We start from the raw sequence: 50852 nt of genomic DNA, 5'->3' as shown, positions 1-50852 counted from the left end.
TCCGATTATGACTGACGGCCGCCAACAGCAAGGGGGAGCAAGCTCCCCCTTCGGTTTTTACCGGACACTAGTGACGCTCTGCGTGGGAATGCATCCCGTGACGCTCGGCGTCACCCTTGCACCCGACTCAAGCCTTGCGCCGAAAGCGGAACGCGGAGCATGGGAACGATCGGTGCGCAGGGCCCGCGGGCTAAAGCGAAAGCGTTATAGCGGCAAATGCCGACTCAACAACGCCCGCAATGCCGCCGGTTTCACTGGCTTGGCCAAATAATCCAACCCCGCAGCATGCACCTGGGCCACGGTCTCGGGGCGCCCGTCGGCGCTGATGACCACGCCGGGTACCGGCTCGCCCAGTCGGGTGCGCAGCCAGGCCATCAGTTCGGTCCCGGTTTCGCCATCGTCCAGGTGGTAATCCACCAGTGCCAATTGCGGACGCAGGCCATCGCTGAGCAGGGCCATGCATTCCTCGCGGTTACGCGCGGTCCAGACTTGGCAGCCCCAGCGGGTGAGCAGGCTGTTCATGCCGATCAGGATGCTGTCTTCATTGTCGATGCACAGTACCTGGGCGCCGCTGGGCAGTTTGCCATTGAGTTCGGTAGGCTGGGCCGGCAGCGCGGCTAGCGCGCGGGCCAGGGGGACGCTCACACTGAACACGCTGCCGCGTCCCGGCCACGAGCGCACGCGTAGCTTGTGCCCCAGCACGCGACATAATCCGTCGGCGATCGCCAGCCCCAGGCCAAGCCCTTTCTCGGCGCGGGTCTGATGGCTGTCGAGGCGTTTGAATTCTTCGAATATCACCTGTTGCTTGTCTTCCGGAATGCCTGGCCCACGGTCCCACACTTCAAGGCACACCTCACCCTGGCGACGGCGCACGCCCAGCAGCACCGGCCCCTTGGCATAGCGGAAAGCGTTGGTGAGGAAATTCTGCAGGATGCGGCGCAACAGCTTTATGTCGCTGTTGATGCGCAGCGAACTGCGCCTGACGCGAAATTCCAGGCCCTGGTCCCGCGCCAGCGCCTTGAACTCGGCACCCAGGGTGTCGAACAACTCATTGAGCGCGAACGGCTTGGCATCCGGGTTGATCTTGCCGTTTTCCAGGCGGGAAATGTCCAGCAAATCGCTGATCAGGTCTTCGGCCGATCGCAGCGAGCTGTCCAGGTGCTGGACCAGTTTTTGCGCCTCGGTGGACAAACCGTCGTCCTGGTGAGTCAGGGCGGCGGAAAACAGGCGCGCGGCGTTCAACGGTTGCATGAGGTCATGGCTGACCGCCGCCAGGAATCGGGTCTTCGACTGATTCGCGGCTTCGGCGGTGCCCTTGGCTTCGGTCAGGGCTACGTTGAGTTGCGACAGCTCGTGCGTGCGCTCCGCGACACGCTGTTCCAGGCCCTCATTGGCCTCGGTCAACGCCTGCTCGGCTTCGCGGAACGCCGTGATGTCGGTGAAACTCATGACGAAGCCGCCGCCGGGCATCGGGTTGCCGATCAGTTCAATCACCCGGCCATTGGGGAACAGCCGTTCGGACGTGTGCGCCCGACCTTGGCGCATCCAGTGCAGGCGACGCGCGACGTGCACTTCCGCTTCACCGGGGCCGCACAAGCCGCGCTCGGCGTTGTAGCGGATGATGTCGGCAATCGGCCGGCCGACGCTGATCAGGCCATCCGGGTAGTTGAACAGCTCCAGGTAGCGGCGGTTCCAGGCCACCAGCTTCAGCGACTGGTCGACCACGCTGATGCCCTGGGTGATGTTCTCGATCGCGCCTTGCAGCAGCGCGCGGTTGAATTGCAGGACTTCGGAAGCCTCGTCGGCGATGCGCACGACGTCTTCGAGTTGCATTTCACGGCCTTCAATGGCGGCTTTTACCACCGCACGCGTCGATGAAGCACCCAGCACACCCGCGAGCAATCGTTCGGTGTGGGCGATCCACTCACCATCGGCGTTCTGGTTCGGATTGAAGCCCTTGCCCTGGCGGTAGGCAAAACGAATGAAGCTCTGCCGCGCGCGTTCTTCACCGACGAAGCGCGCGGCCAGTTGCAGCAGATCGTCGATCTGTACCGCGAGCATCGAGCGGGCGCTGGGTCGGGCACTGATTTCCTGGCCGATGAAGCGCCCGGCCTGCCAGTGCTCCGACACGCGGGTGCGCGACAACACCGAGACCCAGGCGAACAGCGTGAAGTTGCCCGCCAGCGACAGCACCACGCCTTGGGTCAGCGGGGTGATTGGCAGATTCAATGGATTGCTGTGCAGCCAGGCCAGACCCGGAAAACTGTTCAGGGATAAACCCAGGCTATGGGCGGCAATCGGCAGGACCAGTGTGTAGAACCACAGGAATGTACCGGCGGCGAGTCCGGCAAATACGCCGCGGCGGTTCGCCTGTTTCCAGTACAGCGCGCCGAGCATCGCCGGTGCCAGTTGCGTCACGGCGGCGAAGGCGATCTGGCCGATGGTCGCCAGGCTGGCGGTCGATCCCAGCAGTCGATAACTGACGTAGGCCAGCAGCAGGATGACCACGATGGTCACGCGGCGCACCGACAGCATCCACTGGCGAAAAACCTCGAATGGGCGCTCGGCATTGTTGCGGCGCAGCAGCCAGGGCAGCAGCATGTCGTTGGAGACCATGGTCGACAGCGCCACGCTGGCCACGATCACCATGCCCGTGGCCGCCGATGCGCCGCCGATAAAGGCCAGCAGCGCCAGGGCAGGATGAGCCTGGGCCAGCGGCAGGCTGATGACAAAGGAGTCCGGCAGCACGGAGCTGGGCAGCAGCATCTGGCCCGCCAGCGCGATCGGCACGACAAACAAGGCCGCCAGGGCCAGGTAGGCCGGGAACACCCATTTGGCCAGGCGCAGATCCTGCGGGTCGATGTTCTCGACCACGGTCACGTGAAACTGCCGCGGCAGGCAGATGATCGCCATCATCGCCACGCCGGTCTGCACCACCATCGATGGCCAGTTGATGGTCTCCTTCCAGTATTCCTCCAGGCGCGGGGCGAGCATGGCCTGGTCGAACAGGTCATCGAAACCGTCGTAGAGGCCGAAAGTCACGTAGGCGCCCACCGCCAGGAAAGCGAACAGCTTGACCAGCGACTCGAACGCAATCGCCAATACCATGCCGCGGTGGTGTTCCGTGGCATCGAGGTTGCGCGTGCCGAAGACGATGGTGAACAGCGCCAGTACGAGGGACACCACCAGCGCAGTGTCTTGCGCGCGAACCCCCATGGCATCGGCGCCGGCACCGATCAGCAGGTTCACACCGAGCACGATGCCCTTGAGCTGCAGTGCGATGTAGGGCAGCACGCCGACCAGGCAGATCAGCGCCACCACCACCGCCAAGGACTGCGATTTGCCGTAGCGGGCGGCAATGAAGTCGGCAATCGAGGTGATGTTCTCCTGCTTGCTGATCATCACCATTTTTTGCAGGACCCACGGCGCACCGAGCAACAACAGGATCGGCCCGAGGTAGATCGGCAGGAAGGACCAGAGCTGCTCGGCCGCCTGGCCCACCGCACCGAAGAAGGTCCAGCTGGTGCAGTAGACCGCCAGCGACAGGCTGTACACCCAGGCCCGCATCCGCGGCGGCAGGGGCGCGCTGCGACGGTCGCCGTAGAAGGCGATGGCGAACATGATGGCCATATAGGCCAGGGCGACGACGGCAATCAGCCCGCTGGACAGCGACATGGGAACTCCAGGCAACCAAAGACACCCGGGCCTCCCGCCCGGACAGACAGTCTCGCACGATGGCCGGGGTTAGTCAGTGTCGACCAAGGTCGTGGCGTGGCGGGGTGTCGCAGGGTTGTGGGCTGTCAGATCTTTGGTGTCTGTGCGGTCCTCGTTCGCGAGCAAGCCCGCTCCCACATTTAATCCGTGTACGACGCAGATCCAATGTGGGAGCGAGCCTGCTCGCGAAGGCGGTCTTACTGATTCAACGCAATCTCGATCAACCGATGCAACTCCTCACTCTCCAGTGGCGCCTCGGAAAACAGGATACGAAACACAATGGGTGCCGCGACCATATTGATCAGCCGGTCGACGCCAGGCTTGGGCTGATCCGGGTAGCGATCCAGAATCACCTGCAATTGCCCGCCAATGATCGTCGCGCAATAGCTCGGTTTCAGGCTCGATTGCACGTCGCGCAGCATGTTCCGACCGGGCGCGGAGCTCATCTCGTCCAGGTACTGATCCGCCCAGGCTCGCACATCACCCAGCAGGCTGCCGGTATTGGCCGACTCGGTTTCCGGTCGCATGCGGGCCAGGGCGACGTCCGCCAGCAGCGCCGACAGGTCTCCCCAGCGCCGATAAATGGTCGAAGGCGTGACCCCCGCGCGCGCGGCAATTTGCGGCACGGTGACGCTGGCGCGGTCTTGCTCTTCAAGCAGTTCGCGCACGGCGGTGTGGATCGATTCCTGAACCCGGGCGCTGCGGCCGCCGGGGCGTAGAGTGGGCGCTGTCATTGCAAATGTCCTGTTTTACGGGGCTCTGTAGGGCCATGCCGGACCTTAACACAAAGAATTTGCTTTAAGCGCCAGCCGGTAGCACACTCCGCAAAAGCAAACAATTAGCTTTTGCGGAGCGTGTCCATGCCCAATTCCCATCCGAACCGTGCCAGCCTGTGGTTCCTGGCTATCACCTTGCTCAGTTTCCTGGCGGCTTCCACGGCGCCGACGCCGTTGTATCACTTGTATCAGGAGCAGCTGCAGTTTTCCGCTGCCATGCTCACCCTGATTTTCGGCGTGTATGCCCTTAGCCTGCTGGCTGCGTTGTTGACGGTGGGTTCGCTCTCGGACTACCTGGGGCGCAAGCCGGTGATTTTCACGGCTGTCGTGCTGAACGGCGTGGCGATGCTGCTGTTTATCTACGCCGATAGCGTTGCCTGGCTGATCGGTGCCCGGGTGCTGCAAGGTTTTGCCACCGGCATGGCGACCGCCGTGCTCAGTGCCACCTTGCTGGATGTCGATCGCCAGCAAGGGCCGCTGATCAATAGCGTTGCGCCCTTGCTCGGCATGGCCATGGGCGGCATGGGCTGTGGCCTGCTGGCGGAGTTCGCCCCCGCGCCCCTGCAATTGACTTACTGGCTGCTGCTCGCCCTGTTTGCGCTGCAGGCGGTGTATGTCTGGCGTTTGCCGGAAAGCGTATCGCCACAGGCCGGGGCCTGGGCATCGTTGCGCCCGACCCTGCATGTGCCCGTACAAGCACGCTCGACCCTGTGGCGGGTATTGCCGCTCAATGTGGCGACTTGGGCGCTTGGCGGTTTTTACGCATCATTGGCGCCGTCGCTGGTGCGTACGGCCACCGGTTCGACCTCGAACCTGATCGGCGGAGCAACGGTCGCGGCGTTGACATTGACCGGTGCCGCGATGATTTTCACCCTGCGCAACCAACCCGCGGGCAAAGCGCTGCAGCTGGGCACAAGTTTACTGCCGGCGGGTATCGTGCTGATCCTGTTGGGCGTGCACGGCGCGAGTCTGCCACTGTTTTTCCTTGGCACCCTGGTGGCCGGCTGTGGCTTCGGCGCCGGTTTCTTGGGTGCTGTACGCAGTCTGGTGCCCTTGGCCTTGCCCCATGAGCGGGCGGGATTGATGTCGGCGTATTACGTGCTCAGTTACCTGGCGTTCTGCCTGCCGTCGTTCCTGGCCGGAAACCTGACGCATACGTTCGGCCTGGTGGCGACTGCCGATGGCTATGGGGCGGGGCTAATTATTCTCGCTGTCGGCGCCTTGCTGATGTTGTGGCGGCAGCGCACAGGCCGGGCGTGTGTTGCGGGCGAATGATTTTATATCTGCAAAATAGATAACAGTTAGAGATATTACCCGTTATATAGATATTCTATCTGGATCTAAGATGGACTCCACCTCACGAGAGGACAGGAGTTCGCCATGACATGCCCCAATACCCTCAATCCCGGAATCAAACCGTTCAGCCATTTGCAGCACCCGCGCGAAGTCATCCGCCAGTTCACCCCTAACTGGTTCGCCGCCACCATGGGCACCGGGGTGCTGGCCTTGGCGTTGATGCAATTGCCCGTTGCCAGTCCAGTGCTGCACGCCATTGCCGAAACCCTTTGGTTGTTCAACATCTTTCTATTCCTGTTGTTCACGGTGCTGTACGCGGCACGCTGGGTGCTGTTTTTCGATGAGGCGCGGCGGATTTTCGGCCACTCCACGGTTTCGATGTTTTTCGGCACGATCCCCATGAGCCTGGCGACCATCATCAATGGCTTTGTAGTCTTCGGCTTGCCGCGCTGGGGCGAGGGTGTGATTCACCTGGCAGAGGCCTTGTGGTGGCTGGACGTGGCGATGTCCGTGGCGTGCGGGGTGCTGATTCCCTTCCTGATGTTCACTCGCCAGGAGCACAGCATCGATCAGATGACCGCTGTATGGCTGCTGCCGGTCGTGGCAGCGGAAGTCGCGGCCGCCAGCGGTGGCTTGCTGGCGCCACACCTGGCCGATGCGCATGGGCAACTGGTGATGCTGGTGACCAGCTACGTGCTCTGGGCATTTTCCCTGCCGGTGGCGTTCAGCATCCTGACGATTTTGCTGCTGCGCATGGCGCTGCATAAACTGCCCCACGAAAACATGGCGGCTTCGAGTTGGCTGGCGCTCGGGCCGATCGGTACCGGTGCACTGGGCATGTTGCTGTTGGGCGCCGATGCGCCGGCAATTTTTGCCGCCAACGGTTTATCGGGTGTCGGTGAAATTGCCGCGGGGCTGGGCCTGGTCGCCGGGGTCACCCTGTGGGGATTTGGCCTGTGGTGGATGCTGATGGCGGTGCTGATTACCTTGCGTTATCTGCGCGCCGGCATTCCTTTCAATCTCGGCTGGTGGGGTTTCACCTTTCCGTTGGGCGTCTATTCTCTGGCAACGTTGAAACTGGCCAGCACGCTGCACCTGGTGTTTTTCAATGTCTTTGGTTGTGTGCTGGTGAGCCTGCTGATCGTGATGTGGCTGATCGTCGCCAAGCGTACGGTGCAAGGCGCCTGGCGCGGCGAATTGTTTGTCTCGCCGTGCATTGCAGGATTAAAGAAATAACCGGCAAAGATTAGGTAATGTGTGGCCTGGATCGACGTGCGACATTCCAATGACGGTATCCACGCCATTCGTTACCCACTCACAAGCTTCAGGGACACATGGAAGATGAGTCACCCTTCACAGTTCACCTTGCTGCGCACCCGGCGTTTCCTGCCGTTCTTCGTGACCCAGTCCCTCGGGGCGTTCAACGACAACATCTTCAAGCAGTCGTTGATCCTCGCCATCTTGTACAAGTTGTCGATCGAAGGCGACCGTTCGATCTGGGTCAACCTGTGTGCGCTGCTGTTCATCCTGCCGTTTTTCCTGTTTTCGGCGCTGGCCGGGCAGTTCGGCGAGAAGTTCGCCAAGGATGCGCTGATCCGCCTGATCAAGCTGGGGGAAATCGTCATCATGGCGGTGGGGGCGGTGGGCTTCCTGTTCGATCACCTGTCGTTGATGTTGCTGGCCCTGTTCGCCATGGGCACGCACTCGGCGCTGTTCGGGCCGGTGAAGTACTCGATCCTGCCCCAGGCCCTGCATGAAGACGAACTGGTGGGTGGCAACGGCCTGGTGGAAATGGGCACCTTCCTGGCCATTCTCGCCGGGACCATCGGCGCCGGCATCATGATGTCGTCCAGTCATTACGCGCCGGTGGTTTCCACCGCGATCATCGCTATCGCCGTGCTCGGCTACCTGGCCAGTCGCGGTATTCCGAGGGCCGCGGCGGCCTCGCCGGAAATGCGCCTGAACTGGAACATCTTCAGTCAGTCCTGGGCCACCCTGAAGCTGGGCCTGGGGCAGATGCCGGCGGTATCGCGTTCGATCGTCGGCAACTCATGGTTCTGGTTTGTCGGGGCGATCTACCTGACGCAGATCCCGGCCTATGCCAAGGAATGGATGCACGGTGACGAAACCGTCGTGACCTTGATCCTGACGGTGTTCTCGGTCGGCATTGCCGTGGGCTCGATGCTTTGCGAAAAACTCTCCGGGCGCAAAATCGAAATCGGCCTGGTGCCGTTCGGCTCATTCGGGTTGACGGTGTTTGGCTTGTTGCTGTGGTGGCATTCCGGCGGGATTCCCGACAGCGCCGTGGGTCATGGCTGGCTCGAGATCCTTGGTTTCGGCCACGCCTGGCTTGTATTGCTCGACATCCTCGGCCTGGGCGTGTTCGGCGGTTTCTACATCGTGCCGCTGTATGCCCTGATCCAGTCGCGCACCGCCGAGAACGAACGGGCCCGGGTGATCGCCGCCAACAATATTCTCAACGCGCTGTTCATGGTGGTGTCGGCGATCGTCTCGATCATCCTGCTGAGCCTGGTCAAGCTGTCGATCCCGCAGTTGTTCCTGGTGGTGTCGTTGCTCAACATCGGCGTCAACGCCTACATCTTCAGGATCGTTCCCGAGTTCACCATGCGTTTCATGATCTGGCTGCTCAGCCATTCGATGTACCGCGTAGAGCATCGCAACCTCGACATGATTCCCGATGAGGGGGCGGCGTTGCTGGTGTGCAATCATGTGTCGTTCGTCGATGCCTTGCTGATTGGCGGTGCGGTGCGTCGACCGATCCGCTTCGTGATGTACTACAAGATCTATAACTTGCCGGTGCTCAATTTCATCTTTCGCACCGCGGGGACGATTCCGATCGCGGGTCGTCACGAAGACATCCAGATCTACAAAAAAGCCTTCACGCGCATCGCGAAATACCTGAAGGACGGAGAGTTGGTGTGCATCTTTCCCGAGGGCAAATTGACCACCGATGGCGAGATCAACGAGTTCAAGGGTGGGCTCACGCGCATTCTCGAAGAAACTCCGGTGCCGGTCATTCCCTTGGCGTTGCAGGGGTTGTGGGGCAGTTTCTTCAGCCGCGATCCGGGCAAGGGGCTGTTTCGCCGGTTGTGGTCGCGGGTGACGCTGGTGGCGGGGCCGATGGTGGCCGTTGAAGCGGCGCAGCCGGCCAGGTTGCAGGCGATGGTGGGTGAGTTGCGTGGGGCGGTGCGCTGAATCCTGATAACAAACCCTGTGGGAGCTGGCTTGTCGGGTCGCCGCATTGCAGCGATGGCGGCCTGACAGCCGACCTATTGTTTGTTGACGGAGTACATATCCATTTCTGCGGTAACGGCCACCTAGGGTTTCGCTCTTACAGCGAGTCACTTGGAAAAACGGAACGCCGCCCGGCCCTAAGTAACCAAGGGCTCTTGCCCCTGGCGTTCGGTGCCTCGCTAAGGCTCGGCATACCCTCGCTCCGGTCCTGCTCCGTGGGTCGCCGCGATGGGCCATCCTTGGCCCAGCGCGGCTAAACCGGCATCCTTGCCGGTTTACCCACTGCGCAGAACCGGAACGAAGCCTCTCGATGGGGCAAGAAAATCAAAAGCCAAAGCAGAGCAAAAGCCAAAGCGAGGCGGCCTTAAAGCCGACATGATTTAGCGGTTGTACTCATCCCCCCTGTAGGAGCGAGCCTGCTCGCGATGGACTTCCAGGCAATGCGTTCATCCAGACAGGGCGCGTTATCGTTGACGTCCATCGCGAGCAAGCATCGCTCCTACAGGGGTACGTGCTCACTTGAAATCAGGTCGTCTTTAAGGCCGCCTCGCTTTGGCTTTAGATTTTGGGCGCCCCGTAAACCACGATGGCCGAACGCAGGCATTGCGCAGCGGGTAAACCGGCAGGACGCCGGTTTAGCCGCGCTGGGCCAGGGATGGCCCATCGCGGCGACCCACGGAGCAATGCCTTCGTTCTGGCATGCCGAGCCTTAGCGAGGCACCGAGTGGTGGGGCAAGAGCGTTTGCTTACTTTGCGCCGGTCGGCGCTCCGCTTTTCAAAGTGACCCGCTGTAAAAGCGGAACCCTAGGTGGTCGTTACCGCAGCAATGGATATGTACTCAGACAACAATCTCCACAGGCTTTGACGCGGAATGGATCAACGTCGGTAGAGGCGTCGCTGGAGGTAGTCACAGATTGACGGACAGGCTCAGGGCGTGAGGAGGGCAAAAAAATCAAACGCCAAATCAAAAGCATGCGCGAGGCGGCCTACCGTCCGGCCTGATCGGGAGCCGTACGCATTACCCACTGTACCGGAATATCACCCCGCCATCGTCAAGCGGTTACGCCCCTCGCGCTTGGCGACGTACAGCGCGCTGTCGGCCCTGCGCAACAGGCTCTCGGCGGATTCGCCGGGCAGCAGGGTCGAGCAGCCGAGGCTGACGGTCAGCTCCACCGTGTGGCCATCGGCTGGATAATCCTCGGCCTGCGCTGCACACCGCAGGCGTTCGCCGACCAGGGCTGCCGCTTCCCGGCTGGTGTTGGATAACAAGATCAGGAACTCTTCGCCACCGTAGCGAAACACCATGTCGACGTTGCGCAGCTGATTCTTGATCGAGGCGGCCACCGCCTTGAGCACGTCATCACCGGCGCTGTGGCCATGGGTGTCGTTGACCCGCTTGAAGTGATCGATGTCCAGCATCAACAGCGACAGGGGCTGCATATGACGTCGCGCCAGCTCGATTTCCCGCTGCAGCGTCTGGTCCATGGCGATGCGATTGCCGGTGTCGGTCAGTGGGTCACGCAATGCACTTTGGGTGGCGGCGCGGTACAGCAGGGTATTGCGCATAGGGTAGAGCAACGCGGCCAGCAGAGACTCGAGGTTGGCCTGTTCCTGTTCGCTGAAGCGCTGGTTGCGGCGAAAGATCAGTTCGCCCAGGTGCTCGCCTTCGTGGCTCAGGCTGTAGCTGATCGAGTGGTGGCCCCGCTGGCCGAATTCCAGGCGCAAGTCACTGCTCTTGTGCTGGTAGATCAAAGCATCAAGGGGGACCAGTCGCTGGATTTCGCGGTAGAACAGCCCGAGTATGCGTTGCGGCTCAAGGCTGGTTTGCAGCTGCAGGTTCAATTGCTGGCGCAGCTGCGCAAGGCTGACGGGCCTCTCCAGAATCGGTGGCTGCTGACCAAAGCCCAGGCGTTGCAATTTGGCGCTGTCAAAGTCAATTGCGTTGGTCTGGGAAGGTGGTTTCATATGGCGTGCGCCTTTGAGCAGTAAGGCTGTCTTACAAGCTGGGTGCGAGCGCCTCTTGGCTACGCGTCATACTGGTCCGTCAGTCCCTTAGGACATTTCGTACAAGCTTAATCTGCTTTATCGCAGATTAGTAATCGGCAATTTGGTCTTGCGCACTCTGCTTTCCCACGGCCTGTTCAAGCAAATGCTGAGCGAAAGTCGTGCCAATAGGCTGAATTGTATTAAATACCGTTACCAATCAATAGGTTGATAAGCGATAAAGGTGGCGAAGGGAACTGCGCGACGGTTGTTTGACTGAAAGCATGTTCTAACGGGCATGCCGCGTCGGGAAGCCGACGCGGCACAAAAGCGACAGACGGTATTACTGGGCGTTGAATGCCTGGCCGTTGATTCCGGTGCTGTCCGGGCCCATCAGGTAGAGGTAGACCGGCATGATCTCCTCAGGCGTTGGGTTGTTCAGCGGGTTTTCGCCCGGATACGCCTGGGCGCGCATGCTGGTGCGAGTGGCCCCTGGGTTGATGCTGTTGGAGCGGACCGGCGCCACGCCGTCGACTTCGTCGGCCAGCGTTTGCATAAGGCCTTCGGTGGCGAATTTCGAGACACCGTAGGCGCCCCAATACGCGCGACCCTTGCGCCCGACGCTGCTGGAGGTGAACACGACCGAGGCGTCCTGGGACAGCTTGAGCAGTGGCAACAGGGTACTGGTCAACATGAACATGGCGTTGACATTGACCTGCATGACGCGCATGAAATTTTCCCCGGACAGCTGTTCGATCGGGGTGCGCGGGCCGATGATCGATGCGTTGTGCAGCAAGCCATCCAGATGGCCGAATTCGCTCTCGATCATCGCCGCCAGCTCATCGTATTGATGGGGCAGGGCGGTCTCGAGGTTGAACGGGATCACGGCCGGTTGCGGATGGCCGGCGGCTTCGATCTCGTCGTAGACCTGGGTCAGGTTGGCTTCGGTCTTGCCCAGCAACAGGACGGTGGCGCCATGGGCGGCATAGGTTTTGGCGGCGGCAGCGCCAATGCCGCGACCGGCACCGGTGACCAGGATGACCCGGCCTTTGAGCAGATCGGGGCGGGCGGAATAATCAAACATGAAAAAACCCTCTACATAATCCATCAATAGAGCTGAAAAGATCGCAGCCTGCGGCAGCTCCTACAGGATGCACATCGATCCCCTGTAGGAGCTGCCGAAGGCTGCGATCTTTTGACGTTAATCAGCAGCCACATAGGGCGCTATCAAGCACCTTGCGCAACTCCAGCGGATGATCGACCACCACATCCGCCCCCCAATGCCGCGGATTATCGTCCGGGTGGATGTAGCCGAACGTGACGGCGGCCGTCCGGGTGCCGGCATCACGCCCGGATTCGATATCGCGCAGGTCATCGCCCACGAACAGCACGCTGGCCGGATCGAGGTCGAGCATCTTGCAGGCGAGGATCAACGGCTCCGGGTCCGGCTTGCTGTTCTTCACGTGATCCGGGCAAATCAGCAGGGCCGAACGCTCGGCCAGCCCCAGCTGCTGCATGATCGGCTCGGCGAAACGCAGCGGCTTGTTGGTGACCACGCCCCAGATCAGGTTGGCCTTCTCGATATCGGCCAGCAGTTCGCCCATGCCGTCAAACAGTTTGCTGTGAACCGCGCAACCCACCAGGTAACGCTCGAGGAACTCCAGGCGCAATGCCTCGAAACCCGGGGACTCCGGGTCCATGGAGAAGGTCACTGCGACCATCGCCTTGGCACCGCCGGAGATTTCATCGCGGATGTGCTTGTCGTTGATCGGCGGCAAGCCGCGGTCGGCACGCATCGCCTGGCAAATCGCAATGAAGTCCGGCGCGGTGTCGAGCAGGGTGCCGTCCATGTCGAAAAGAACTGCTCTGATACGCATCGGCTTACTCCTCGCGCAGGGTCTGGATCATGTAGTTGACGTCCACGTCGGACGCCAGTTTGTAATGCTTGGTCAGCGGGTTGTAGGTCAGGCCAATGATGTCCTTGACGGTCAGGCCGGCCATGCGGCTCCAGGCACCTAGCTCGGAAGGACGGATGAATTTCTTGAAGTCATGGGTGCCGCGTGGCAACAGCTTCATGATGTATTCGGCGCCAACGATGGCGAACAGGTACGCCTTCGGGTTGCGGTTGATGGTGGAGAAGAACACCTGGCCGCCCGGCTTGACCATGCGGAAACAAGCGCGAATCACCGAGGATGGGTCCGGTACGTGCTCGAGCATTTCCAGGCAGGTCACCACGTCGAACTGTTCAGGCATTTCCTCGGCCAGGGCCTCGGCGGTGATCTGCCGGTATTCGACGTTCACGCCCGATTCCAGCTGATGCAGTTGTGCCACCGCCAGTGGCGCTTCGCCCATGTCGATACCGGTCACGGTCGCGCCGCGCTGGGCCATGGCTTCACTGAGGATGCCGCCGCCGCAACCGACGTCGAGGACCTTCTTGCCGGCCAGGTTGACGCGTTCGTCAATCCAGTTCACGCGCAACGGATTGATGTCATGAAGCGGTTTGAATTCGCTCTCGCGGTCCCACCAGCGATGGGCCAGGGCTTCGAATTTGGCGATTTCGGCGTAGTCGACGTTGCTCATGGTTTAAGTCCTCTAAAACTTGAAAAATCCTGTAGCCCCGGTGTTGAGTCCGGGGAGGCTTACGATTCTTTGCGGCCGCTGATGCGCTGGCCCCAGGCCTTGGCGGTGGCGACGAGTTGTTGTTCATCCATGCGTGTCAGGCGGCGGTCGTCGAGCAGTTGCTTGCCCGCGACCCAAAGGTGTTTCACGCAATCGCGGCCTGACGCATATATAAGCTGCGATACCGGGTCATAGACCGGTTGCTGGGCCAGGCCCGAGAGGTCGAACGCCACAATGTCGGCGGCCTTGCCGATTTCCAGCGAGCCCACCTCGGCTTCGATCCCCAGTGCGCGTGCGCCGTTGAGGGTGGCCATGCGCAGGGCGCTGTGGGCGTCCAGTGCGGTGGCCGAACCCGCGACGGCCTTGGCCAGCAGGGCGGCGGTGCGGGTTTCACCCAGCAAGTCCAGGTCATTGTTGCTGGCGGCGCCGTCGGTGCCGAGGGCCACGTTGACCCCGGCCTGCCACAAGCGCTCCACCGGGCAGAAGCCGCTGGCCAGCTTCAGGTTCGACTCCGGGCAGTGAATGACATGGGTGTTGCTTTCTACCAGCAACGCCAGGTCTTCGTCGCTGACCTGGGTCATGTGCACCGCCTGGAAGCGCGGCCCCAGCAAGCCCAGGCGCGCCAGGCGGGCCAGCGGCCGTTCACCCTGCTGTTCGACGGCTTGCCGCACCTCGAAGGCGGTTTCATGCACATGCATGTGGATCGACGCATCCAGCTCTTCGGCGATCACCCGGATCTTTTCCAGGTTTTCATCGCCCACGGTGTAGGGGGCATGGGGGGCGAAGGTGATTTTAATGCGTTCGTGATGCTTGAGATCGCCGAACAGCTCGACACCCTGGCGAATCGCCTCGTCCGCCGTGCTGGCGCCCGGGATCGGGAAATCGAGGATCGGAATCGCAATTTGCGCGCGAATGCCGCTGTTGTGCGCGCACTCGCTGGCAACCTTCGGGAAGAAATACATGTCAGAGAAGCAGGTGATGCCGCCCTTGAGTTGCTCTGCGATGGCCAGGTCCGTGCCGTCGCGGACGAAATCCTCGTCGACCCACTTGGCCTCGGCCGGCCAGATGTGGTTTTCCAGCCACGTCATCAGCGGCAGATCGTCGGCCAGGCCGCGAAACAGGGTCATTGCCGCATGCCCGTGGGCATTGATCAGGCCGGGGCTGAGCAGGATGTCCGGCAGTTCACGCACTTCGATTGCGTTAAGCTGCAGGGCGTTGCGGCGCGGACCGATGAAAACGATGCGCCCGTCGCGGATGCCCAGGCCATGATCCTTGAGCACGACGCCAGCGGGTTCGACGGGTACCAGCCAGGTTGGCAGCAACAACAGATCGAGCGCAATGGCAGTGTTCGGCATCGAGGATCGGTTCCAGGGCTTTTGTAAAGGATGGCGAAGTATACCCGAGCGTCTTCGCCGGGGGATCGCTATAATCGGCGGCTTTTGTTTCTGACTGCGGGGTGTGGGATGCGCGATCGACTGTTGGCTGCTGAGAAGGTTAAGGCCATCGATTGGCGTGATGGCACCCTGTACCTGCTGGATCAGCGTGTTTTGCCGTTCGAGCAAACCTGGATCGCCTGCACCAGTGCGGCGGGCGTGGCGGAAGCCATTCGCTCGATGGTGGTGCGCGGCGCGCCAGCCATCGGCATCAGTGCGGCCTATGGCGTGGTGCTGGCGGCGCGGGCCCGATTTGCCGAGGGTGGCCATTGGCAGGAAGCGCTGGAAGAGGATTTCGCGCAGTTGGCCGCCACCCGTCCGACCGCCGTCAACCTGTCCTGGGCACTCGGTCGCATGCGCGAACGCCTGGCTCGGCTGAAAAAGCACGCCGACCCTTTGTCCGTGCTGGAGGCCGAGGCCCTGGCCATCCATGAGAGCGACCGCGAAGCCAACCTGACCATGGCGCAACTGGGCGTCGACCTGATCCGCAAGCACCAGGGCAATGCCCAGGCGATCCTGACCCACTGCAACACCGGCGCACTGGCCACCGGTGGCTTCGGCACGGCGCTGGGGGTGATTCGCGGCGCCTTCATCGAGGGGATGGTCGAGCGCGTGTATGCCGGCGAAACCCGGCCATGGCTGCAAGGCTCGCGACTGACCGCCTGGGAGCTGGCCAACGAAGGCATCCCGGTGACCCTCAGTGCCGATTCCGCCGCTGCACACATCATGAAGACCAAGGGCGTCACCTGGGTCATCGTCGGGGCAGACCGCATTACCGCCAATGGCGACGTGGCCAACAAGATCGGCACCTACCAATTGGCCGTCAATGCCATGCACCACGGGGTGCGCTTCATGGTGGTGGCGCCGAGCTCGACCATCGACATGGGCTTGGCCAGCGGCGACGACATTGTGCTCGAGGAGCGCGATGAGCGCGAACTACTGGAGGTGGGTGGCCAGCGGCTCGGGGCCGATATCGATGCGTTCAACCCGGTGTTCGACGTGACCCCGGCAGACCTGATCGACGTGATCGTCACCGAAAAAGGCATCGTCGAGCGCCCGGATACGGCGAAGATGGCGCAGTTGATGTGTCGCAAGCGCCTGCATTGATGATCTCTGGTGCCTGATAAATTGCCTTCGCGAGCAGGCTCGCTCCCACAATATTCGCGGTGTGGCCGCAATGGGCGGCGCAATGACGAATCATTGTGGGAGCGAGCCTGCTCGCGAAGGGGGCCTGAAAGCATTAAAACAGCGTGAATCTGACCCTGGTTCTCCATTCAGCACTGCTCTAAGCCCCTCTGATCCCCTTCAAGCCTGTCATCGGTCAACTAACTATGCTCCATGCGCATCAGGGGGATAGGTGCGTGGCGGCTCTTGTGATAACATCCGGCGGTTTCCAAGGTTGCCCCGCGGGGTGACCTTTACTGCGCAGATCCATGGCATAACTCGTTGATTTGTCGTAAGTCGGTGCATGGCACTCAGCCTGCAGCGGCGAGCTTCGTTCGTCCCATATGGATGAGACGAAGTTTCACCAGAAAAAGGAATCAGGCTTCTCATGGGCGAACTGGCCAAAGAAATCCTCCCGGTCAATATCGAAGACGAGCTGAAGCAGTCCTACCTCGACTACGCGATGAGCGTAATTGTCGGGCGGGCACTGCCGGATGCGCGCGATGGCTTGAAGCCCGTGCACCGGCGCGTGCTGTTCGCGATGAGCGAGCTGGGCAACGACTTCAACAAGCCGTACAAGAAATCTGCCCGTGTTGTCGGTGACGTGATCGGTAAGTATCACCCGCACGGTGACACCGCGGTGTACGACACCATCGTTCGGATGGCGCAGCCATTTTCCCTGCGCTACCTGCTGGTAGACGGCCAGGGCAACTTCGGTTCGGTGGACGGCGACAACGCCGCGGCCATGCGATACACCGAAGTGCGCATGACCAAGCTGGCGCACGAGCTGCTGGCTGACCTGCACAAAGAAACCGTGGACTGGGTGCCGAACTACGACGGCACCGAAATGATCCCGGCGGTCATGCCGACCCGTATTCCCAACCTGCTGGTCAACGGCTCCAGCGGTATCGCCGTGGGCATGGCGACCAACATTCCGCCGCACAACCTCGGTGAAGTCATCGACGGTTGCCTGGCGCTCATCGACAACCCCGAGCTGACCGTCGACGAGCTGATGCAGTACATCCCCGGTCCGGACTTCCCGACCGCCGCGATCATCAACGGTCGCGCCGGCATCATCGAGGCCTACCGTACCGGTCGGGGGCGCATCTACATGCGCGCCCGCTCGATGATCGAAGACATCGACAAGGTCGGTGGCCGCCAGCAGATCGTCATCACCGAACTCCCTTACCAGCTGAACAAAGCCCGTCTGATCGAGAAGATCGCCGAGTTGGTCAAGGAGAAGAAGCTCGAAGGTATCACCGAGCTGCGCGACGAGTCCGACAAGGACGGTATGCGCGTCGTGATCGAGCTGCGTCGCGGCGAAGTGCCTGAGGTGATCCTCAACAACCTCTACGCCCAGACCCAGCTGCAAGCGGTATTCGGCATCAACATCGTCGCGCTGATCGACGGCCGTCCACGCATCCTGAACCTCAAGGACCTGCTGGAAGCCTTCGTGCGTCACCGTCGCGAAGTCGTCACTCGTCGTACCGTGTTCGAACTGCGCAAGGCGCGCGAGCGTGGGCACATCCTCGAAGGTCAAGCGGTTGCCCTGTCGAACATCGACCCGGTCATCGCCCTGATCAAGGCTTCGCCGACCCCGTCGGAAGCCAAGGAAGCGCTGGTCAGCACCCCTTGGGAGTCCTCGGCGGTAGTGGCGATGGTTGAACGTGCCGGCGCCGATTCGTGCCGTCCGGAAAACCTCGACCCGCAGTACGGCCTGCGCGACGGCAAGTACTTCCTGTCGCCAGAGCAGGCGCAAGCCATCCTGGAACTGCGTCTGCACCGCCTGACCGGCCTGGAACACGAAAAGCTGCTGGCCGAGTATCAAGAGATCCTCAACCAGATCGGCGAGCTGATCCGCATCCTCAACAGCGCCACGCGCCTGATGGAAGTGATCCGCGAAGAGCTGGAAGTGATCCGTGCCGAATACGGCGACGTGCGCCGTACCGAAATCCTCGATGCGCGTCTAGACCTGACCCTGGGCGACATGATCCCGGAAGAAGATCGCGTGGTGACCATTTCCCACGGTGGCTATGCCAAGACCCAGCCACTGGCGGCGTACCAGGCCCAGCGTCGTGGCGGTAAAGGCAAGTCGGCGACCGGCGTCAAGGATGAGGACTACATCGCTCACCTGCTGGTTGCCAACAGCCACACCACGCTGCTGCTGTTCTCCAGCAAGGGCAAGGTGTACTGGCTGAAAACCTACGAAATCCCTGAAGCCTCCCGTGCTGCCCGTGGTCGTCCTCTGGTCAACCTGCTGCCGCTGGATGATGGTGAATACATCACCACCATGCTGCCGGTCGAGGAATACACCGAAGGTCACTTCATCTTCATGGCCACCGCCAACGGCACCGTGAAGAAGACCCCGCTGGAATCCTTCAGCCGTCAACGCAGCGTCGGCCTGATCGCGCTGGAGCTGGACGAAGGCGACGTGCTGATTTCCGCGGCCATTACCGATGGCGAGCGCGAAGTCATGCTGTTCTCCGACGGCGGCAAGGTAACGCGCTTCAAGGAATCCGACGTTCGTGCCATGGGCCGTACCGCTCGTGGTGTGCGCGGCATGCGCCTGCCAGAAGGTCAGAAGCTGATTTCCATGCTGATCCCGGAAGAAGGCAGCCAGATCCTCACCGCTTCGGCGCGTGGTTATGGCAAGCGTACGGCGATCACCGAGTTCCCTGAGTACAAGCGTGGCGGCCAGGGCGTGATCGCCATGGTCAGCAACGAGCGCAACGGCCGTCTGGTCGGTGCGGTCCAGGTGCTCGACGGCGAGGAAATCATGCTGATCTCCGACCAGGGCACCCTGGTGCGTACCCGTGTCGACGAAGTGTCGAGCCTGGGGCGTAATACCCAGGGCGTGACCCTGATCAAGCTGGCCAACGATGAAACGCTGGTTGGTCTGGAGCGGGTCCAGGAGCCTTCGGAAGTCGAGGGTGAAGAGCTGGAAGGCGAAGAAGGTGCTGTGTTCGAAGGCGCTGCAGTGATCGACGACATCGTCGAAGACCAGCAACTCGACGCCGCCGCTGACGAAGAACCACAGGAATAAGCGGGTAAACAGGGGGCGGATGAAAATTCGCCCCCTTGTTGTTTGTCCGAGAGGAAAATGTCGACACCCATGGATATCCCCTGTGGGAGCGAGCCTGCTCGCGAAGCAGGCGCCGCGGTATCTCTGAAACACCGCGGTGATGCATTCGCGAGCAGGCTCGCTCCCACAGGTGCCTGCTTCAGCAGGGCCCCTGTGTCGATTGATAATGTGATTTATTGCGTGATACCACCAAATCAGAGCGAGATTGGATGTGAGCAAGAGAGCCTATAACTTCTGCGCCGGTCCTGCGGCGCTTCCCGAAGCTGTCCTGCAGCGCGCCCAGGGTGAACTCCTCGACTGGCACGGCAAGGGCCTGTCGGTCATGGAAATGAGCCATCGCAGCGATGAGTTCGTGTCCATTGCCACCAAGGCCGAGCAGGATCTGCGTGATCTGCTGAATATCCCCTCGAACTATAAAGTGCTGTTCCTGCAAGGCGGCGCCAGCCAGCAATTTGCCCAGATTCCGCTGAACTTGCTGCCTGAAAGCGGCACCGCCGACTATATCGACACCGGTATCTGGTCGCAGAAAGCCATCGAGGAAGCGTTGCGCTTCGGTAACGTCAATGTTGCCGCCACCGCCAAGCCCTACGACTATTTCGCCATTCCTGGCCAGAATGAATGGCAGCTGTCCAAGGACGCGGCCTACGTTCACTACGCGCCGAACGAAACCATCGGCGGCCTGGAATTCCAGTGGGTTCCCGAGACCGGTGACGTGCCGTTGGTGGCCGACATGTCTTCGGACATCCTCTCGCGCCCGATCGATGTCTCGCGCTTCGGCATGATCTACGCCGGCGCCCAGAAGAACATCGGCCCGAGCGGTATCGTCGTGAACATCGTTCGCGAAGACCTGCTCGGTCGCGCCCGTTCCATTTGCCCGACCATGCTCGACTACAAGGTCGCGGCCGACAACGGCTCCATGTACAACACCCCGCCAACCCTGGCCTGGTACCTGTCCGGCCTGGTGTTCGAGTGGCTGAAAGAGCAGGGCGGTGTCGAGGCCATCGGCAAGCTCAATGACGTCAAGCAGCGCACGCTGTACGACTTCATCGATGCCAGCGGCCTCTACAGCAACCCGATCAACAAGTCGGACCGCTCGTGGATGAACGTACCGTTCCGCCTGGCCGATGACCGTCTGGACAAGCCGTTCCTGGCTGGCGCCGACGAGCGTGGCCTGCTGAACCTCAAGGGCCACCGCTCCGTGGGCGGCATGCGCGCCTCCATCTATAACGCCGTCGACATCAACGCGATCAACGCGCTGGTGGCGTACATGGCAGAGTTCGAGAAGGAACACGGCTAATGTCTGAGCAAGAACTCAAGGCACTGCGCCTGCGCATCGATGCCCTGGACGAAAAGGTCCTGGAGCTGATCAGTGAGCGCGCACGCTGCGCCCAGGAAGTTGCGCGAGTAAAGATGGCTTCGCTGGCCGAAGGCGAAGTGCCGGTGTTCTATCGTCCCGAGCGCGAAGCTCAGGTGCTCAAGCGTGTCATGGAGCGCAACCAGGGGCCGCTGGGCAACGAGGAGATGGCGCGGCTGTTCCGCGAAATCATGTCCTCGTGCCTGGCCCTCGAGCAACCGTTGAAAGTCGCGTACCTGGGCCCTGAAGGTACCTTCACCCAGGCGGCGGCCCTGAAACACTTCGGCCACGCGGTGATCAGCAAGCCGATGGCGGCCATCGACGAAGTGTTCCGCGAAGTGGCGGCCGGTGCGGTGAATTTCGGCGTTGTCCCGGTGGAAAACTCTACCGAAGGCGCGGTCAACCACACCCTCGACAGCTTCCTCGAGCACGACATGGTGATCTGTGGTGAAGTCGAGTTGCGGATTCACCACCACCTGTTGGTCGGTGAAAACACCAAGACCGACAGCATCAGCCGCATCTACTCCCACGCCCAGTCCCTGGCCCAGTGCCGCAAGTGGCTGGACGCCCACTACCCGAATGTCGAGCGCGTGGCGGTGTCCAGCAACGCCGAAGCGGCCAAGCGGGTCAAGGGCGAGTGGAACTCGGCGGCGATTGCCGGCGACATGGCGGCCGGTCTCTACGGGCTGACCCGATTGGCCGAGAAAATCGAGGACCGTCCGGACAACTCCACGCGCTTCCTCATGATCGGTAACCAGGAAGTGCCGCCGACTGGCGACGACAAGACCTCGATCATCGTCTCGATGAGCAACAAGCCGGGCGCGCTGCACGAATTGCTGGTGCCGTTCCACGACAATGGCATCGACCTGACGCGAATCGAGACCCGTCCGTCGCGCAGCGGCAAATGGACCTACGTGTTCTTCATCGACTTCGTCGGCCACCACCGCGACCCGCTGGTAAAAGGTGTGCTGGAAAAGATCAGTCAGGAAGCAGTAGCACTCAAAGTGCTGGGTTCCTACCCGAAAGCAGTTCTCTAAGGGGCGGTAGCAAATGAGTGGCAATTTCCTCGCTCTGGCACAGCCGGGCGTGCAACAACTTTCGCCTTACGTTCCGGGCAAACCCGTGGACGAACTGGCGCGTGAGCTGGATCTCGATCCGGCCAGCATCGTCAAGCTGGCCAGCAACGAAAACCCGTTGGGCGCGAGCCCCAAGGCCCTGGCCGCCATCCGTGATGCCCTGGTCGAACTGACCCGTTATCCAGACGGCAATGGTTTTGCGCTCAAGACCCTGCTGGCCGAACAGTGCCGCGTCGAGCTGAACCAGGTGACATTGGGCAACGGCTCCAATGACATCCTTGAGCTGGTCGCACGCGCCTACCTGGCGCCGGGCCTGAATGCGGTGTTCAGCGAGCATGCGTTTGCGGTCTACCCGATCGTGACCCAGGCCGTCGGCGCCCAGGCCAAGGTTATTCCGGCCAAGGACTGGGGCCATGACCTGCCGGCCATGCTGGCGGCCATCGACGCCAATACCCGCGTAGTCTTCATCGCCAACCCGAACAACCCAACCGGGACCTGGTTCGATACCGAGGCGCTGGACGAATTCCTCCAGGACGTGCCGGAGCACGTGTTGGTGGTGCTGGACGAAGCCTACATTGAATACGCCGAAGGCAGCGACTTGCCGGACGGCCTGGACTTCCTGGCGGCTTACCCGAACCTGCTGGTGTCGCGCACGTTCTCCAAGGCCTACGGCCTGGCGGCATTGCGAGTCGGTTATGGCTTGTCCACCGCCGTGGTCGCCGATGTGTTGAACCGCGTGCGCCAACCGTTCAACGTCAACAGCCTGGCCTTGGCCGCTGCGTGCGCTGCACTGCAAGACGCCGAATACCTGGCGGAAAGTCGTCGCTTGAACGAGTCGGGCATGCAGCAACTGGAAGCGGGTTTCCGTGAGTTGGGCCTGGGCTGGATTCCTTCCAAGGGCAACTTCATCTGCGTTGATCTAAATCGCGAAGCGGCTCCGGTGTTCCAGGGCTTGCTGCGCGAAGGCGTGATCGTGCGCCCGGTGGCCAACTACGGCATGCCGAACCACTTGCGCGTTACCATCGGTCTGCCGGCGGAAAACAGCCGCTTCCTTGAGGCGCTGGCCAAGGTTATGGCTCGTGGTTGATGTCACTGTGCCGCAATCTGCTGAGCCTTTGATCGGGCGCCTGGTGGTGGTCGGCCTGGGGTTGATCGGCGGTTCGTTTGCCAAGGGTTTGCGCGAAAGTGGCCTGTGCCGCGAAGTGGTCGGGGTCGACCTCGACCCGCAGTCGCGCAAGCTGGCCGTTGAATTGGGCGTGGTGGATCGTTGCGAAGAAGACCTGGCGGTGGCTTGCCAGGGTGCCGACGTGATCCAGCTAGCTGTGCCGATCCTCGCCATGGAAAAAATGCTCGGCCGATTGGCCGGCATGGACCTTGGGCAAGCGATCCTGACTGACGTTGGCAGTGCCAAGGGCAACGTCGTGCGTGCGGCGAGCGAAGCCTTTGGCGGCATGCCGGCGCGTTTCGTGCCGGGCCATCCGATCGCCGGTTCCGAGCAGAGTGGGGTGGAAGCCTCCAATGCCGACCTGTTCCGTCGCCACAAAGTGATCCTCACGCCGCTGGATCAGACCGATCCGCAAGCCTTGGCCGTGGTCGATCGCCTGTGGCGCGAACTGGGCGCCGATGTCGAGCACATGCAGGTCGAACGGCACGACGAAGTGCTGGCGGCCACCAGTCATCTGCCGCACTTGCTGGCATTCGGCCTGGTCGACTCGCTGGCCAAGCGCAATGAAAATCTTGAGATCTTCCGTTACGCTGCGGGCGGCTTCCGCGATTTCACAAGAATCGCCGGGAGCGACCCGGTCATGTGGCATGACATCTTCCTCGCTAACCGCGAGGCTGTCCTGCGCACACTCGATACATTTCGCAGCGACCTCGACGCCTTGCGCGACGCGGTCGATGCAGGGGATGGGCACCAATTGTTGGGCGTTTTCACGCGCGCCCGGGTTGCCCGCGAGCATTTCAGTAAAATCCTGGCCCGTCGGGCCTATGTGGACGCTATGAATTCCAACGATCTGATTTTCCTGGCTCAACCTGGTGGCCGCCTGTCCGGTCGGATTCGCGTACCAGGTGACAAGTCGATTTCCCACCGTTCGATCATGCTGGGCTCCCTGGCCGAAGGCGTCACCGAAGTCGAAGGTTTCCTCGAGGGCGAAGACGCCCTGGCGACCCTGCAGGCGTTCCGTGACATGGGCGTGGTCATCGAAGGCCCGCACCATGGTCGTGTGACCATTCACGGCGTCGGCCTACATGGCCTCAAGCCAGCACCGGGCCCGATCTACCTGGGTAACTCCGGCACCTCGATGCGCCTGTTGTCCGGCCTGCTGGCCGCGCAAGACTTCGACAGCACCCTGACCGGCGACGCTTCGCTGTCCAAGCGCCCGATGAATCGCGTGGCTAACCCGCTGCGCGAGATGGGCGCGGTCATTGAAACCGCTGCCGAAGGTCGTCCGCCGATGACCATCCGTGGCGGCAACAAGCTCAAGGGCCTGACCTACACCATGCCGATGGCCAGTGCCCAGGTTAAATCCTGCCTGCTGCTGGCGGGTCTGTACGCTGAAGGCAAGACCACCGTCACCGAGCCTGCGCCAACCCGTGACCACACCGAGCGCATGCTGCGTGGCTTCGGCTACCCGGTGAGCGTTGACGGTGCAACGGCCTCGGTCGAGTCGGGCGGCAAGCTGACCGCGACCCATATCGAAGTGCCGGGCGACATCTCGTCGTCGGCGTTCTTCCTGGTGGCCGCATCGATCGCCGAAGGTTCGGAGCTGGTGCTCGAGCATGTCGGCATCAACCCGACCCGTACCGGCGTCATCGACATCCTGCGCCTGATGGGCGCTGACATCACCCTGGAAAACCAGCGTGAAGTGGGTGGCGAGCCAGTGGCTGACCTGCGCGTGCGGGCAGCTAAACTTAAAGGTATCGAGATTCCCGAAGCGCTGGTTCCGCTGGCCATCGACGAATTCCCGGTGCTGTTCGTGGCTGCCGCTTGTGCCGAAGGGCGCACCGTGCTGACCGGCGCCGAAGAACTGCGGGTCAAGGAGTCGGACCGTATCCAGGTCATGGCCGATGGCCTGCTGGCACTGGGTGTCAAATGCCAGCCGACGCCGGACGGCATCATTATCGACGGCGGCCAGATCGGCGGCGGTGAAGTGCACGGCCACGGCGACCACCGGATTGCCATGGCCTTCAGCGTCGCCTCGCTGCGCGCCACTGCACCGATCCGCATCCATGACTGCGCCAACGTCGCGACCTCGTTCCCCAACTTCCTCGCGCTGTGCGCGCAGGTCGGTATCCGCGTTGCCCAAGAGGCTCAGTCGTGAAGCGCATTGCACCGGTCATCACCATTGATGGGCCAAGCGGCTCGGGCAAAGGCACCATCGCCGGAATCCTGGCTCGGCGCCTGGGCTGGAACCTGCTGGATTCCGGTGCGCTGTACCGCCTGCTGGCCTTCGCCGCGCACAACCACGGCGTCGACCTGACCAATGAAGAGCTGCTGAAGAAACTCGCCGCTCATCTGGATGTGCAATTTATCGCGGCGACCGAAGGTCAGCTGCAGCGCATCATCCTGGAAGGGGACGAGGTCAGCGATGTGATCCGTACCGAAAGCGTCGGCTCGGGTGCCTCCCAGGTGGCGGCATTGCCCGCGGTGCGCGAGGCGCTGCTGCAGCGCCAGCGCGCCTTCCAGGAAGCGCCGGGCCTGGTGGCCGATGGTCGCGACATGGGCACCGTGGTGTTTCCGGATGCGCCGCTGAAGATTTTCCTGACCGCCAGTGCCGAGGAAAGGGCGCGTCGTCGATATTTGCAGTTGAAGGGCAAAGGCGACGATGTTAGTCTGTCGAGTCTGCTAGATGAGATCCGTGCACGCGATGAGCGTGACACCCAGCGAGCGGTAGCCCCGCTTAAACCGGCGGCTGACGCCATACGGCTGGATTCCACGGAGTTGTCCATCGACCAGGTGCTGGAACGCATCATGAGCGAGATCGCCATTCGCGATATCGCCGGGTGACCAAGAAGGCCGCAGGGGACCAGTCATAGTCCTGTGGCGCTTCTTTTAAATGAAACTAACCCACACCGTCTGGGGTGTGGAGATGGGCGTATCCTTCGCCCTCATTCACAGGAATTAAAATGAGCGAAAGCTTTGCGGAACTCTTTGAAGAAAGCCTAAAAACCCTGAACCTTCAGGCAGGCTCCATCATCACCGGTGTTATCGTTGATATCGATTACCAAGCTCGCTGGGTAACCGTTCACGCTGGCCTGAAGTCTGAAGCACTCATCCCGCTTGAGCAGTTCTACAACGACGCTGGCGACCTGACTATCAACGTCGGTGACGAAGTTCACGTTGCGCTGGACTCGGTTGAAGACGGCTTTGGCGAAACCAAGTTGTCCCGTGAAAAAGCCAAGCGCGCTGAATGCTGGATTGTTCTGGAAGCAGCCTTCGCAGCCGAAGAAGTGGTCAAGGGCGTTATCAACGGTAAGGTTAAAGGCGGCTTCACTGTCGACGTTAACGGCATCCGTGCGTTCCTGCCAGGTTCTCTGGTTGACGTCCGTCCAGTGCGCGACACCACGCACCTGGAAGGCAAAGAGCTGGAATTCAAGGTCATCAAGCTGGACCAGAAGCGCAACAACGTTGTCGTTTCCCGTCGTAGCGTCCTGGAAGCCGAGAACTCCGCCGAGCGCGAAGCTCTGCTGGAATCCCTGCAGGAAGGCCAGCAAGTCAAAGGTATCGTCAAAAACCTCACCGATTACGGCGCATTCGTCGATCTGGGTGGCGTGGACGGCCTGCTGCACATCACCGACATGGCCTGGAAGCGCATCAAGCATCCTTCCGAAATCGTCAACGTTGGTGACGAAATCGACGTTAAGGTTCTGAAATACGATCGCGAACGCAACCGTGTTTCCCTGGGCCTGAAGCAACTGGGCGAAGATCCATGGGTTGCTATCAAAGCCCGTTACCCAGAAGGCACTCGCGTTACCGCTCGTGTAACCAACCTGACCGACTACGGCTGCTTCGCTGAGCTGGAAGAAGGCGTTGAAGGCCTGGTACACGTTTCCGAAATGGACTGGACCAACAAGAACATCCACCCTTCGAAAGTCGTACAAGTCGGCGACGAAGTGGAAGTTATGGTTCTGGACATCGACGAAGAGCGTCGTCGTATCTCCCTGGGCATCAAGCAGTGCAAATCTAACCCATGGGAAGATTTCTCTGGCCAGTTCAACAAGGGCGATAAAATCTCCGGCACCATCAAGTCGATCACCGATTTCGGTATCTTCATTGGTCTGGACGGCGGCATCGACGGCCTGGTTCACCTGTCCGACATCTCCTGGAACGAAGTGGGCGAAGAAGCTGTTCGTCGCTTCAAGAAGGGCGACGAGCTGGACACCGTTATCCTGTCGGTTGACCCAGAGCGCGAGCGCATCTCCCTGGGTATCAAGCAGCTGGAAAGCGATCCGTTCTCCGAGTACGTTCAAGAGAACGACAAAGGCGCAATCGTTAAGGGCATCGTGAAAGAAGTTGACGCTAAAGGCGCCATCATCACCCTGGCCGACGATATCGAAGCGACTCTGAAAGCCTCCGAAATCAGCCGTGACCGCGTTGAAGACGCGCGCAACGTTCTGAAAGAAGGCGAAGAAGTAGAAGCCAAGATCATCAGCGTTGATCGCAAGAGTCGCGTAATCCAGCTCTCGATCAAGTCGAAAGACGTTGAAGACGAGAAAGAAGCTATCCAGAGCCTGCGCGACAAGCCAGTAGCTGGTGACGCTCCAGTAGCCACCACCCTGGGTGACCTGCTGCGTGCTGCACAAGCGGAAAAACAGAACTAAGTTCTGACTTTCTGTAAAAAAAGGGCGACTTAGGTCGCCCTTTTTTGTGCCTGGAATTCGGCTCTCCGTCGTGGATGCGATCTTCTGCGCGCTAACCACGAAACATTCCCTCGCCAAAACTGTCTCTTTCCTTAGCAGGATCAATCGCTTATTTGCAGCTAGTCTTAGCGTGGGGTAAGCGACGGTCGGGCGTTCTGCCTGGCATAAGGAATCAAATGAAGAGGCTCGTTGTCGTGATGGCAGTGCTGGCATTGGTGGTGGGTTGTACAACTAATGCAAGAACGCATGCCGTGCGTGGGGTCAGTGGTATCGAGATCGATTGCTCAGGGCTGGGGTCGGGATGGGAGAGGTGCCAGAAGCGTGCAGGTAAAGAATGCAAAGGCGCGGGCTACAAGGTCGTGGCCAGGTCCGACGACGCCAAGGAAGAGCAAGAATTTCTCTCCGGTTTCAACCCCGCGGGCTTTAGCACTCGGACGATGCTGGTTATCTGCAGGTGAGTGGGCGGGTAGGGCGCTAGAGTCCCAGAAGAGAAAAAACAGGGTGCAGGATGGGGCTGTTCAAATTTGTCAGGGCATGCTAAAACCTTTGAAGCGCTGATCTAGCTGCTTGAAAAAGAAGGGAAAATTATGACGAAGTCGGAGTTGATCGAACGAATTGTCACCCATCAAGGGCTGCTCTCATCAAAGGATGTGGAGCTGGCCATCAAGACCATGCTTGAGCAAATGTCCCAATGCCTGGCCACCGGCGATCGCATCGAGATCCGCGGGTTTGGCAGCTTCTCCCTGCATTATCGTGCGCCTCGGGTAGGGCGTAATCCTAAAACTGGCCAGTCCGTCAGTCTCGACGGCAAATTCGTTCCGCATTTCAAGCCGGGTAAAGAGCTGCGCGATCGTGTGAACGAAGACGAGGAGGAAGCTCTTTGACAGTCGTCGCTATTCAAGGGGCCGCTGATGCGTAATCTCAAGCGCGTACTGATCGCGGTCTTCGTCCTGCTTCTGATTTTGGCGATCCTTGCGTTCGTTTTGGAGAACCAGCAATCGGTTACGCTGCTGTTCCTGGGATGGACGGGGCCGCAACTTCCTGTTTCGGTAGTCGCGGTGATTGCATTTCTGGTTGGCATGGTGATCGGCCCAGCTATTGGCTGGTTGCTGGCGCGCTCCTCCAGAGCCTCGCGCAAGCGCCTTGTTTGATTGCGCTGTACAAAATCATCACTCATGGAGTCGTCGGATAGAGTTGCAATATCGGCGGTCATGACTAAAGCAGAATATTGAAGCGATGCACGCTATTAGCGCAATGCTCGATGGCTTCTGCCCGTGCTCAATTCCTCGGCTATATTCCAGTTTGATTACATGCGCAGAGCCGTCCTGGCCATGACCAGTGCTTTGCAATCGACGCTGGAAAACCCCCGCTTCAAGGATCCCGGCTTAACTCAAGGAACAAATTCCAAGGACGGGACATCGCCCAATAGTTACCGAAGGGGCTGGATTGATGGGGGCTGATGGTTGATGCTATTTTGATCGCTCGAAGGGGGAGTATTTATCTGTTTTCAAATGATTTTTTTGTCTCCTGTCGGCGCATGAGTTATTAATTCCTGGTACTAGCTGTAGAATGGCCAGCAGAGGTATTCGACCCTGGTCCGATGCTGTATTTCGATCTCGATTGACTTGTTTTTTTCTTGAGAAAGGTTTCATTGCCGAGCGCCTCCACAGAGTTGGGGGAGCGAGCAGGAACACCAGAAAAACGAGTGCAGCTGAGGCCAGGAAGGTTTGGAACGACTTAGAGCTGTCAATCCTGCTAGTGACTATGATGCAGGAATGACTGGAAACATAACTGAGCCCCGCTTGCTGGTTGCAGCTGCCAGAAGGGGATTAAGGACTTAGAGCATGGAACTGATTCCCGTAATTTTGTCTGGTGGAGTAGGTAGCCGGTTGTGGCCTGTTTCGCGAGAAGCTCACCCCAAGCCGTTCATGGAGCTGCCAGATGGCCAGAATCTGATCCAGAAAACCTTCCTGCGCGCTTCACGCCTAGAGGGTGTTGTGGAGGTTCTTACGGTGACCAACCGTGAGCTTCTGTTCAAGACTGAAGACGAGTACGGTGCGGTCAACACAGCTAAACTTGCTCAGGGTTTCATTCTGGAGCCGTTCGGCCGCAATACAGCTGCTGCCGTCGCCGCTGCCGCGCTGCAACTGGAAGCCACGCATGGCCCGGATGCGCAGATGCTGGTGTTGGCTGCCGACCATCTGATCCAGGACGAAAAAGCCTTTGCCGAGGCGGTGGTCAACGCTACGAAGCTTGCAGCCGAAGGCTGGCTGGTAACGTTCGGTATTCAACCGACTTATCCTGAAACAGGGTTTGGTTACATTGAAGCGCAAAAGGGCTCGCCACTTAAGGGTGGTTTGAAGGTCGCGCGCTTCGTTGAAAAACCAGATCTGAGCACTGCACAAAGCTATGTCAGCGCAGGTAACTACTTCTGGAATTCCGGAATGTTCTGCTTTCGGGTGGGCACGGTGCTGGAAGAGTTGCGCCAGCATGCTCCGGAAGTTGTAGAGGCAGTTAGCAGAACGATCGAATTGTCGCGCCTGACCTCATCTAGCAAGTATCGTTGCCTGGCGCTTGATGCCGACTCGTTTGCGGAAGTTCCGGATATTTCCATTGATTATGCATTGATGGAGCGCTCGTCCAAAGTAGCTACCGTTCCATGCGATATCGGTTGGAGCGATATCGGTTCCTGGAACGCGGTCAGTGAATTGACCGACGCTGACGAGAACGGCAACCGCTTTGAAGGTGAAGTGCTGTCTCACGGCTCGCATAACAACTATGTGAATAGTGAGGGGCGTTTGACTGCACTGGTCGGCGTGCAAGACCTGCTGGTGATCGATACACCTGACGCGGTGATGATTGCCCACAAGGATCATGCTCAAGACGTAAAACATATCGTCAACCAACTCAAGGCATCCAGCCACACTGTGCATTTGCTCCACCGCACTGTTCACCGTCCTTGGGGTACCTACACGACACTGGAAAACGGTGAGCGCTTCAAGATCAAGCGTATCGTGGTGAAGCCTGGCGCATCACTGTCACTGCAAATGCATCACCATCGCAGTGAGCACTGGATCGTCGTTAGCGGTACAGCTGTTGTCGTCAACGATCAGCAGGAGTTGATGCTCCATACCAATGAATCGACCTTCATTCGCGCAGGTCACAAGCACCGCCTGAAAAACCCGGGTGTGATTGATCTGGTGCTGATCGAAGTACAGAGCGGCGACTACCTCGGCGAAGACGACATTGTTCGGTTCGAAGACAACTACGGTCGCGTCGATAAGTAACGACACTGACCCCGAAGAGAGCCCCGCATCTTGCGGGGTCAGCGCGCCAGCGGCACCAGTCCCTGGCGATCCATTCTTGCCGTTGCCGCCTCAGGGCGGCATCGGACATTTCAGTTAGTGAGTAGAATGTTTCCTCCTATCGTGACGCAATGCTTCAAAGCCTATGACATTCGTGGTCAGGTTCCCGCTCAACTCAATGAAGACATCGCCTACCGCATAGGTCGCGCGCTCGTGGCCGAGTTGCAAGGGAAAAACTTTGTGGTTGGTCAGGACATGAGGCTCGAGAGCCCACCCCTGGCGGCAGCGCTAATGCGCGGGATTACCGAGGCGGGTGCCGATGTGATCGACATCGGGCTGTGCGGCACCGAGGAAGTCTACTTCGCCACCAGCCACTACAAGGTCGACGGCGGTGTAATGATCACCGCCAGCCATAACCCTAAGGGTTATAACGGCATGAAGTTGGTCAAGGCTGAGTCCCGTCCAATCAGCGGCGATACCGGTCTCGACGCTATCCGTCAGCGTGTCGATCAAGGTGACCTGGACACCGTAGCGGCAGAAAAAGGCGCGATTCGCCAAGCGTTCGACAAGACTGCCTACATAGACCATTTGCTCACCTACGTCGACATCAGCGCCTTGAAGCCCCTCAAGATCCTCGCAGACCCGGGCAATGGCGCTGCTGGTCCTGTGATTCAGGCATTGGCTGCACGACTGCCGCTGCAATTTGTGTTCATCAATGAAGTGCCCGATGGTCACTTTCCGAACGGCGTACCCAATCCATTGCTGCCCGAGAACCGTGAACTGACTCGTCAGGCGCTGCTGGCCAACCAGTGCGACATGGGCCTGGCCTGGGACGGTGACTTCGATCGCTGCTTCTTCTTCGATGCCGATGGTCGGTTCATCGAGGGCTATTACCTCGTTGGTCTGCTGGCTGAGATGTTGCTTAAGCAACACCCGGGCAGCAAGATCATCCACGACCCGCGCCTGACCTGGAACACCATCGAACAGGTCGAACAGGCAGGCGGTATCGCCGTTCAGAGCAAAACCGGACATGCGTTCATCAAAGAACGTATGCGCGAGGAAGATGCAGTGTATGGCGGAGAGATGAGCGCCCACCACTACTTCCGCGATTTTGCGTACTGCGACAGTGGGATGATCCCGTGGTTGTTAGTTGCGGCATTGATGTCGAAAACGGGTAAGACTCTGGCGCAGTTGGTAGATGAGCGTATCGAGTCGTACCCATGCACGGGCGAGATCAACTACCGGGTTGAGGATGTGACTGCTACCTTGCAGAAAGTCTTGGCTCATTACCTGTCTGAGAATCCTGAACTCGATAGGACAGACGGCATCAGCATCTCGTTTGCGGATTGGCGTTTCAATTTGCGGGGTTCAAATACCGAGCCATTGTTACGACTCAACGTCGAGGCTAAGGGGAATCAGGAGCTGATGTGGGCTCGCTTGAAAGAAATCGAGTTGCTAGTTAAAGAAGGTTGATGGCTCTGCGCTCTTCGGTGGTTGACGCACGAACTGACCCACCTGCCAGGTGGTGACCCGCGCAAACTTGGCGATAAGGCGAACACTCCAGTGAGTCGCCTCGCCCGCTGTGTGGCATCGGGCGTTAGGGCGAGGCAGGCTATTATTTCGACGAGCCTGTCCACACCTGCTCCGGTGGCATGCAATGCATGTTGCTTTCGCCGTGGCCGCGGGGCAACTCGTCCTGGAATTCTAATTGTTGGCGAAGCGCTATCGATCACTGACGGCTGCTTTCAGCACAAAAGAAATCATGGGCTTCTACAACGCCTTCGTTGCCAAAAAATTGAACGCAATAGTACAGGTGCGAGCTGCACAACGGCTCCATACAGACCCTATCCGGTGGCGGTGATGTTAGTATCGAGTACCTATCGGCTGGAGAAAACGTATCCTTGCTTATCGGCCAAGGGTTACACAGTGCCAGCCCGGAGTTGGATATCCGATCAACGACAGGTTTGGGCAGCCAGTACTTGGCAATAACACGCAGCACATGGGCTCCAAAGCTGATGACCTCGAAGTGGATCAGGAAGCCGGGTGTGAGATCGTATTCTGTGGTCGTCGCAATACATGCAGCGGACAATCATTTATCACGTAATTACGAGTGGGTGGGTTCAATCCAAGTGTTTAACGTCGTCAATAGTTCGCAAAGCACGTTTGTCGGATTTTCCAGGATGCCTCCTGCCGTGGAGTGCAGTTAATGGGTTATGGTTTTTCCAGAGCTTTTCAAGGGCAGAATCGCGGTTCCAGAGAACTGATCAGCCAGCGACTTGAAGCGTACCTTCCATTTCTTGCGCCATTGAAAAATCTGTATCCAGACTGCCCCATCCTGGACCTGCGGTGTGGACGCGGCGAGTGGCTTGAGCTGCTTGGCCGCGAAGGCTTTGCGCCTTCAGGGGTAGACCTCGACGACGGTATGCTTGAAGCATGTCGTATGCTGGAGCTGCCTGTGCGCAAGGATGACGCGCTCAGCGCTATGCAGAAGCTCCCTGATAACAGTCTTGTTGCCGTTACCGGCTTCCAAATCGCTGAGCAGGTTTCATTCCCGGTCTTGCAAAATCTGATCGCTGAAGCGCTGAGGGTTTTGCGTCCTGCCGGGGTTTTGATTCTTGAGAGCCCCAACGTCGAAGGCGTGATGGTAGGTGCCGAGCGTTTCTACATGGACCCCGCCCACCAGCGCCCGTTGCCGAGCCTGCTGCTGTCGTTTTTGACTGAGCACAGTGGTTTTGCCAAATCCAGGATCGTGCTTCTTCAGGAAGCACCAGCGCTACGGGATGAAAGCAGCAGGGATGGCATGTGGCAAGTGCTGTCGACTATCCGCCCTGACTGTGCCGTCGTGGCGCAAAAGCAAGCACCACCCAAGTTGCTCTGCGTGTTCAATCCTGTGTTTGACGCGGCCCAAGGCGCACCGCTTGATCAACTGGCAGTTCGCGATGACTGCGTTTTGGAAAGCCAACTTTCAAAAATAGAGGATGAGATGTCGCCAGGCCGTGCGGATTACCTGAAAGCATTGGACAGCATCCAGCGTCTTCAAGTCGAACAGCTAATGCATATGCAGGAGCGTTACAAAAACAGCTTGGATGCAGCACTGGCCAAGACGGATGTATTGCAGGCTGAACTCAATAAAGCACTTGGCAATGTAAACAGCTGGCAACTGCGCGCCACTACGTACGAGCAGCAGCTCGAAACCGTGCGCAACAGCACATCCTGGCGCATCACCGCGCCATTCCGCCTAATGGTCCGCGCCATCCGCTGGCCATTTCGTTCCAGCAGGTCACCGCTGAGCCAAGTGTTGCTCCGCGGAGTTCCACATGCTCGGCTCTATCTGGCTCGCCGCCCTGTGATCCAGCGCCGGCTCATGGCGATCTTGAATCGCAGTCCATGGCTGGTGGCAAAGCTGCGTAGCTTGCATCAGCGCACTCTTAACGCCGTTGGGGAAGGTCTTCAGGACGGTGAGATTGATCACGCACCACTGACTCCACGGGGCCGGACTATCGAGAGTGCCCTCAGGGAAGCCATGATTAAGGACCAGAAATAATGCGTATCGTAATTGACATGCAGGGCGCCCAGACTGAAAGCCGGTTCCGTGGTATTGGTCGCTACAGCTTGTCCCTGGCGCAAGCTATCGTGCGTAATCGTGGCGAAAATGAAGTTTACCTGGTACTCAACGGTATGCTCGGCGAGAGCCTTGACAGCATCCGGACTGCCTTTATCGGACTACTGCCGCAAAGCAACATTCGTGTGTGGTATGGCCAAGGGCCAGTGTGTGAGAACGATCCGGCAAACAGTGCCAGAAAAGAAGTGGCACAACTGATTCGACAAGCTTGTATCGATGACCTGAAACCTGACGTTGTGCATGTCACCAGCGCTATAGAAGGCTACGGGGACGATGCGGTCATTGGCAGTCCCCTACTGGACTCTCATGCACTTGTCAGCGCCACCCTCTATGACCTGATCCCGATGGTCACCCCGAAGCAGTATCTGGACAGCAACCCCGGCTATAAACAGCATTACCTGGAAAAAGTGGGTGCTTTCAAGGATTATGGTTTGCTGCTTTCCATTTCCGATTTCGCCCGCGAAGAAGCGTTGTCGTTGTTGCCGCTGGACAGCGCGAACGTAGTCAACGTCTCCACTGCAGCGGACGATATCTTCCGGCCAGTTTCGCTCAGCATGGAAGAGCGTCAGGCGCTCCATAAAAAATTCGGCCTGCGACAAAAGTTCGTACTGTATTCCGGTGGCGCCGATGACCGCAAGAACCTGCCGCAATTGATCAAGGCGTTCGCCGTCATAAAGGCGGAACTGCAAGATATTCAGTTGGTCTTTGCGGGAAAAATGCCCGAGTCCCACATCTACAACTTCCAGAAACTTGCTCATGAGCAAGGGCTGAGCCAAACCGACCTGGTGTTTACGGGCTACATTACCGACGCTGAATTGGTCGCCCTGTACAATTTGTGCAATGTGTATGTGTTCCCCTCATGGCATGAAGGTTTTGGCTTGCCACCGCTTGAGGCCATGAAGTGTGGTGCTCCAGTGATTGGTGCCAATAAGTCCAGCGTGCCAGAAGTGATTGGCTGGGAAGACGCGACCTTCGATCCTTTTGATATCCATGCCATTTCCGGAAAACTTCGGCAGGCGCTGACAGACGATACTTTCAGCGCTGCACTGGTAACACATGGCTTGCAACGCGCAGAACATTTCTCCTGGGATCGTACCGGAAAGGCAGCTGTAGCAGCGTTCGAGCGAGCTTTGGCGAAATTCAAACGGCCAGAGAATCGCAGTGATATCTCCCGGTCAACAGGGGGCGGTACACAAACGCTGATCGACGCACTGGTGGGCACCGGGCACCTGCACGCAGGCGCAGTGGACATTCAGCGGCTAGCCAAGGTAATCGATTATTCGCTGCAAGGTCTGGCCGGCAAGCCAACTCTGTTCGTCGATATTTCGGAGTTGTGCAAGCACGATGGCAAGAGTGGGATTCAGCGTGTAGTGCGCAGCATTTTGGCAGAGTGGTTGAACAATCCTCCCGAAGGTTATGAAATCAAGCCCGTCTATACCAAGGTGGGGGAGACTTTTTACCGCTACGCGACGCATTTCACCTCAATGTTCATGGGTAAGGACGGTAGCGATGCAGGCCACGACGAGCCCATCAGCTACCGGGCAGGGGACATCTACCTGGGTCTGGATCTACTCATGGACGTGCTTCCTCACAAACAAACCTACCTCGATACGATGCGCGCCCATGGGGTCAGCATTTTTTTCGTGGTCTACGATCTCCTGATACTGCAGCTTCCTCATTGTTTTGTTGAAAGCCTGCAAGCGCACTATATGAAATGGATTCATGCCGTAGCCCAATACGACGGCGCGATATGTATATCCCATGCTGTCGCCGACGACCTAAGCAAGTGGCTGGACAAAAATGCGCCACCGCGCAAGCGCCCGTTTCGTATTGGTGCGTTCCATCTGGGCGCCGATATTGATCAGTCAATGCCCTCCACCGGTTTTCCGGAAAACCCTGCCTTGCGGATCGAGTCGCTGGAGGCATCCCCGAACTTTCTGATGGTCGGTACATTGGAGCCCCGCAAAGGGCATGCGCAAACCCTCGATGCCTTTGAGCTGCTTTGGGCAGCTGGTGTTCAGGCAAACCTGATCATTGTAGGCAAGCACGGCTGGCTGGTGGATGAGCTTGCGACCAGGCTTGTAAATCATCCAGAATTGGGGAGACGGCTACTCTGGCTCGAAGGGGTCAGCGACGAATACCTGGAACACCTCTATACCCACTGCGACTGCCTGGTGGCCGCCTCATATGGCGAAGGCTTTGGCTTGCCATTGATCGAAGCGGCACAGTACAAGCTTCCGATAATCGCAAGGGATTTGCCCGTATTCCATGAAGTGGCGGGCGGGTTCGCCTGGTATTTCAATGGGGCCACCGCGCAAGACATTGCTGACCGCTTGGTCGAATGGCTGAAGTTGTATGAGCAAAAACAGCATCCGCAGTCCGGAGAAATGCCTTGGCTGACCTGGAAAGGCAGTGCGCAGCAGCTCATCGGCGAAATTGATAAGTGCGCGTTCTAACTCGCCAGCCATTATTTAGTATGAATTTCAGGACGTTTTGATTATGGATTTCAAGCTTGACTCAACGGGGAGGGCCGGCTTTGCAGTGGCTCTGGCGATTGGATTATTTTTTGTCTGGCGGTACTTTCCCACCGGTTTTGTCTTGGGGACCTCTTCTTATTGGTTGACCGAAGTTGATGACGTCACTCAATATTTTGCGGGTTTCAATGCGTTTTTCAGCGCGCCGTTCAGGTATCCGCTGCTGAGCTTCGATAGCATCAATTATCCACAAGGCACCCGGGCAACGTTTGTAGACGCGATCCCCCTGTACGCGCTATTACTGAAGCTCTTCGTACCCTCCAGTTTTGCTCCATTCAACCCCTTCGGAGTCTGGGTGGCCTTGGCATTTGTCGGTCAGGCAATATGCGCGTGGTGGATACTCCGGGAGCTGCAGATAAGGTCATGGCTTGCTTTGCTAGCCTTGGTCGTGTGCTTGCTGACGTTCCCGGCGCTGACGACGCGGTTGGGCCATATCTCCCTGATGTCGCACTGGATCCTATTATCCTCTTTGGCACTGTACATCCGTTGCAGAAGGACCAGCGAACCACAGCGAAGTGCCTGGTCACTGCTGCTGGTAGCGGCGTTTTATATCAATATTTACTTATGTGTAATGGCCAGCGCCATCTATGTGGTCAGTTGCTTGTGCAATCGTGCGAGATTCCAGCCGGCCGAACTGGGTCGGTCGCTCATTCCGTTCCTGATAATCGGCGCGAGCTTATTCCTTACCATGCTGCCTATGGATCAATCTTCAGTAGGCAAGGAGGGCGGCTTTGGCATTTATTCGATGAATCTGCTATCGCCCTTTAGTGGCGGAAAATACCTGAACTTTCCCGACCCGGAAATGCCGGGCCAGTATGAAGGATTCAACTACATCGGTCTCGGCGTACTCCTGGCATTTGCCTTGAGCGTCGTGCTCAACCGCAAGGCCGCTGTGGGGAGTTTTTCGCAACATCGGGCATTGACATGGCTAATGTTTCTGTTCGCTGCCTATGCGTTGTCTGACATTGTTTATTACGGCGTCCATCAAGTAGTAACCATTCACTATCCGTCGTTCATGGATCAAATCACTTCCCAGTTCCGTGCATCCGGGCGTTTCTTCTGGCCGGTCGGATACTGCGTCGCTATCTTTGCAGTCGCGACCCTGTACAAGAAACTTAGCCCGGTTTTATTTTCCGTGTGCATGGTTTTACTGGTGCTGCTGCAAATGGCGGACCTGACTAACCTGCGCCATCGGCTTGTCGATACCGCCAAGCGTCCGGCTTCTCTTGTATTGACGCAGTCTGCGTGGGATGAAAAAGTCACCGGCGACATTCAGTATCTATATTTCTTTCCGAAGTTTCGCTGTGGACGTTCCGAGTTGATTCTCAATACCTTGATGCCCACTATGCGCTACGCCGTTGTGCATGGCCTCAAGCTTAATACTGGCTATGTATCCCGCGCGAATTCCAATTGTAGCGTCGAGAGCACAAAGGCTGAAATTGCTTCATCAGCACCGGACCACTCCTTGTATGTGTTCGTCAAAGGTGACTATCCGCAAGTGGAGCAGGTGAAAGCCTTGTTCCCTGATAATGATCAGCCAACATGTACAGACGTCGACTTTGCCCATATCTGCCGTCTAAATCACCGGGTGCGTGAAACTCAATGATAACTTTAGAAAAACGCAAAATTTCCCTAGTGTCCCCTTTCTATAATGAAGAAAAGGGCGTACAGGCATTCTTCAATCGTATCAATGAAGTGTTTGAGCCGCTTGCAGACCGGTACGATCTTGAAGTCATCGCCATTAACGACGGAAGCCGTGATCAGACCTACGAGGAACTGATCAAGGCCAAAGCGAAAAACCAATACCTGACAATTGTCGACCTGTCGCGTAATTTCGGTAAGGAGGCTGCCATTTCTGCAGGGCTGGACTTCGCGACCGGTGATGCGGTGATTCCAATTGACTCCGATCTTCAGCATCCACCGGAAGTGGTCATTGAACTCATTGAAAAATGGGAAGAGGGCGCAGAGGTGGTTCTAGCCAAGCGAGTCGACCGTGAAACCGACCGGGCCATTCAAAAGCTGAGTGCCAACTACTTCTACAAATTCCACAACCGTATTTCCGACATCGATATCCCGGCCGATGTCGGCGATTTTCGCTTGATGGATCGCAAGGTGGTCGAGGCGTTGAAGACGTTGCCTGAGACCCGCCGCTTCATGAAAGGCCTGTTCGCCTGGGTAGGTTTCCGTACCACTACGGTGGAGTACAAGGTGGCCCCCCGCGAGCACGGCACAACTAGCTTCAATACATGGAAGTTGTGGAACTTCGCGCTCGAAGGTATTACCAGCTTCAGTTCTGTACCTCTTCGAGTCTGGACCTATCTGGGCTTTGCGGTCTCAGCTTTGTCATTCCTTTACGCAGCCTATCTGTTAATTAAGACATTTTTCTTTGGTGCTGACACTCCTGGTTACGCCTCAATCATGATTACCGTGCTGTTCGCCAGTGGTGCGCAGCTGATCGGGATTGGCGTTCTCGGCGAGTATGTGGGCAGGATCTTTGCCGAGTCCAAGAATCGGCCGGTATATATTGTCCGTGACGTGATCAAGTGAGCAACGTGATCATTTCCGCGAAATACCATGAATTCATACGCTTCGGTCTGGTTGGCGTAGCGAACACAGCAGTGCATGCCGGTATCGTCATTGCATTGATGGAGGTCTTCGCGCCACTAGCCTTTGTGGCTAATGGTGTGGCATTTGTATTTGCCAATTTGATGTCATACGCGCTCAACAGCCGTTTTACATTCAAGACCCCTGTAAGCTTCCTGGGCTACCGGCGCTTCCTTCTGGTATCCTTGGTATCTTTGGTGCTCACGCTCTTGATCACTTCCGTAGTTGAATACTTTGGTTGGCATTACGGTGTTGGCTTGGTAATGGTGATCCTTGTGGTGCCGGTATTGAATTACTTGGTCATGAAAGTCTGGGCATTTGCGCCCGCGCGATGACGGTGGTGGCTCGCGCATTTAGTGAGTTGGAGTTGGACGTGGCCGCCATTAAAGTCGTTACAAGACTATCAGCTGGAAAGAGTAGGCAGTAGGTTGCTCAAAGGCTAACACTGCTTTTAGTGGGTCGACGGTTTTAGATATCCGTCGATCCACTAAAGCTAACGCAGTTGATTAGTGCGGATGGCTCTCGTTAAAAATAGCCAGGGGAGCAAGCGACTCATTGTTTTGTAAAAGGTTGGTGTCGGCACCCCAACCATGAAGTATGCCAGCATAATACGATACCGCCTTCAGGGTGGAGTTGGTTCTAATGCAGGCGGAACTCATATCGACTAATTGGTGGGCGTAGTTTTCAGCCGTGAAGGTCGATTTTGCCCATTCCTGTGCTTGCTGGCCTTTTACGTCTAAAAGACCAGGGTTTGCATGGAGAGACAGTAGCGTTGCTTCGAGCTCTTCGATTTCTTTATCATGATTTATTTTTAGAACGTATTGCTCGGGGAGCTCTTTGTAAAAACCTGTATTGGTGACAATCGTGGTTTTTCCATAAAGCATCGCTTCGATTGCCGAGGCGGATGCCGCTTCCAGGCTAGGCCAGCGCAAGCAGCTTATTACGTCTGCATCGATAATGGCGAGTGCCAGGGTGTTGTCGTCAACCTCACCAGAAATCTCGACTTCCACGTCATGACTTTGCGCGAGTTCGAGGATTTTAACTTTCATTTCAGGCTGAATGGCTCCGACCAGTCGATAAGACACAGTCTCTCGAAGCGTTGGGTTGCCACCTATAGCCTTGATGCAGCTTTCGACTCGCTTGTTGGGGTTCACATGCCCGATTGTCAGTAGCTTGAGCTTGGTCGTTGGCAAGGGCTTTTGCTTTGATCCTGCTAACGCAAGGCCGGGAGAGTTGTAAGCCAAGGGTACTACTCGCACTGGTCCTGGGCAGGATTTTATGACTCTATCGCAACCCCACTTACTATGAGTCACCGTGCCGGATGCCATCGAGCAAATCCACTCAGTCATAGGCCACTGATCTTTGGTCAGCTCAATGAACTCTTCACTGCTATTAACGTTGAAAAAGCGCTCCGACGCCTCTTTCGAATAGTAAATCTTCAGGACTTTTCTAGCCTGCTCGATATTATTGTGAGCCCAGCCCCAAAATAAATTGCCCAGAAAAAAATCATGCAAGCAAACAATACCACTATGCCGCGTTAGCCACTCAACGCTGCCTTGGTGGAATTGGTAATTGTCGCCGATCTGATGAATGCAAGCATCGGCGCGTATGATATTAGCCTCAACTTCAGCAGTGTCTACCCAGGAAATAATTTTGCAGCCGAAATCATGCGTTTCGGTATTCAGGTGGCCAGCCATTTCTGTACGAACAATGACGACTTCATGTTTTTGGGACAAAAGAGCATGCGTCACTAGGCTTGTCATCCGGCCAATGGCCGAAGTTTGAATGGCAGGGGTGAAAATTAGAAACTTCATTTCAGCAGTGCCTCGATGGTTTCATTCCAATTGACGCCCAGACTATTCCACAGTGCGTGTGCGGCAGCTCCATATTCGACGGTTGTAGTTTTACTTGCCACTACAGCGCTCATGGCTGCGGCCAGGCCGTCAACGGTGGGTTCTGCCACCCAGCCGGTAACACGGTCCTTGACCAATCCCAATATGCCGCCGCTATCAGTAGTGGTGATCAGCGCCTTGGAGGCAGTAGCGGCCTCCATGGCCACATAACCCAGCGAGTCTTCATCGAATGGTATGTAGGCAACAGCCATCGCTCCGTTTACGTAGTTGACATAGGTCGAGCGCGGCAAAAAGCGCAGATCCAGGCGGACCCTATCCGTAACGCCCAATGCTTGGGCCATCTCAAGCAGTTGCTCAGCATCCGCTGGAGACTCTGGTGGCCCGGCAATAATCAACTTGACGCGTTTATCGGTCTTGGCCAAGGCCTGAAGAAGCAGGAACTGGCGCTTCATGCCATTTACTCTACCTCCAGCGAAAATGTAGTCACCGTGAGTGCCGTTGATAAATGATTCTGGATCATTGACTGGTGGCAGCAATACAGTGGAATCAAAGCCGTTATATTTCAAAAGACGTTGGCGGGTCACTTCCGAGTTGGTGTAGATATGTCTGCTCTGAGAAAAGCATTCGTTATCTGCATTTCGAATAGTTGAGCGAATATCGTCTCCACTCTGGCCGGGCGGTAGATTTGTTTGACCTGCATCAAACAAATCGTAAGCCTGGCGATACTGGTGCAAAAGCCACAACGATTTTCTTGGATGCGGAATCAGGTAGGCAGGAAACTTAAGTGCGATTACATGATCCACATTTGTCAGTTCAAGTGCGCGTGCCATCAACATCTGGGAGGGTATCTTGTTCGAAGGCTCCCACTGAAACGGAATGCGCAAGATTTCGGACTCGTGTCCTGCAAGAGTCAGATGCTTTTGCAAATTGACGGCGAGTTCTTCAGCACCGCCCCATATGAAAGGCGCCATGTTGTTGACAACCAAAACTTTCATGCTAGAAGTCGCTCTAGAACGTGTTTCCAGGAAATATTCAAGTCAGCCAAGCGTTGTTTGGCATTGACGCCCATGGCTTCAGTGTCCGGCCGATTCATGTAAAGCCTGTCCATCGCCAGAGCGAGAGATTCTGGCGTAGGATCGGCAATTAGACCATTGAAGCCATCCTGTACCAGCTCCAGAACTCCGCCTGAATCCGTCGTGGTCAAAATCGCTTTAGAGGAATGGCTGGCTTCCAGGCTAGGATAGCCGTAAGAGTCTTCGTCTAACGGTAAATAGGCCGCCGCGAGACACTTTGCAAACTGCTCGACTTTTTCTTCCTCGGTAATCCAGCGATTGTCCAGAATAACCCGGTCGGAAAGTTCAGCCTCCTTAATTTTGTCTTCAATCAAATTGGGGTATTCAGCTCCGCCACTGGAACCTAAAAGCCTCAATCGCACCGGTGTCTTGGTGTGCGCCATGGCTTCTACCAGCAAGTGTTGGCGTTTATGGTGTTCCAGTCGGCAGATATACACAATTTCATCGCTTTGCCCAGAGCAATGAAAACGTTCAGGTAGAAAAACCGGCGGGTACAAAACCTCGCTGCCCACTCCGTTGTAACGCTTAAGTCTTGCCGACACAACTTGCGAGTTGGTAAACACGGTTCTCGCTTCACGCAGTGCTTGATCGTCAACGGAATACAATGCGTCGCGAAAGCCGCGGAACTTTTCGTTGTCGGGATACGGGCGATACTCGGAGTCCCATAGGTCATAAAAAATGCGCACGTGGTGAATAAACCACAAAATTTTATGTGGGTGGGGAATCAAGTGAGCTTGCGGTCGGAAGCAAATTATCCGATCGGCGGACTGAAGATCTACCCAGCGGAATGCCATCATTTGCTGAAACAATGTGTCGGGATTGTCTATCTCTGGTAGATAGACAATCTCAACCTGGTGGCCTGCTTCCTGTAATGTGGTCGCAAGCCAGTCCACGATGTTTCGGCCTCCGCCAAATACAAACGGCACCATTGTAGAACATAGTGCTATTTTCATTTTTACGAGAGGACCTTTTTCAAGCTATCCGCGATGCGAAGGATATCTTCCTGGGTCAGATCCTGGTGTGTTGGCAAGTTAATGCCTCGGCCGGCCCAAAGATCTGCAATTGGGTAGGTGCCATCTTCTTTATAGGGCGGCAATACATGCATTGGATAGAACACAGGCCGGGTTTCAATGCCCATATCGTCCAGTATTTTCATTACGGTATCACGCTTGTTTTCGTCACCGTCGCGCAAGAAAATGTTGTACATCCAGAATACTTGCTTCGCCCAACTGGCTTGAGTTGGAAGTACGATCTTGTCTTGCAGGTCCTGAAGGGCGTCGTTGTACCATGCGGCGAGTTGGTTACGCTCAGCCAGCGCGGTGTCGATATTTTCCATTTGTGCCAAGCCAATAGCGGCCTGAATATTCGTCATTCGGTAGTTGTAACCAACTACAGGGAACCAATAGCGGCGCTGGGGGTCCATTCCTTGTCCACGCAACAGTCGAAGCTTGGCGGCCAGCTTATCGTCATTGGTGGTGATCATCCCACCCTCACCAGTGGTGATGATCTTGTTACCAAAGAAGCTAAAGGTCGCACATGTACCCAGTGTGCCGACTTTCTTGCGTTGTACTTCGGCGCCGTGTGCTTCTGCAGCGTCCTCGACAACCCAAAGACCGTGCTTACGGGCGATTTCGTTAACCAAGTCCATTTTAGCGGGGTGACCATACAAATGAACAGGAATAATGCCCTTTGTTTTCGTTGTTATTTTGCTTTCGATTTCCAGCGGATTAATGTTCATGGTCTCGACGCAGACGTCGACCAAAACAGGGGTAGCGCCGCAATAACGTACAGCGTTGGCCGTGGCGATATAGGTAACGGTCGGAATGATGACTTCGTCCCCGGGCTGCAAGTCCAGAGCCACCAGTGCGAGATGGAGTGCAGTCGTACCATTGTTCGTGGCTATCGCATGTTTGACGTCGCAGAATTTGGCAAAGCTGTCTTCAAACGCGCCGATGTATTTTCCGTTTGACGAGATCCAGTTCGTGTCAAGACAGTCGAGTACATACTTGCGTTCGTTTCCAGCCAGTTTTGGTTGCGCGACAGAAATACGTTTCATGCTTCGTCCTTCAGATATTATTTATAGCTTTGGCTGGAACGCCAACGACTGTGGTTTTCGAATTGACACTCGATATTACCACGCTTCCTGCACCAATCATCACGAACTCGCCCACGCAGATGGTCGGAATGATTTTGGTACCGATACCGACAAATGTCTCTTGACCGATCGTTACATTGCCGGCAAGAGCAGATTGTGGGGCAATGTGGGCAGCGCGCCCGATTTGACAATCGTGGTCAACCGTAGCCCCAGTATTAATGATGCACAAGTCACCTATCGAGGATTCCGCGTTTATCACAGCGCCAGCCATTACCGCCACGCCTTTGCCTATTATGGCGGACGGGGAGATAACGGCGTTTGGACTGATGGCATTGACCAACTCGAAGCCGACGTCGGTAGCGAACTGAGCCAGACGACTCCGCAGGGCGTTCGAGCCAAGGGCGACAAACACTTTCGAATACCCTTCTTTGCGCAGTTTCGCCAGATAATCGTCGGATTTAAGTACAGGTACACCCGCGCAGGTGTCTGAACTGTCAGAGGAGCCAATACAAAAAGCAACTACCTCACCCTGTGCCTTGAGCAGCTCAATGCAAACTTTTGCATGACCACCAGCACCTATAACAACGATCTCAGTCTTCATGCTTTGTTTCCAATAGATCGGCCGTTTCGGCCTTAGAGAAAAACAGGTTTACTGACCCAGCTGCTTTGAGCTTCTCAAGACTGTAGGTCTCCAGTTCGCCGGAGCCGGCGCTGATGATTTGGTAGTCGAAACCCAGCTTGGTGAATGTCTCGAGCCAATCTTCAACGGTATGATCCGTGCGTTCCAGGTGGGACAGGCCTAACTCTACGATTAGTTTGATTTGCGGGTTATTCTTCAGTAGCTGCGTGGCTCCCTCAATAACGTCTAGCTCCGCGCCTTCTGCATCAATTTTCAGAAGATGAACCACTTGGTTTGGACTTACGATGTCATCCAGAGAAGTCAAATCGACTTTTACTGGCGGTTTTGCCAGAGCAGTAGGTGTGTTGAGTTTAAACAAGGAGTGGTGGCCGCTTGTCGCACCTAGATTGAGCGACTGCGAGCCTGACTTGTTCGACACAGCCAGTTGATGAGTTTCAGTGATTTCTGAATAACCATTAATCCACATGGTTTTATCGATCAAGGCTTTCGTCGGGCCGAAGGGCTCGAAGCCAATAATCTTGCCGGACCCCTGCATGGCTTGAGCAGCCGCGAGCATATGCATGCCGATGTTGGCACCAACGTCGATATACACATCACCAGGCTTGATTAGCTTTTGGATGAGCAGGCGGGTGCCAGGTTCCAGCTCTCCAGCTTCGAGCAGAATCGCGATCAATGCATGATCGCTTGCTGAGCAAAGCACATAACCGATTTCGCTCCTGATCATTATTTCATCGTTGCCACAGTTCACGGCGACACGTCGGGCAGAGGCGCAGGTGTAACTTTCAATTCTGTTGATTTGTTGAAGCAGATCCCAGGAAGCTCCTATCTGAGGGTAGGTGAATTCTTCGGTTGTTTTGATCTGCTGTTGCGCATCTCTCAGTGCTTCAAGTTGAGCACTGGTGAGCTCTTCCATTCTTTTGATTTGCTGAAGCAGATCAGGAGGCAATTGATGTTGAGCGCTGGTGATTTGATCTAATTGCTGCGCAGTCAGTCGCTGCGTCGCTGCAATTGAGGCAATTCGGTGTTCCAGCGCTTCGAGTTTTGAGAGTAGCGCTTGGGTGCTTGCTTGATGTTGTTGGGCAAAATTGATGGAAACATCATTAAAGCCAGCGAGAAAATACTGGCGAGTACGAAAAGCGATTGGCTTGACCAGCGGCTTCAGGCACCTGTAGGCGTGTTTTGCAATAAATCGCAGTGTTCGTTTAATTCTGGTCTTGAGTCTGGCGCGGTGCGCACAGGACTTCTCGGTGACGACCTGAGGCTCCTCAGCAAAGCCCTGAGGCACTTCAGCCACGGTTTGAGGCTCTACAGTTAGATCTGCCACATAGTCATCATTCGGCAAAACAACGCTGGCACTTTGCATCCGTTTGGAGGCGGATGAAAATGCGGTGCCGACATCGATGCTTTCGCGTTTTATCGTCTTCATCTACGCTTAAGCTCCAAAATAGGCGGCAGTGACCGTTTCCGCATCGCCGTCCATTTTTATCTTTCCGTGTTCCAGCCATAGCACTCGATTGCAGGTGTGCATGACCAGTTCGCGGGAGTGGCTGGCAATGACCAGAATATTGGTCGACTTTACTAGCTCATTCATACGTGTTTCGGCCTTTTGCTTGAAACCTTCATCGCCTACCGATAGCCACTCATCCATCAACAGGATTTCTGGCCTGACGGTGGTAGATACGGCGAAGGCCAGGCGTAGGTGCATACCGGTGGAGTAAGTGCGCAAAGGCATGTCCACGAAATCACCCAGTTCCGAGAACTCGATAATCTCATCAAGTTTTTCTGCAATTTCGGCCTTGGTCATTCCCAGGAGGCCACCGCGCAGGAAGATGTTTTCCCTGCCCGTCGCTTCAGGGTCGATGCCCAAGGAGATATCGATGAGCGAACCTATTTCTCCATTGATTCGAGCGGTGCCCGAAGAGGGTTCGTATACGCTGCTCAGCAAGCGTAACAAGGTGCTTTTGCCAGCGCCGTTATGCCCGAGCAGACCGACACGATCACCTTTGTTGAATGTGAAGGTCAGGTCTTCAAGGGCGCGGACAACTACACGACCTTGCTGGTCGGAGCCCAGCTGTCCGCCTGTTGCTACCTGGATCAATCGTTTCTTCAGAGAGCGGCCGTTTGCGTTGTAGATGGGGAAGTCCACGCAAACATTTTTGAATTCAATAGAGGACATTAGGATTTCTTCTTAGAGCCAGTAAGCGATACGACGCTTGTATCGGCCATAGACTGCGAGTGCGATGAGCCATCCAGCGGCGGCCATGCCGAGCGAAACCCACCAATTGCTGTCGGTTGGCATCTGCCCTATAAGCGGCGAGCGTACCACGGAAATAAGATGATAGGCCGGGTTGAGATCCAGCAGATAAAGGCCTGCACGCTGTGGCAGTAAGCTTGGCAACCACATGATCGGCGTGAGGTAGAAAATGACCTGCAACAGGCTGCCGATGATCTGGGGGAGATCGCGATAACGCGCGCACAAAACGGCTAGCAGCAATGCGATCCAGCCCAGATTTATCAGTAAGAGAACCAAGCCGGGGAGGCTGGCTAGCGCAATCCAGGTCAGCGGTTTTCCGACCGCGAGCAGTACTAGCGGAAAGATCACTATGTTGTGACCCAGAATCAATATGTTTCGCCAGATCAGGCGCAGTATGTGGGTGAACAAGGGAATCGGCAGTTGCTTGATGATGCCTTCGGCAGCAATGAAGCCGGTGCACCCTTCAATTATGACGGTTGAGATGAAGCTCCAGATAATCATGCCGACTGCAAGGAAAGGCAAGAACTCCTGGATGGGCGAATTGAATATCTGCCCAAAAACGACACCGATGGTGCCGATCATCACGCCCATGCTGATTGTCAACCAGAACGGCCCCAGCGCAGACCTTCTATAGCGCTGACGAACGTCTTGCCAGCCAAGCATTCCTACCAAAGCGTATCGCCTTGTCGCGGCGATGATGTCTGACAGGGCGATACTTACCGAATCATTGCGCATTAAAAACACCAGTTTATAAAAAACAGGCCATTTTAGGTTGGCAGCAAGGGCGTGTCACCCTTTCTAGTTTTTTCTTTGCAGCTTTCAGGTGGTTGCTTGCAGCGTAGTCTGAGTGCCCTTCAGCGGCTGATCACACTTCGTGCCGAGCGACAGGCTGTAGTGGGTCATCCGATCTCGGGCGCGACGTTGTTTTTCCTCGGCCTGAGCTGTCGCCAGCCCGCCGTTGATAGTGTCGTGGCATCCGCTACGTCATTCTCGTCGGTTTTGCGCCCCGGCACAGCGCGGGCCTCTCGGGCATCAACCATTCCGAGGTTTTACAGTCAGATGGCCACGTGCTCAAGGTTGGAAATGCAAGCCTCGAAGGTTTGAACGCTTCTTTGGCGAGGACTATGGGAGTGGGGACAACATGAGAGCGGGAGCTAAAATCAATGTCTGCCGCTCGGTTGTGGCTAGCTTGGGGTGGCTTCAGTTCACCGTTCTAAACGGGCTCACTACGCGCTCCGGGGCAGAAGCTTTCGCTGGCAGGGCCGACATGTCAGGCGAGCGGCGGGCTTAGATAGTGCATGGCCTCAATCGAGCGCGGGGCTTACGGCCTCGCGCTTCAATGACGTTGTCTGATATCAGGCGCCTTTATCTGGCGAGCATTGTTGCCAAAATGGGTGTCTGGTTTCATTAGGCCGCTAAAAAAAGGTCGGGCTCGCTATTCAAGAATGATGCTCCCATCTTCCCATCGAGCAGTTAGAACGAGGGGGGGGGTGGGTGATTGAGGTATCTCTTCACATCGAGGTGTGGATACAACCGGAAAACGTTGAGCCACCGGATGTATGCGATCAATCGTTAGAGGGGTGCATACAGTGCCGTTGATGCCCTTTCCAAGGGCGGACATTGCGCTGCTCAGGGCGCCTACATATAAAGTATAGACATCTCCGAGTACTCCAGTGGTATCCCTTATGAGTATCGACGAGCTGTTATTTTTTTCAGTAGCGGCCAATGTTTGTTTTAGAACACTTTGTTGGATTTCTCCGTACTGCCTTGTTCCGAACGCAATCGAGGTGCTTGCTACAATCAGGATTAAGGCGGCAAACGAAGCAGTGCTCGCACTTAACTTGATTGTTTGATTTTTTCTAAAGTAGCTCAAGGCTGAAAGGCAGATAAGTACGAAGGCTGTTGATACCGGGTAAAGTACTCGATCGATGTCGTTGATGTGCAATGCGCTAACATAAATTAGAGAAAATAGTGGTAATGAGATTACGAGTAAGCTGATAAGTGCGAAAGTGGCGACTTTGGATTTTAGCGTCGGCAGGTGACTTATTGCATCTCTACTCAGGAACAGAACTACAGATAAATATACTGGCAACAGTAGCGAGCTACCGAATGCAGTGGTAAATGCAGATTTGATGTGGGTGAAAAGCCCTACGATGGTAAGCAGTCTGGCGCCGTCGCCTGCCAGTGCCGCTTCATATCCGCCGCCACCAACTTTTCTGGAAATAAATAAGCAGTAGGCGCCATACAAGGCGAATCCTGCTCCAAGCGTAATCCAAAGGCGTAACGCATTAATGATTTTTTGTCGCAGGTCGGGCGGTAGTGAGTTATCACTGTTGCGCCACATAAATGAGAATAGCGGTATTGCGAGTAAGCATAAAACCAATCCTTGATACATCGACAGTAGTAGCAGTACGGAAATAGCGCAGCCGATAGCCATTGTGACGGACCAGCGGTGAGATAGCCGGATTGCAAAGCCCAAGGCTGCAAAAAAAAGAACAGCAGATAGTTGCGCTGGGCCATAACGTCCGAGCCAGGCGCCTGGCCATAGTATAAGCGCTGCAGCAAGTGTTGAAATAATCCAGCGCTCATACCCACCTAAGAATGGAGATACAGCCCAGCGGGTGACCAAATAGCGCGCCACTAATATCACGGTAGTGCCCGCAGCTACCCCGAAAGGTTGCCCATTACCAATAATCCACTGAAGTGCAAAAGAGGCGAAATGCAGTGGTCGCATCGCAGTGGAAGGGAGGAATTCTGTGAGAAAACCGAGTCCATGGCTATTGAACGCTACGAACATATCCCACTCTTCAACCAGCGGTCTGACAGACCAGAAAGTTAGAGCTGATAAAATGAATACTGTGAAGGCTTCAAGTGCTATCAGTGAGCGGTAGTTGATGTCGCTCGATTGCGTTGGGGTCAGGTTTCTTTGTTCGGCTATGTTGTTGGTCATGTTTTTAATTTAATTAATCGTTATAGGGGGCGTTAAACCTGTGGCCGAAAATATCGCAGTGATATTTAATGTAGCGCGGAAGGCTACAGCTGTCCTCCGTTGATCTCGCCTGCGTACTTTACCTTACATTGATTTTCTTCGCTGCGGTAATCGGGGGGAGGGGGGCGTGTACTTTTCACTGGTCGGCGTGGGCATGTTCTGCACTTCGGGTTGAACGGGGGGGGGGGGGGGGGGGGGGGGTCCCCCCGGCTGAGCGGTTTTGGGGCCAGCCCCCCTCAAGCCCCCCCGGGTCTGAGCAAGATCCTCAT

37 protein-coding genes are annotated in these 50852 nt (G+C 57.1%); 21 read left to right on the top strand and 16 right to left on the bottom strand.

The annotated features are described in order from the left end of the window. Positions 1-204: 204 nt before the first annotated feature. Complete coding sequence (locus AC3WWR_RS19650; protein ID WP_492598995.1) at positions 205-3675, bottom strand: hybrid sensor histidine kinase/response regulator; 3471 nt, start codon at positions 3673-3675, stop codon at positions 205-207. 236 nt (positions 3676-3911) lie between these two features. Continuing rightward, complete coding sequence (locus AC3WWR_RS19645; RefSeq protein WP_492598994.1) at positions 3912-4448, bottom strand: TetR/AcrR family transcriptional regulator; 537 nt, start codon at positions 4446-4448, stop codon at positions 3912-3914. A 126-nt stretch (positions 4449-4574) separates the two neighbouring features. Between AC3WWR_RS19645 and AC3WWR_RS19640 the strand changes: the two genes are divergently transcribed. The 3 genes from AC3WWR_RS19640 (at position 4575) to AC3WWR_RS19630 (ending at position 9002) form a co-directional block, all read left to right on the top strand. Then, positions 4575-5765 (top strand): MFS transporter, encoded by a 1191-nt coding sequence (locus AC3WWR_RS19640; protein ID WP_492598993.1) that lies wholly within the window; start codon positions 4575-4577, stop codon positions 5763-5765. A 105-nt stretch (positions 5766-5870) separates the two neighbouring features. Then, positions 5871-7022, top strand: a complete 1152-nt coding sequence (locus tag AC3WWR_RS19635; protein ID WP_492598992.1) for a TDT family transporter — start codon at positions 5871-5873, stop codon at positions 7020-7022. Positions 7023-7127: 105 nt separating this feature from the next. Next, positions 7128-9002: an MFS transporter gene (locus AC3WWR_RS19630; RefSeq protein ID WP_492598991.1), complete on the top strand. Its 1875-nt coding sequence runs from the start codon at positions 7128-7130 to the stop codon at positions 9000-9002. Between the two features lie 1077 nt (positions 9003-10079). Here the strand turns inward: AC3WWR_RS19630 and AC3WWR_RS19625 are convergent. The 5 genes from AC3WWR_RS19625 to AC3WWR_RS19605 form a co-directional block, all read right to left on the bottom strand. Next, a complete protein-coding gene (locus tag AC3WWR_RS19625) occupies positions 10080-11006 on the bottom strand; it encodes a GGDEF domain-containing protein (RefSeq protein WP_083348472.1) in 927 nt (308 codons plus the stop codon). A 361-nt stretch (positions 11007-11367) separates the two neighbouring features. After that, entirely contained in the window at positions 11368-12108 is a 741-nt protein-coding gene (locus tag AC3WWR_RS19620; protein WP_020800132.1) for a YciK family oxidoreductase, read from the bottom strand. Positions 12109-12229: 121 nt separating this feature from the next. After that, a complete protein-coding gene (gene mupP, locus AC3WWR_RS19615) occupies positions 12230-12901 on the bottom strand; it encodes an N-acetylmuramic acid 6-phosphate phosphatase MupP (RefSeq protein ID WP_020800131.1) in 672 nt (223 codons plus the stop codon). Positions 12902-12905: 4 nt separating this feature from the next. Beyond that, the gene (gene ubiG / locus AC3WWR_RS19610) at positions 12906-13604 is read right to left on the bottom strand and encodes a bifunctional 2-polyprenyl-6-hydroxyphenol methylase/3-demethylubiquinol 3-O-methyltransferase UbiG (protein WP_008065228.1); all 699 of its coding nucleotides are present in this window, start codon (positions 13602-13604) and stop codon (positions 12906-12908) included. Between the two features lie 59 nt (positions 13605-13663). Beyond that, complete coding sequence (locus tag AC3WWR_RS19605) at positions 13664-14998, bottom strand: TRZ/ATZ family hydrolase (RefSeq protein ID WP_454866415.1); 1335 nt, start codon at positions 14996-14998, stop codon at positions 13664-13666. Between the two features lie 108 nt (positions 14999-15106). Between AC3WWR_RS19605 and mtnA the strand changes: the two genes are divergently transcribed. The 18 genes from mtnA to AC3WWR_RS19515 all read left to right on the top strand — a co-directional run bounded on the left by mtnA (position 15107) and on the right by AC3WWR_RS19515 (position 40014). Next, positions 15107-16183, top strand: a complete 1077-nt coding sequence (gene mtnA / locus AC3WWR_RS19600; protein ID WP_492598990.1) for an S-methyl-5-thioribose-1-phosphate isomerase — start codon at positions 15107-15109, stop codon at positions 16181-16183. A 445-nt stretch (positions 16184-16628) separates the two neighbouring features. Then, positions 16629-19283, top strand: a complete 2655-nt coding sequence (gene gyrA, locus AC3WWR_RS19595; protein ID WP_492598989.1) for a DNA gyrase subunit A — start codon at positions 16629-16631, stop codon at positions 19281-19283. 250 nt (positions 19284-19533) lie between these two features. Continuing rightward, a complete protein-coding gene (gene serC / locus AC3WWR_RS19590) occupies positions 19534-20619 on the top strand; it encodes a 3-phosphoserine/phosphohydroxythreonine transaminase (RefSeq protein WP_492598988.1) in 1086 nt (361 codons plus the stop codon). Continuing rightward, on the top strand, positions 20619-21713 hold the full coding sequence (gene pheA / locus AC3WWR_RS19585) for a prephenate dehydratase (RefSeq protein ID WP_020800126.1): 1095 nt from the start codon (positions 20619-20621) through the stop codon (positions 21711-21713). Before serC ends, pheA begins: the two co-directional genes overlap by 1 nt. Before the next feature lie 13 nt (positions 21714-21726). Beyond that, on the top strand, positions 21727-22839 hold the full coding sequence (gene hisC, locus AC3WWR_RS19580) for a histidinol-phosphate transaminase (RefSeq protein ID WP_020800125.1): 1113 nt from the start codon (positions 21727-21729) through the stop codon (positions 22837-22839). A gap of 28 nt (positions 22840-22867) precedes the next feature. Continuing rightward, positions 22868-25075 carry a bifunctional prephenate dehydrogenase/3-phosphoshikimate 1-carboxyvinyltransferase gene (locus tag AC3WWR_RS19575; protein ID WP_033041276.1) on the top strand — a complete coding sequence of 736 codons (2208 nt, stop codon included), beginning with the start codon at positions 22868-22870 and terminating at the stop codon, positions 25073-25075. After that, positions 25072-25761: a (d)CMP kinase gene (gene cmk / locus AC3WWR_RS19570; protein WP_492598987.1), complete on the top strand. Its 690-nt coding sequence runs from the start codon at positions 25072-25074 to the stop codon at positions 25759-25761. The genes AC3WWR_RS19575 and cmk overlap by 4 nt, the downstream gene beginning before the upstream one ends. A 119-nt stretch (positions 25762-25880) precedes the next feature. After that, the gene (gene rpsA / locus AC3WWR_RS19565; RefSeq protein WP_020800122.1) at positions 25881-27575 is read left to right on the top strand and encodes a 30S ribosomal protein S1; all 1695 of its coding nucleotides are present in this window, start codon (positions 25881-25883) and stop codon (positions 27573-27575) included. 215 nt (positions 27576-27790) lie between these two features. Further along, entirely contained in the window at positions 27791-28072 is a 282-nt protein-coding gene (locus AC3WWR_RS19560; protein ID WP_492598986.1) for a hypothetical protein, read from the top strand. Between the two features lie 129 nt (positions 28073-28201). Beyond that, a complete protein-coding gene (gene ihfB / locus AC3WWR_RS19555) occupies positions 28202-28498 on the top strand; it encodes an integration host factor subunit beta (RefSeq protein ID WP_122851496.1) in 297 nt (98 codons plus the stop codon). Between the two features lie 27 nt (positions 28499-28525). After that, complete coding sequence (locus AC3WWR_RS19550; RefSeq protein ID WP_492598985.1) at positions 28526-28765, top strand: LapA family protein; 240 nt, start codon at positions 28526-28528, stop codon at positions 28763-28765. A 693-nt stretch (positions 28766-29458) separates the two neighbouring features. Then, positions 29459-30901: a mannose-1-phosphate guanylyltransferase/mannose-6-phosphate isomerase gene (locus AC3WWR_RS19545; protein WP_492598984.1), complete on the top strand. Its 1443-nt coding sequence runs from the start codon at positions 29459-29461 to the stop codon at positions 30899-30901. 126 nt (positions 30902-31027) lie between these two features. Then, positions 31028-32392, top strand: a complete 1365-nt coding sequence (locus tag AC3WWR_RS19540) for a phosphohexomutase domain-containing protein (RefSeq protein WP_492598983.1) — start codon at positions 31028-31030, stop codon at positions 32390-32392. Between the two features lie 733 nt (positions 32393-33125). Next, on the top strand, positions 33126-34463 hold the full coding sequence (locus tag AC3WWR_RS19535; protein ID WP_492598982.1) for a class I SAM-dependent methyltransferase: 1338 nt from the start codon (positions 33126-33128) through the stop codon (positions 34461-34463). Continuing rightward, positions 34463-36997 (top strand): glycosyltransferase family 4 protein, encoded by a 2535-nt coding sequence (locus AC3WWR_RS19530; RefSeq protein ID WP_492598981.1) that lies wholly within the window; start codon positions 34463-34465, stop codon positions 36995-36997. Before AC3WWR_RS19535 ends, AC3WWR_RS19530 begins: the two co-directional genes overlap by 1 nt. A gap of 43 nt (positions 36998-37040) precedes the next feature. After that, positions 37041-38681 carry a DUF6311 domain-containing protein gene (locus tag AC3WWR_RS19525; RefSeq protein WP_492598980.1) on the top strand — a complete coding sequence of 547 codons (1641 nt, stop codon included), beginning with the start codon at positions 37041-37043 and terminating at the stop codon, positions 38679-38681. Continuing rightward, a complete protein-coding gene (locus AC3WWR_RS19520; RefSeq protein WP_492598979.1) occupies positions 38678-39622 on the top strand; it encodes a glycosyltransferase family 2 protein in 945 nt (314 codons plus the stop codon). The genes AC3WWR_RS19525 and AC3WWR_RS19520 overlap by 4 nt, the downstream gene beginning before the upstream one ends. Continuing rightward, positions 39619-40014: a GtrA family protein gene (locus tag AC3WWR_RS19515; RefSeq protein ID WP_492598978.1), complete on the top strand. Its 396-nt coding sequence runs from the start codon at positions 39619-39621 to the stop codon at positions 40012-40014. The genes AC3WWR_RS19520 and AC3WWR_RS19515 overlap by 4 nt, the downstream gene beginning before the upstream one ends. A 171-nt stretch (positions 40015-40185) precedes the next feature. On the opposite strand, the gene AC3WWR_RS19510 is transcribed toward AC3WWR_RS19515, so the two are convergent. The 9 genes from AC3WWR_RS19510 to AC3WWR_RS19470 form a co-directional block, all read right to left on the bottom strand. Then, the gene (locus AC3WWR_RS19510) at positions 40186-41493 is read right to left on the bottom strand and encodes a glycosyltransferase (RefSeq protein ID WP_492598977.1); all 1308 of its coding nucleotides are present in this window, start codon (positions 41491-41493) and stop codon (positions 40186-40188) included. Continuing rightward, positions 41490-42527, bottom strand: coding sequence for a glycosyltransferase family 4 protein (locus tag AC3WWR_RS19505; protein WP_492598976.1), 1038 nt, complete (start codon positions 42525-42527; stop codon positions 41490-41492). The genes AC3WWR_RS19510 and AC3WWR_RS19505 overlap by 4 nt, the downstream gene beginning before the upstream one ends. Then, complete coding sequence (locus AC3WWR_RS19500) at positions 42524-43558, bottom strand: glycosyltransferase family 4 protein (protein WP_492598975.1); 1035 nt, start codon at positions 43556-43558, stop codon at positions 42524-42526. Before AC3WWR_RS19500 ends, AC3WWR_RS19505 begins: the two co-directional genes overlap by 4 nt. A gap of 2 nt (positions 43559-43560) precedes the next feature. Next, on the bottom strand, positions 43561-44661 hold the full coding sequence (locus AC3WWR_RS19495) for a DegT/DnrJ/EryC1/StrS family aminotransferase (protein ID WP_492598974.1): 1101 nt from the start codon (positions 44659-44661) through the stop codon (positions 43561-43563). A gap of 10 nt (positions 44662-44671) precedes the next feature. Then, positions 44672-45301, bottom strand: a complete 630-nt coding sequence (locus AC3WWR_RS19490; protein WP_492598973.1) for an acetyltransferase — start codon at positions 45299-45301, stop codon at positions 44672-44674. Further along, positions 45291-46766: an FkbM family methyltransferase gene (locus tag AC3WWR_RS19485; protein ID WP_492598972.1), complete on the bottom strand. Its 1476-nt coding sequence runs from the start codon at positions 46764-46766 to the stop codon at positions 45291-45293. The genes AC3WWR_RS19490 and AC3WWR_RS19485 overlap by 11 nt, the downstream gene beginning before the upstream one ends. Before the next feature lie 6 nt (positions 46767-46772). Further along, complete coding sequence (locus AC3WWR_RS19480) at positions 46773-47516, bottom strand: ABC transporter ATP-binding protein (protein ID WP_401316542.1); 744 nt, start codon at positions 47514-47516, stop codon at positions 46773-46775. A 12-nt stretch (positions 47517-47528) separates the two neighbouring features. Then, positions 47529-48329 carry an ABC transporter permease gene (locus AC3WWR_RS19475; protein WP_492598971.1) on the bottom strand — a complete coding sequence of 267 codons (801 nt, stop codon included), beginning with the start codon at positions 48327-48329 and terminating at the stop codon, positions 47529-47531. A 700-nt stretch (positions 48330-49029) separates the two neighbouring features. Then, on the bottom strand, positions 49030-50544 hold the full coding sequence (locus AC3WWR_RS19470; RefSeq protein WP_492598970.1) for a hypothetical protein: 1515 nt from the start codon (positions 50542-50544) through the stop codon (positions 49030-49032). Between the last annotated feature and the right edge of the window lie 308 nt (positions 50545-50852).

Source organism: Pseudomonas sp. EB271-G4-1 (assembly GCF_058791355.1).
Note: the sequence above shows the minus strand (reverse complement) of the source record. Positions and strands in the feature narration are given on the sequence as shown.

Coding starts and splice junctions, on each gene's coding strand:
- AC3WWR_RS19650 (WP_492598995.1), bottom strand. CDS start 3,675: ATGTCGCTGTCCAGCGGGCTGATTGCCGTCGTCGCCCTGGCCTATATG.
- AC3WWR_RS19645 (WP_492598994.1), bottom strand. CDS start 4,448: ATGACAGCGCCCACTCTACGCCCCGGCGGCCGCAGCGCCCGGGTTCAG.
- AC3WWR_RS19640 (WP_492598993.1), top strand. CDS start 4,575: ATGCCCAATTCCCATCCGAACCGTGCCAGCCTGTGGTTCCTGGCTATC.
- AC3WWR_RS19635 (WP_492598992.1), top strand. CDS start 5,871: ATGACATGCCCCAATACCCTCAATCCCGGAATCAAACCGTTCAGCCAT.
- AC3WWR_RS19630 (WP_492598991.1), top strand. CDS start 7,128: ATGAGTCACCCTTCACAGTTCACCTTGCTGCGCACCCGGCGTTTCCTG.
- AC3WWR_RS19625 (WP_083348472.1), bottom strand. CDS start 11,006: ATGAAACCACCTTCCCAGACCAACGCAATTGACTTTGACAGCGCCAAA.
- AC3WWR_RS19620 (WP_020800132.1), bottom strand. CDS start 12,108: ATGTTTGATTATTCCGCCCGCCCCGATCTGCTCAAAGGCCGGGTCATC.
- mupP (WP_020800131.1), bottom strand. CDS start 12,901: ATGCGTATCAGAGCAGTTCTTTTCGACATGGACGGCACCCTGCTCGAC.
- ubiG (WP_008065228.1), bottom strand. CDS start 13,604: ATGAGCAACGTCGACTACGCCGAAATCGCCAAATTCGAAGCCCTGGCC.
- AC3WWR_RS19605 (WP_454866415.1), bottom strand. CDS start 14,998: ATGCCGAACACTGCCATTGCGCTCGATCTGTTGTTGCTGCCAACCTGG.
- mtnA (WP_492598990.1), top strand. CDS start 15,107: ATGCGCGATCGACTGTTGGCTGCTGAGAAGGTTAAGGCCATCGATTGG.
- gyrA (WP_492598989.1), top strand. CDS start 16,629: ATGGGCGAACTGGCCAAAGAAATCCTCCCGGTCAATATCGAAGACGAG.
- pheA (WP_020800126.1), top strand. CDS start 20,619: ATGTCTGAGCAAGAACTCAAGGCACTGCGCCTGCGCATCGATGCCCTG.
- hisC (WP_020800125.1), top strand. CDS start 21,727: ATGAGTGGCAATTTCCTCGCTCTGGCACAGCCGGGCGTGCAACAACTT.
- rpsA (WP_020800122.1), top strand. CDS start 25,881: ATGAGCGAAAGCTTTGCGGAACTCTTTGAAGAAAGCCTAAAAACCCTG.
- AC3WWR_RS19560 (WP_492598986.1), top strand. CDS start 27,791: ATGAAGAGGCTCGTTGTCGTGATGGCAGTGCTGGCATTGGTGGTGGGT.
- ihfB (WP_122851496.1), top strand. CDS start 28,202: ATGACGAAGTCGGAGTTGATCGAACGAATTGTCACCCATCAAGGGCTG.
- AC3WWR_RS19550 (WP_492598985.1), top strand. CDS start 28,526: ATGCGTAATCTCAAGCGCGTACTGATCGCGGTCTTCGTCCTGCTTCTG.
- AC3WWR_RS19545 (WP_492598984.1), top strand. CDS start 29,459: ATGGAACTGATTCCCGTAATTTTGTCTGGTGGAGTAGGTAGCCGGTTG.
- AC3WWR_RS19540 (WP_492598983.1), top strand. CDS start 31,028: ATGTTTCCTCCTATCGTGACGCAATGCTTCAAAGCCTATGACATTCGT.
- AC3WWR_RS19535 (WP_492598982.1), top strand. CDS start 33,126: ATGGGTTATGGTTTTTCCAGAGCTTTTCAAGGGCAGAATCGCGGTTCC.
- AC3WWR_RS19530 (WP_492598981.1), top strand. CDS start 34,463: ATGCGTATCGTAATTGACATGCAGGGCGCCCAGACTGAAAGCCGGTTC.
- AC3WWR_RS19525 (WP_492598980.1), top strand. CDS start 37,041: ATGGATTTCAAGCTTGACTCAACGGGGAGGGCCGGCTTTGCAGTGGCT.
- AC3WWR_RS19520 (WP_492598979.1), top strand. CDS start 38,678: ATGATAACTTTAGAAAAACGCAAAATTTCCCTAGTGTCCCCTTTCTAT.
- AC3WWR_RS19510 (WP_492598977.1), bottom strand. CDS start 41,493: ATGAAGTTTCTAATTTTCACCCCTGCCATTCAAACTTCGGCCATTGGC.
- AC3WWR_RS19505 (WP_492598976.1), bottom strand. CDS start 42,527: ATGAAAGTTTTGGTTGTCAACAACATGGCGCCTTTCATATGGGGCGGT.
- AC3WWR_RS19500 (WP_492598975.1), bottom strand. CDS start 43,558: ATGAAAATAGCACTATGTTCTACAATGGTGCCGTTTGTATTTGGCGGA.
- AC3WWR_RS19495 (WP_492598974.1), bottom strand. CDS start 44,661: ATGAAACGTATTTCTGTCGCGCAACCAAAACTGGCTGGAAACGAACGC.
- AC3WWR_RS19490 (WP_492598973.1), bottom strand. CDS start 45,301: ATGAAGACTGAGATCGTTGTTATAGGTGCTGGTGGTCATGCAAAAGTT.
- AC3WWR_RS19485 (WP_492598972.1), bottom strand. CDS start 46,766: ATGAAGACGATAAAACGCGAAAGCATCGATGTCGGCACCGCATTTTCA.
- AC3WWR_RS19480 (WP_401316542.1), bottom strand. CDS start 47,516: ATGTCCTCTATTGAATTCAAAAATGTTTGCGTGGACTTCCCCATCTAC.
- AC3WWR_RS19475 (WP_492598971.1), bottom strand. CDS start 48,329: ATGCGCAATGATTCGGTAAGTATCGCCCTGTCAGACATCATCGCCGCG.
- AC3WWR_RS19470 (WP_492598970.1), bottom strand. CDS start 50,544: ATGACCAACAACATAGCCGAACAAAGAAACCTGACCCCAACGCAATCG.